This is a genomic window from sulfur-oxidizing endosymbiont of Gigantopelta aegis, from assembly GCF_016097415.1.
In the GTDB taxonomy this organism is placed as follows: domain Bacteria; phylum Pseudomonadota; class Gammaproteobacteria; order GRL18; family GRL18; genus GRL18.
In genome coordinates, this window is the sequence record NZ_JAEHGE010000001.1 from 82,672 (window position 1) to 140,342 (window position 57,671).

Annotated in this window: 55 protein-coding genes and 5 pseudogenes (2 of these 60 only partly in view); 33 read left to right on the forward strand and 27 right to left on the reverse strand. The window is 39.3% G+C overall.

Annotation, left to right across the window (positions count from 1 at the left end; all coding sequences use genetic code 11):
• Together JEU79_RS00450 and JEU79_RS00455 are read right to left on the reverse strand one after the other, a co-directional pair.
• Nucleotides 1-376, reverse strand: partial view of a hypothetical protein gene (locus JEU79_RS00450; protein WP_198262506.1) — the 5' portion only. The gene continues 44 nt to the left of window position 1, outside the view; the window shows 376 of its 420 coding nt (coding positions 1-376); its start codon is at nt 374-376; its stop codon lies off the left edge, out of view.
• Nucleotides 377-438: 62 nt separating this feature from the next.
• On the reverse strand, nt 439-582 hold the full coding sequence (locus JEU79_RS00455) for a hypothetical protein (protein ID WP_198262507.1): 144 nt from the start codon (nt 580-582) through the stop codon (nt 439-441).
• Nucleotides 583-865: 283 nt separating this feature from the next.
• On the opposite strand from JEU79_RS00455, the gene JEU79_RS00460 reads away from it, so the two are divergent.
• The 6 genes from JEU79_RS00460 (at nt 866) to purH (ending at nt 5,223) form a co-directional block, all read left to right on the forward strand.
• Nucleotides 866-1,249, forward strand: a complete 384-nt coding sequence (locus tag JEU79_RS00460) for a tRNA-dihydrouridine synthase (RefSeq protein ID WP_246540474.1) — start codon at nt 866-868, stop codon at nt 1,247-1,249.
• A gap of 98 nt (nt 1,250-1,347) precedes the next feature.
• Nucleotides 1,348-1,710 carry a DNA-binding transcriptional regulator Fis gene (gene fis, locus JEU79_RS00465; protein ID WP_198262508.1) on the forward strand — a complete coding sequence of 121 codons (363 nt, stop codon included), beginning with the start codon at nt 1,348-1,350 and terminating at the stop codon, nt 1,708-1,710.
• Nucleotides 1,711-2,254: 544 nt separating this feature from the next.
• Nucleotides 2,255-2,716 (forward strand): hypothetical protein, encoded by a 462-nt coding sequence (locus JEU79_RS00470; protein WP_198262509.1) that lies wholly within the window; start codon nt 2,255-2,257, stop codon nt 2,714-2,716.
• A complete protein-coding gene (locus JEU79_RS00475; RefSeq protein WP_198262510.1) occupies nt 2,713-2,955 on the forward strand; it encodes a hypothetical protein in 243 nt (80 codons plus the stop codon). The genes JEU79_RS00470 and JEU79_RS00475 overlap by 4 nt, the downstream gene beginning before the upstream one ends.
• The gene (locus tag JEU79_RS00480; RefSeq protein WP_198262511.1) at nt 2,952-3,389 is read left to right on the forward strand and encodes a hypothetical protein; all 438 of its coding nucleotides are present in this window, start codon (nt 2,952-2,954) and stop codon (nt 3,387-3,389) included. Before JEU79_RS00475 ends, JEU79_RS00480 begins: the two co-directional genes overlap by 4 nt.
• Nucleotides 3,390-3,651: 262 nt before the next feature.
• Nucleotides 3,652-5,223: a bifunctional phosphoribosylaminoimidazolecarboxamide formyltransferase/IMP cyclohydrolase gene (gene purH / locus JEU79_RS00485; RefSeq protein WP_198262512.1), complete on the forward strand. Its 1,572-nt coding sequence runs from the start codon at nt 3,652-3,654 to the stop codon at nt 5,221-5,223.
• A 367-nt stretch (nt 5,224-5,590) separates the two neighbouring features.
• Here purH and JEU79_RS00490 read toward each other — a convergent pair whose 3' ends face one another.
• The 4 genes from JEU79_RS00490 to JEU79_RS00505 form a co-directional block, all read right to left on the reverse strand.
• On the reverse strand, nt 5,591-7,084 hold the full coding sequence (locus tag JEU79_RS00490; RefSeq protein ID WP_198262513.1) for a phosphomannomutase: 1,494 nt from the start codon (nt 7,082-7,084) through the stop codon (nt 5,591-5,593).
• Nucleotides 7,085-7,086: 2 nt separating this feature from the next.
• Entirely contained in the window at nt 7,087-8,565 is a 1,479-nt protein-coding gene (locus JEU79_RS00495) for a mannose-1-phosphate guanylyltransferase/mannose-6-phosphate isomerase (protein WP_198262514.1), read from the reverse strand.
• 236 nt (nt 8,566-8,801) lie between these two features.
• On the reverse strand, nt 8,802-10,253 hold the full coding sequence (locus tag JEU79_RS00500; RefSeq protein WP_425511134.1) for an MBL fold metallo-hydrolase RNA specificity domain-containing protein: 1,452 nt from the start codon (nt 10,251-10,253) through the stop codon (nt 8,802-8,804).
• A 217-nt stretch (nt 10,254-10,470) separates the two neighbouring features.
• Entirely contained in the window at nt 10,471-11,391 is a 921-nt protein-coding gene (locus tag JEU79_RS00505) for a LysR family transcriptional regulator (protein ID WP_198262515.1), read from the reverse strand.
• Between the two features lie 335 nt (nt 11,392-11,726).
• Between JEU79_RS00505 and JEU79_RS00510 the strand changes: the two genes are divergently transcribed.
• The 4 genes from JEU79_RS00510 (at nt 11,727) to JEU79_RS00525 (ending at nt 16,961) form a co-directional block, all read left to right on the forward strand.
• Entirely contained in the window at nt 11,727-13,109 is a 1,383-nt protein-coding gene (locus JEU79_RS00510) for a ribulose-bisphosphate carboxylase (RefSeq protein ID WP_198262516.1), read from the forward strand.
• Nucleotides 13,110-13,353: 244 nt separating this feature from the next.
• Nucleotides 13,354-14,163, forward strand: coding sequence for a CbbQ/NirQ/NorQ/GpvN family protein (locus JEU79_RS00515; RefSeq protein ID WP_198262517.1), 810 nt, complete (start codon nt 13,354-13,356; stop codon nt 14,161-14,163).
• Between the two features lie 56 nt (nt 14,164-14,219).
• A complete protein-coding gene (locus JEU79_RS00520) occupies nt 14,220-14,621 on the forward strand; it encodes a hypothetical protein (RefSeq protein ID WP_198262518.1) in 402 nt (133 codons plus the stop codon).
• Between the two features lie 72 nt (nt 14,622-14,693).
• Nucleotides 14,694-16,961: a nitric oxide reductase activation protein NorD gene (locus JEU79_RS00525; RefSeq protein ID WP_198262519.1), complete on the forward strand. Its 2,268-nt coding sequence runs from the start codon at nt 14,694-14,696 to the stop codon at nt 16,959-16,961.
• 285 nt (nt 16,962-17,246) lie between these two features.
• Here the strand turns inward: JEU79_RS00525 and JEU79_RS00530 are convergent, their stop codons facing one another.
• Nucleotides 17,247-18,935 (reverse strand): SulP family inorganic anion transporter, encoded by a 1,689-nt coding sequence (locus JEU79_RS00530; protein ID WP_198262520.1) that lies wholly within the window; start codon nt 18,933-18,935, stop codon nt 17,247-17,249.
• A gap of 716 nt (nt 18,936-19,651) precedes the next feature.
• Between JEU79_RS00530 and JEU79_RS00535 the strand changes: the two genes are divergently transcribed.
• Entirely contained in the window at nt 19,652-20,563 is a 912-nt protein-coding gene (locus JEU79_RS00535) for a DUF2914 domain-containing protein (protein WP_198262521.1), read from the forward strand.
• Nucleotides 20,564-21,057: 494 nt separating this feature from the next.
• On the opposite strand, the gene JEU79_RS00540 is transcribed toward JEU79_RS00535, so the two are convergent.
• A complete protein-coding gene (locus JEU79_RS00540) occupies nt 21,058-21,810 on the reverse strand; it encodes a hypothetical protein (protein ID WP_198262522.1) in 753 nt (250 codons plus the stop codon).
• Between the two features lie 548 nt (nt 21,811-22,358).
• Here JEU79_RS00540 and JEU79_RS00545 point away from each other — a divergent pair.
• The 5 genes from JEU79_RS00545 to JEU79_RS00560 all read left to right on the forward strand — a co-directional run bounded on the left by JEU79_RS00545 (nt 22,359) and on the right by JEU79_RS00560 (nt 26,347).
• Complete coding sequence (locus tag JEU79_RS00545) at nt 22,359-22,979, forward strand: hypothetical protein (protein WP_198262523.1); 621 nt, start codon at nt 22,359-22,361, stop codon at nt 22,977-22,979.
• Nucleotides 22,980-23,005: 26 nt separating this feature from the next.
• Nucleotides 23,006-23,332 (forward strand): transposase, encoded by a 327-nt coding sequence (locus JEU79_RS25845; protein WP_246539861.1) that lies wholly within the window; start codon nt 23,006-23,008, stop codon nt 23,330-23,332.
• On the forward strand, nt 23,304-24,164 hold the full coding sequence (locus JEU79_RS00550; RefSeq protein WP_246539870.1) for an IS3 family transposase: 861 nt from the start codon (nt 23,304-23,306) through the stop codon (nt 24,162-24,164). Before JEU79_RS25845 ends, JEU79_RS00550 begins: the two co-directional genes overlap by 29 nt.
• Before the next feature lie 368 nt (nt 24,165-24,532).
• Entirely contained in the window at nt 24,533-25,498 is a 966-nt protein-coding gene (locus tag JEU79_RS00555) for an IS66 family transposase (protein ID WP_198262524.1), read from the forward strand.
• Nucleotides 25,499-25,735: 237 nt separating this feature from the next.
• Nucleotides 25,736-26,347: a hypothetical protein gene (locus tag JEU79_RS00560; protein ID WP_198262525.1), complete on the forward strand. Its 612-nt coding sequence runs from the start codon at nt 25,736-25,738 to the stop codon at nt 26,345-26,347.
• Here the strand turns inward: JEU79_RS00560 and JEU79_RS25850 are convergent.
• Nucleotides 26,344-26,556 (reverse strand): annotated as a pseudogene (locus tag JEU79_RS25850) (transglycosylase SLT domain-containing protein); the annotation flags it as partial. The gene JEU79_RS00560 and the pseudogene JEU79_RS25850 sit on opposite strands and share 4 nt — an antisense overlap.
• Nucleotides 26,557-27,504 carry an IS1595 family transposase gene (locus tag JEU79_RS00565; protein ID WP_198262526.1) on the reverse strand — a complete coding sequence of 316 codons (948 nt, stop codon included), beginning with the start codon at nt 27,502-27,504 and terminating at the stop codon, nt 26,557-26,559. It lies immediately after the preceding pseudogene.
• A gap of 87 nt (nt 27,505-27,591) precedes the next feature.
• Here JEU79_RS00565 and JEU79_RS00570 point away from each other — a divergent pair, with 87 nt between their 5' ends.
• Entirely contained in the window at nt 27,592-30,771 is a 3,180-nt protein-coding gene (locus JEU79_RS00570) for an efflux RND transporter permease subunit (RefSeq protein ID WP_246539871.1), read from the forward strand.
• Between the two features lie 41 nt (nt 30,772-30,812).
• Here JEU79_RS00570 and JEU79_RS00575 read toward each other — a convergent pair whose 3' ends face one another.
• Together JEU79_RS00575 and JEU79_RS00580 are read right to left on the reverse strand one after the other, a co-directional pair.
• Nucleotides 30,813-31,217, reverse strand: a complete 405-nt coding sequence (locus JEU79_RS00575; protein WP_198262527.1) for a SpoIIAA family protein — start codon at nt 31,215-31,217, stop codon at nt 30,813-30,815.
• Between the two features lie 32 nt (nt 31,218-31,249).
• Nucleotides 31,250-32,473 carry a BaiN/RdsA family NAD(P)/FAD-dependent oxidoreductase gene (locus JEU79_RS00580; protein ID WP_246539872.1) on the reverse strand — a complete coding sequence of 408 codons (1,224 nt, stop codon included), beginning with the start codon at nt 32,471-32,473 and terminating at the stop codon, nt 31,250-31,252.
• Nucleotides 32,474-32,598: 125 nt separating this feature from the next.
• Between JEU79_RS00580 and JEU79_RS00585 the strand changes: the two genes are divergently transcribed.
• The 5 genes from JEU79_RS00585 (at nt 32,599) to JEU79_RS00600 (ending at nt 37,586) form a co-directional block, all read left to right on the forward strand.
• A complete protein-coding gene (locus JEU79_RS00585) occupies nt 32,599-32,808 on the forward strand; it encodes a SlyX family protein (protein ID WP_198262528.1) in 210 nt (69 codons plus the stop codon).
• 392 nt (nt 32,809-33,200) lie between these two features.
• Nucleotides 33,201-34,673, forward strand: a complete 1,473-nt coding sequence (locus JEU79_RS00590; RefSeq protein WP_198262529.1) for a tail fiber domain-containing protein — start codon at nt 33,201-33,203, stop codon at nt 34,671-34,673.
• An 88-nt stretch (nt 34,674-34,761) separates the two neighbouring features.
• On the forward strand, nt 34,762-35,211 hold the full coding sequence (locus JEU79_RS27225; RefSeq protein WP_281400808.1) for a helix-turn-helix domain-containing protein: 450 nt from the start codon (nt 34,762-34,764) through the stop codon (nt 35,209-35,211).
• 53 nt (nt 35,212-35,264) lie between these two features.
• The gene (locus JEU79_RS27230; RefSeq protein ID WP_281400809.1) at nt 35,265-35,492 is read left to right on the forward strand and encodes a transposase; all 228 of its coding nucleotides are present in this window, start codon (nt 35,265-35,267) and stop codon (nt 35,490-35,492) included.
• A 366-nt stretch (nt 35,493-35,858) separates the two neighbouring features.
• Complete coding sequence (locus JEU79_RS00600) at nt 35,859-37,586, forward strand: SulP family inorganic anion transporter (RefSeq protein ID WP_198262530.1); 1,728 nt, start codon at nt 35,859-35,861, stop codon at nt 37,584-37,586.
• Between the two features lie 101 nt (nt 37,587-37,687).
• On the opposite strand, the gene cptA is transcribed toward JEU79_RS00600, so the two are convergent.
• The gene (gene cptA / locus JEU79_RS00605; protein ID WP_246539873.1) at nt 37,688-39,508 is read right to left on the reverse strand and encodes a phosphoethanolamine transferase CptA; all 1,821 of its coding nucleotides are present in this window, start codon (nt 39,506-39,508) and stop codon (nt 37,688-37,690) included.
• Nucleotides 39,509-39,741: 233 nt separating this feature from the next.
• Here cptA and JEU79_RS00610 point away from each other — a divergent pair, with 233 nt between their 5' ends.
• The gene (locus JEU79_RS00610; RefSeq protein WP_198262532.1) at nt 39,742-40,818 is read left to right on the forward strand and encodes an MBL fold metallo-hydrolase; all 1,077 of its coding nucleotides are present in this window, start codon (nt 39,742-39,744) and stop codon (nt 40,816-40,818) included.
• 124 nt (nt 40,819-40,942) lie between these two features.
• Complete coding sequence (locus JEU79_RS00615; RefSeq protein WP_198262533.1) at nt 40,943-41,431, forward strand: GreA/GreB family elongation factor; 489 nt, start codon at nt 40,943-40,945, stop codon at nt 41,429-41,431.
• A gap of 304 nt (nt 41,432-41,735) precedes the next feature.
• Here the strand turns inward: JEU79_RS00615 and JEU79_RS28230 are convergent.
• The 5 genes and pseudogenes from JEU79_RS28230 to JEU79_RS00640 form a co-directional block, all read right to left on the reverse strand.
• Nucleotides 41,736-41,849: pseudogene (locus JEU79_RS28230) on the reverse strand (IS200/IS605 family transposase); the annotation flags it as partial.
• Between the two features lie 495 nt (nt 41,850-42,344).
• Nucleotides 42,345-42,581 carry a type II toxin-antitoxin system RelE/ParE family toxin gene (locus JEU79_RS28235; protein ID WP_198265788.1) on the reverse strand — a complete coding sequence of 79 codons (237 nt, stop codon included), beginning with the start codon at nt 42,579-42,581 and terminating at the stop codon, nt 42,345-42,347.
• A gap of 61 nt (nt 42,582-42,642) precedes the next feature.
• Nucleotides 42,643-42,855 carry an addiction module protein gene (locus JEU79_RS00630; protein ID WP_198265789.1) on the reverse strand — a complete coding sequence of 71 codons (213 nt, stop codon included), beginning with the start codon at nt 42,853-42,855 and terminating at the stop codon, nt 42,643-42,645.
• A gap of 116 nt (nt 42,856-42,971) precedes the next feature.
• Entirely contained in the window at nt 42,972-43,241 is a 270-nt protein-coding gene (locus JEU79_RS00635; RefSeq protein WP_198262534.1) for a BrnA antitoxin family protein, read from the reverse strand.
• Nucleotides 43,238-43,531 carry a BrnT family toxin gene (locus JEU79_RS00640; protein ID WP_198262535.1) on the reverse strand — a complete coding sequence of 98 codons (294 nt, stop codon included), beginning with the start codon at nt 43,529-43,531 and terminating at the stop codon, nt 43,238-43,240. Before JEU79_RS00640 ends, JEU79_RS00635 begins: the two co-directional genes overlap by 4 nt.
• 315 nt (nt 43,532-43,846) lie before the next feature.
• Here JEU79_RS00640 and JEU79_RS00645 point away from each other — a divergent pair, with 315 nt between their 5' ends.
• Nucleotides 43,847-44,563, forward strand: a complete 717-nt coding sequence (locus JEU79_RS00645; RefSeq protein ID WP_246539874.1) for a transposase — start codon at nt 43,847-43,849, stop codon at nt 44,561-44,563.
• A gap of 117 nt (nt 44,564-44,680) precedes the next feature.
• Entirely contained in the window at nt 44,681-44,875 is a 195-nt protein-coding gene (locus tag JEU79_RS25855) for a hypothetical protein (protein WP_246539875.1), read from the forward strand.
• 230 nt (nt 44,876-45,105) lie between these two features.
• On the opposite strand, the gene JEU79_RS00650 is transcribed toward JEU79_RS25855, so the two are convergent.
• Entirely contained in the window at nt 45,106-45,792 is a 687-nt protein-coding gene (locus tag JEU79_RS00650) for a hypothetical protein (RefSeq protein ID WP_198262536.1), read from the reverse strand.
• A 213-nt stretch (nt 45,793-46,005) separates the two neighbouring features.
• Between JEU79_RS00650 and JEU79_RS00655 the strand changes: the two genes are divergently transcribed.
• Entirely contained in the window at nt 46,006-47,034 is a 1,029-nt protein-coding gene (locus JEU79_RS00655; protein WP_198262537.1) for a transposase, read from the forward strand.
• A gap of 267 nt (nt 47,035-47,301) precedes the next feature.
• Nucleotides 47,302-47,553: pseudogene (locus JEU79_RS00660) on the forward strand (potassium channel family protein); the annotation flags it as partial.
• Between the two features lie 272 nt (nt 47,554-47,825).
• Here JEU79_RS00660 and JEU79_RS00665 read toward each other — a convergent pair.
• From JEU79_RS00665 to JEU79_RS00675, 3 genes are read right to left on the reverse strand one after another with little or no spacing between them, the layout of a single operon-like run.
• Nucleotides 47,826-48,170 (reverse strand): hypothetical protein, encoded by a 345-nt coding sequence (locus JEU79_RS00665; protein WP_198262538.1) that lies wholly within the window; start codon nt 48,168-48,170, stop codon nt 47,826-47,828.
• A gap of 26 nt (nt 48,171-48,196) precedes the next feature.
• Nucleotides 48,197-48,502, reverse strand: a complete 306-nt coding sequence (locus JEU79_RS00670; RefSeq protein WP_198262539.1) for a hypothetical protein — start codon at nt 48,500-48,502, stop codon at nt 48,197-48,199.
• A complete protein-coding gene (locus JEU79_RS00675; RefSeq protein ID WP_198262540.1) occupies nt 48,481-48,960 on the reverse strand; it encodes a hypothetical protein in 480 nt (159 codons plus the stop codon). The genes JEU79_RS00670 and JEU79_RS00675 overlap by 22 nt, the downstream gene beginning before the upstream one ends.
• 137 nt (nt 48,961-49,097) lie before the next feature.
• On the opposite strand from JEU79_RS00675, the pseudogene JEU79_RS00680 reads away from it, so the two are divergent.
• The 4 genes and pseudogenes from JEU79_RS00680 to JEU79_RS00685 form a co-directional block, all read left to right on the forward strand.
• Nucleotides 49,098-50,249: pseudogene (locus tag JEU79_RS00680) on the forward strand (IS3 family transposase); the annotation flags it as partial.
• Nucleotides 50,250-50,750: 501 nt separating this feature from the next.
• Entirely contained in the window at nt 50,751-50,918 is a 168-nt protein-coding gene (locus tag JEU79_RS25860) for a transposase (RefSeq protein WP_246539876.1), read from the forward strand.
• Entirely contained in the window at nt 50,915-51,070 is a 156-nt protein-coding gene (locus JEU79_RS25865; protein WP_198263364.1) for a hypothetical protein, read from the forward strand. Before JEU79_RS25860 ends, JEU79_RS25865 begins: the two co-directional genes overlap by 4 nt.
• On the forward strand, nt 51,048-51,911 hold the full coding sequence (locus JEU79_RS00685; protein ID WP_246539878.1) for an IS3 family transposase: 864 nt from the start codon (nt 51,048-51,050) through the stop codon (nt 51,909-51,911). The genes JEU79_RS25865 and JEU79_RS00685 overlap by 23 nt, the downstream gene beginning before the upstream one ends.
• Nucleotides 51,912-52,228: 317 nt before the next feature.
• On the opposite strand, the gene JEU79_RS00690 is transcribed toward JEU79_RS00685, so the two are convergent.
• The 5 genes from JEU79_RS00690 to JEU79_RS00710 form a co-directional block, all read right to left on the reverse strand.
• Nucleotides 52,229-52,411 (reverse strand): hypothetical protein, encoded by a 183-nt coding sequence (locus JEU79_RS00690; protein WP_246539880.1) that lies wholly within the window; start codon nt 52,409-52,411, stop codon nt 52,229-52,231.
• A 188-nt stretch (nt 52,412-52,599) separates the two neighbouring features.
• Nucleotides 52,600-52,866, reverse strand: a complete 267-nt coding sequence (locus tag JEU79_RS00695; RefSeq protein ID WP_198262542.1) for a BrnA antitoxin family protein — start codon at nt 52,864-52,866, stop codon at nt 52,600-52,602.
• A gap of 3 nt (nt 52,867-52,869) precedes the next feature.
• Nucleotides 52,870-53,145 (reverse strand): BrnT family toxin, encoded by a 276-nt coding sequence (locus tag JEU79_RS00700; RefSeq protein ID WP_198262543.1) that lies wholly within the window; start codon nt 53,143-53,145, stop codon nt 52,870-52,872.
• Nucleotides 53,146-53,483: 338 nt separating this feature from the next.
• Nucleotides 53,484-54,032, reverse strand: coding sequence for a single-stranded DNA-binding protein (gene ssb / locus JEU79_RS00705; RefSeq protein ID WP_198262544.1), 549 nt, complete (start codon nt 54,030-54,032; stop codon nt 53,484-53,486).
• Between the two features lie 24 nt (nt 54,033-54,056).
• Nucleotides 54,057-55,442: an MFS transporter gene (locus tag JEU79_RS00710; RefSeq protein WP_198262545.1), complete on the reverse strand. Its 1,386-nt coding sequence runs from the start codon at nt 55,440-55,442 to the stop codon at nt 54,057-54,059.
• Nucleotides 55,443-55,628: 186 nt separating this feature from the next.
• Here JEU79_RS00710 and uvrA point away from each other — a divergent pair.
• Nucleotides 55,629-57,671: pseudogene (gene uvrA, locus JEU79_RS00715) on the forward strand (excinuclease ABC subunit UvrA) (its annotated part continues 201 nt past the right edge of the window); the annotation flags it as partial.

Consider the following 57,671-nt stretch of genomic DNA (forward strand, 5'->3'; position numbering starts at 1 on the left):
AAGCGCCTTCTGTGGCAATGCGAACATGCCGTTGTGTTATGATACTATTGTTCTGCAGATAGTATTTCCAGGCTTCTTCATTATCAAAGCAAGTCTGATGACTTTGTTCAATAACGCTCAATGGCTTGTGAGGTAATTTTTCTGCTCTCATATAATCATCAAGTGCTGCATCGTTGAAAGGCTTAATCAGCAACTCCTGAACAAAATAATCCTGATACCCTAAAAAACGTGAATGTTCTGGCAGGTTATCTGGTTTGATAACGGTGGTTTTATGAATAGCCAATTTCTTCTTTCGTTTACGACTTTTTGAAAGGCTTACTAGTCCCATTTCCTGAGTTGTTTTTCTTGCTTCCTGAATGACCTGTCGGATTATCATTGTCATCATCCTTTGGCAATTTACTGGCTCTTATTTTAGGCTTTGGAGGTAGCTTTTTAAGCTTAGCAACTTCTGTTTAGGGCATCGATTTCAACCTGTTGGTTTTGAATGATTTCCTGTTGTTGCTCCATGAAAGCAAGGAGTAATCGGACTACCGGTGTCTTTTCTTCTTCAGGTATCTCTGGAATTGGAGGTAATTTTTTCACTATAATCAATACAGGTTGTTTTCAATAAAACAATTGTATCATGGCTTTTTAAGGCTCTTTAGTTTGCCCTGTGTTGATCAAACTCCCTCTCAGTTAAGATAATATTCAAAAATATTCTATTTCGATCTGAGACAGATCGACAGGATCATTTATAGGGATAAATTACATGGGGCAGTGAAAATGCAATTTTTGTCCTCTAAAATGCTGTCAAGACTTTTTTGTTTTTATTTCAAGTTTTGCACAGACTTATTGAGAAGTTACACCGATCATTGCAAATGGTGATATAAATAGTGCAGAGAAGGCACAAGATGTACTACAATACACAGGCGCTGATGCAATAATGATTGGTCGAACTGCTGTTCAGTCTCCCTGGATATTTGCTGACATTAATCATTTCTTAGCAACTGGAATGCATTTACCGGAACCTTCTTTGCAGGAAAAAAGCGACATCATCCTGGGCTTATTAAGCGATTTGTATTCATTTTATGGTGAATCTCATGGCGTCAGAATTGCCCGAAAACATCTTGTCGCAGCGATCAAACCTCTACCTGAAGGCGAACAATTATGGAAAAAAATCAGCCGGATCAATGATGCACACCAACAATACGCTATGACTCAACATTTTTTAAGAATTTATTTTAAACGGATAATTCTTAATCTAAACTGACTGAAAAATCTTACACGCTTTTTTAAAAATCAGTTTATAATGATGCAAAAAAAAAAAAGACACCAACAATTCACTGACAATTATTTAGGTTAAAATCCATGCCCATAGTGCAAGATGTTTTTAATAACATTAAAGAGATAAAAACTGCTGATACTTTTGAATCAAATGCTAGTGCACCAATAAATACACCCGCTCATGACAGCGACTCGACCGAAACCGACTCAGCTGACAACGCCATTTTGCGTGATTGTGTGCGTTCTGTGCTAACAAATTACATAAATGATTTAGAAGGTCATACTGTGGATGATCTCTATCAATTAGTGCTGGCTGAAGTTGAAGCGCCACTATTAGAAACCATTTTAGGTCATACCAATGGCAATCAAAGCAAAGCAGCTCAAATGCTAGGTATTAATCGCGGCACACTACGAAAGAAGTTAAAACAGTATAATATTAACGAATAATTAACCTTCCGTAGTAACTTCCCGTTCTGACCCTTAAAATCATCCTTTTTAAGTATTGAATTTTTTCAGCACCTAAGTCGCTCTCGCTACGATTCAACTGATTATTTTAGGTTGAAAAAGTTCAATATCCGCCTCTGCCTCAGCAATTCTCGCTGAGATGAACAATTGAGTTGTAGTGGTGCTTACCAAGCAGAAATAAAAAACTTTTTTCGCAGTAACTTTAGCAAAATTAAAAAAATCAAATAAAAAGCTTGCATTTTGAGAAACAAGAGATCAAACTCTTGTTTTTCAATTGGTTGAATGACTTCATGTTAAAAAATATTTCCCTTTTATATGCTTGGTACTGTGAATTTTGGCCTCTTTAAGTCAGCAAAAAAAAACATTTAAGTTTTTCTGCCCTGAAACAGGCCATCTCACTGCACTTTCATGCAATCAAAGATAGCCGAGTACAAGGAAAGTGTGATTACAGTCAACATGATGTGCTTATGAGTGCTTTTGCCTGCATGTATTTTCAAGATCCTCTTTAAGTGAATTTCAGAAACAGATGGAAGAGGAACAGAATCAAAATAATTTACGCACTCTTTTTAATGTTGAAAAAATTCCTAAAAATAGTCAACTAAGAGACATTTTGGATCTCATACCCTCTAAAACATTTGCACCTGCATTTAAAGATTTATTTGAACGACTCAGACGACATAAGCATCTTGAAGAGTATGCCATATTACCCAACACATTGCTTTGTGTTATTGATGGCACGCAATATTATTCCTCTAAGCAAATCCATTGTGACTGTTGTCTTCATAAAGAACATAGAACGGGTGAAATAACCTACAGTCATGCTGTTTTACAAGGTGCCATTATGCACCCCGATAAAAAACAAGTGCTCCCTGTCATGCCTGAAGCAATACAAAATACGGATGGTACAAAAAAACAGGATTGTGAAAGTAATGCAGCCAAACGTTTTATAGCCAATCTAAAAAAGCACATCCAAGACAAGGATTTATGATTTGTGGTGATGGTTTGATGTCACATCAACCTATGATAGAAGATATAATTGAAGAAATGATGCATTATTTATTGGTTGCCAAACCTGGTGATCACACATATTTATTTGAATGGCTTGAAGCATTTTCTGAACTCCCATCAATGGACTGGATTGACGAAAAAGGGCACCAACATCATTATCGATGGAAAAATAATGTCCCTTTACATGGCGAAAAAATGCCATTGAAGTTAACTTTTTGAATATACCCCTCACCAATACCGCAGGGAAAATTATCTACCGAAATAGCTGGGTCACCGACATAAAGATCAGTGAACATAATATTCAAACAATGACCCAGGCGGGTCGATGTCGTTGGAAAATAGAAAACGAATGTTTCAACACATTAAAGAACCAAGGCTATCACATTGAGCATAATTATGGTCATGGGAAGAAGCACCTGAGCTTTAATATGTATCTGTTAACCTTGCTGGCTTTTTATTTCCATCAAATTTTTGAATTAACCGATGGGGCTTATCAAGCTTGTCGTAAAAAGTTTGGCTCTAAAAAATTAATGTGGGAAAAGTTCAGAGGGGTTATTACCTTTTTTGTGATGGACTCCTGGGAACATTTAATGGATTTTTTATTGTACAGAGACGATTATGAGGAGATGAGACCTGTAAAAATAAGAAAATAAACCTATTTTAGGGAAAATGCGTCGATTAAACGCAGCATCTCCCGTGCCTGCTATTTAGAAAGAAAGAACAAAAAAAATTTTAAAAAGCATCAGGCAAACAAAAAATGCTGTTTTCAGCTTAATTCATAAGAATAAGTTACTTCACCGAGTTTTGCTGCCTCTGCCTTAATAATATTGATTCAAAGCCCGTTTACAATTATCATAGTCCAGTTATAACTCTTTCAAAGACAGCCGTCGCAATTAAAATTATGGAGTAGCTTGAATGGCCACAATCAAAACAGCACTGATCAGTGTGTCAAACAAAGACAATATTGTCGAGTTTGCGCAAGCCTTATCAGAGATGCAAGTGAATATTTTATCAACCGGTGGTACAGCCAAGTTACTACAAGATAACAACATTCCTGTCACAGAAGTGTCTGACTATACCGGATTTCCAGAAATGATGGCTGGGCGGGTAAAAACATTACATCCTAAAGTACATGGTGGCATTCTAGGACGCCGTGGTATTGATGATGAGGTCATGCAAGAACACGGTATTGATGCCATTGATATGGTTGTCGTCAACCTTTATCCCTTTGAAGCAACGATAGCTAATCCAGACTGCGACCTAGAAACTGCCATTGAAAATATCGATATCGGCGGCCCAACCATGGTGCGAGCAGCGGCTAAAAATCATGCCAGTGTTGCCATTGTCGTTAATCCCAGTGACTACGATAAAGTGCTTACTGAAATGCAAGATAACCAAGGACAATTGGCCAAAGAAAGCTTATTCAACTTGGCTGTTAGAGCATTTGAACATACGGCAAAATATGATGGTCACATTGCTAACTATCTTGGGGCAATTAATATTGCCGACCAAAGCAAGGAAACTTTCCCCAAAACCTTTAGTTTGCAGTTCGATAAGTCACAGCAAATGCGCTACGGTGAAAACCCTCACCAAAATGCCGCGTTTTATGTCGAAACAGCGCCCAAAGAAGCCTGTATCGCCACTTCAACACAAATTCAGGGCAAAGAGTTATCGTATAATAATATTGGTGATACCGATGCCGCGTTAGAGTGTGTGAAGCAGTTCAGTGAAGGGCCTGCCTGCGTCATTGTCAAACATGCAACCCCCTGTGGTGTTGCATTGGGTAGCGATCAATTAGAAGCCTATGATCGGGCTTTTAAAACCGACCCCACTTCAGCATTTGGTGGCATTATTGCTTTTAACCTGCCATTAAATGCGGCCACTGCTCAAGCAATCATCGAGCGTCAGTTTGTGGAAGTCATTATTGCCCCTTCGGTTGATGACGATGCCATTGCCATTCTCGCCGAAAAGAAAAATGTCCGCGTATTAGCCTGTGGCCAATGGGCTGATATGCCCACACAAACCTGGGATTATAAGCGCGTCAATGGCGGTTTGTTAGTACAGGAACGTGATTTGGGTATGGTTACTGAGGCCGACTTGAAAGTGGTCACCAAGAAAGCACCCACACCTGAGCAAATGATGGACTTACTCTTTACCTGGAAAGTGGCTAAATTTGTTAAATCCAATGCCATTGTTTATGCTCGCGATAAGCAAACAATTGGTGTTGGTGCTGGGCAAATGAGTCGTGTTTATTCCGCTAAGATAGCCGGTATTAAAGCAGCCGATGAAAACTTGGTTGTACCGGGTTCGGTGATGGCATCCGATGCTTTCTTCCCTTTCCGCGATGGTTTGGATGCGGCTGCTGAAGCTGGAATAGCTGCGGTGATTCAACCGGGTGGCTCAATGCGTGATCAGGAAGTGATCGATGCTGCTGATGAGCATGGCATTGCTATGGTATTTACAGGAATGCGTCACTTCAGACATTAAGTTTTTCATTTTACTTTTCATTTTACTTTTCTATAGGCACAAAAAAAGCGACCGAGCCGTAGCTCATGGTCGCTTTCGTACCTCCGTTCCAAGCCATTTTGTAATACGATTAACCAAAAATCCTATTCAGAAAATATTGCATTATAAAACTCCTGCTTGCGGTCACTCCGTAGACCCTGCACTCCATAATCGATCCGTCTTACGTCGTCCTTAAAATCTTTAATATGGAACCATCTTAGCAGTTATTTTCATTAAACATCAATCACTTATGTGATCGTTTATTCTTAAAAAATGCTCGTATAAAAAAATAAGCATAAAAATACAATCATGAATAGTGTGAACTAATTAACAGTTTTAACCATAAAATTCACAAATTAACAATAATTTTCAATGCCGATTGATTAATTGTCTGGGCTTTTTCTACGCTATCCGACTCACTATAACAACGAAATTCGGGGGCATTGCCTGATGGACGAAAATGAATAATATCGTTATTTGCAAAGGTGATTCTTAGCCCATCCAAAGCATTCATCTGGCTGATACGACCAAATTGTGGAAAATCAGCCTCAATTGCTTGCTTATTTTCGGCTTCTGTTCCAGCAGTATAACGAGACACCAAGGCCTGACTACGCTCAGTGGCAAAGTCTTTAATGCGATCGCTATAGGTGAAACGTTGCGGTAATTGGGCTGATAATTGCGATATTGAAAGGCCTTGTTCGACACTACTATGGAGCAGGGTCAACAACACAATTATCGCATCTCTGGTCGGTAAAGCCGTTAATAAATATTCATTTCGACGAATCGGTGTGCCCAGTAAAAAGCCACCATTGGCCTCATAGCCTGCCACTGCGGCATAATGATCTTCAATATAATCATTCATCGCTTCGATAACATAAGGCGAACCAATTCGAGTACGTTTCACATCGGCAAAGAAACCGGATGCTTCGACACCCGTATTCGAACTGACCGGCGTCACAATGTGATCGATGTGTAAATATTGCGCACATAAAAAACCAACAATGTCACCTCTTAACCAGTCCCCGTTTTCATCACTGATCAAGGGTCTATCGGCATCACCGTCCGTTGACACAATCGCATCTAAGGCATGCTCTGCCACCCACTGCTTAGCTAATTTAATATCTTCTTCACGTACCGCTTCGGTATCCACGGGAATAAATTGCTCAGCACGTCCTAATAGCACGACTTCTGCACCCAGTTTTTCTAAAATAGCAGGAATCATATCCCGAGCGACACCACTATGCTGATACACACCTATTTTTTTCCCTGCCAATGCATTGGCGGGAAACAAATCCTGATAGCGTTGCTGATAGGCATTGCCAGCACTTGAGTCCAAACTTGGTAAGCCATTACTCTGATCACTAAATTGCCCCTGAGCATCAAATAAACTGTCCGGCACATTAATGACTTGATGTTTAATCAGTATTTCATCTTCTTTGAGGATTTCACCGGCGAGTTTGTAGAATTTGATGCCATTTCGATCATCAGGAATATGACTCCCGGTGACCATAATGGCCGGACATTGCTGAGTCAGCCCATACAATGCCACGGCGGGGGTGGCAATCAAACCCGTATAAATGACTTCATAACCACTATCAATAATGGCTTTTGCACAAGCATTGAGAATGTCTGGCGTACTGGCACGCAAATCACCGGCCAGGGCAATTGAATTCGATGGATTGGCCGCCCGTCCCATCTGTTGAGTCTGTTCTAAATATTGGATAAAACCTAAGGTATAGGCATAGCAAACCTGATCACTCATGTCTGCTACCAAGCCTCTAGCCCCACTGGTACCAAATTTCACCTGACTACTATGCATTAATTCTTCAATACTGATATTCATATTTAATCTTTCTCTACTGCTTCATTGTCTGTACCGTCATGGACGGCATTGTCTACTCTTCCATACTCATCATCAAAACGCACAATATCATCTTCGCCGAGATAACTGCCGGTTTGAATTTCAATAATTTCTAAGGGGATCACTCCCGGATTTTCTAAACGATGTTGAGTACCCAGCGGGATATAATTGGACTGATCTTCAGTCAAAATGAATTCCTTATCACCACAGGTAATTTTTGCCGTGCCCCTAACCACTACCCAATGCTCCGCACGATGATGATGCATTTGCAGTGATAATTGTGCACCCGGCGTAACAATAATACGTTTCACCTTAAAACGTTCGGTTTCATCCAGCGTTTCATAACTGCCCCAGGGGCGATAAACACGCTGATGCAATAACGCTTCTGTACGCCCACTACGCTTGAGCTGATTAACAATTTCTTTCACATCCTGCGCTTTGGATTTATCGACCACCAATACCGCATCAGCCGTTTCAACCACCACACAATTATCCATGCCGATAACGGCAACCATGCGTTCTTCAGCATGCACATAGCTATTGGTTAGATCATGATGTAAGACATCACCGTGTAAGACATTGCCATTATTATCACGATCATTCACTTCCCATAGTGCCGACCAGGCACCAACATCATTCCAGTTTGCATCCAATGGTAAAACAACAGCCTTATCGGTCTTTTCCATCACCGCATAATCAATGGAGTCTGAGGGTGAAGCGGAAAATGCTTCAACGCCCAAACGACAAAAATCTAAATCCACTTGACCTTCTGAGACTGCCGCTTTAACCGACTGGTAAATTGCACCCGAAAGACTTTCAATTTCTTTTAAAATAGCACCGGCCTGAAACATAAACATGCCGCTATTCCAATAATAGTCACCACTGTCTAAATACTGTTGTGCTGTTGCTAAATCCGGTTTTTCGACAAAACGCTCAACTTTATAGGCGTTTTCTGAGTCACTGAACAGCTCAGCCCGTTTTATATAGCCATAACCAGTTTCAGCTTTGTCTGGTACTATACCAAAGGTGATGAGCTGTCCCTGCTGCGCCACTCGATAACCTGATTCGACCACTTGATGAAAGGTTTTTATATCTTGAATAATGTGATCAGCCGCTAGAATCAGCATCACATCATCGGCATTGATGTGGCTGGAATATTTGCCCTGAATATATTCTGCTGCGGCACAAATAGCGGGGGCTGTATTACGACCAATGGGTTCGAGAATAATTTTATCGACATCCACACCAATATCATTCATCTGTTGCGCGACTAAAAAACGATGCTCTTCATTACAGACAATGATCGGTGCAGCCAGATCATCAATCCCATTTAAACGTGTCATCGTTTCCTGGAGCATACTGAATTCCCCGCACAATTTTAAAAACTGTTTCGGGTTAAGTTCTCGGGACATAGGCCAGAGTCGCGAACCTGAGCCTCCAGATAAAATAACGGGGATAATCATTGAGCTTCCTTCAGTTTATAGATAGTTTTTATGTAACCATTCAGCGTATTGTAGCCTACCAATAGAGTATCCGGTTGAATAGCTTGTCTTTACAGGGTTTTGAAAACAGGATGTTTTCATAAAGCGTCACATGGATGTGCTTGAGCGCCCCTGTAAAGACAAGCTATTTAATCGGGTACGTGAATTACACTGAATAATTACGTTTTTATTTTCTAAAATAATTATTTATATGCCAATTAATCGACTGGTATCATAACATCAATCGCGGGATATGCGCTGATATATTTCTTCTGTAAGGCTTGCTTGGCCTCATTATCGCCATGAATTAAACGAATTTGACGTGGCTTATTGCGCATACGTTTTACAAAGTTAAATAAATTAGTTTGATCGGCATGGGCAGAGTAAGCACTTAGGGTATGAATATTGGCCTCAATCGTATATTTTTTACCTTCTTTGCCTGCTTCTTTAGCGCCGTCATTAGCACCTAGGTAAACATACCCCCCCCGACCATATTTCTGAATATCACGCCCAGCAGTACCACGCGCCTGATAACCCGTAAACAAAATATCCGTGCGCTTATCACTGATCAGCGCTTGTAGATAATTAACAATTCGACCACCCGAGCACATACCGCTAGCGGCAATAACAATCGTCGGACGAGCAGTTTTTTGTAGATAAGCAACAGTTTGCAAATGGGTTTTATGATCGTTGATGGTGAGTAATTGCGAGAAATCCAAAGGATGGCGACCTTGTTTCAAACGCTTCTGAGCTTCTGCATCCCAAAAAACCGACAATTGTTGGTATTTTTCCGTAAATTCATTGGCCAGTGGGGAGTCTACGATGATTTCAATACCCTGCCAAAGACTTTCTTTTAATGAGCTCTGTCGATGGATGATATTTTCTAACTCATACAATAGTTCCTGGGTACGACCGATACTAAAGGCAGGAATCAAAACCACACCGCGATCAGCCACCGCCCGTTCAATCACTGACTGAAGGTATTTCTGTCGATAACGCCGATCAGCATGATTTTTATCACCATAAGTGCTTTCAATAACCAATTGGTCACAGCCATAGGGCGATTTTGGCGCAGCTAATAAAGGCGCATAGGGTGCGCCGAGATCGCCACTGAAAAGCACTTTTAAGCGCTGTTTCTCCATCGACTCAATGACACATTCAACATAGGCTGAACCTAAAATATGCCCTGCGGGTTTTAATGAAATTGCCAGCTTATAAGCACTGTTTTTCAATTCAATGGTGGTGTTTTTAGCATAATCCAATGGCACTAAGAGCGACTTAATATGACGAATAAATTTATCAATTAATTGCCGATTCTTGGTAAAGCCAATTTTCACCGCATCTTCTAACACATCCGGTAATAATAATGCCGTTGCCTGAGAGCAATAAATCGGCCCCTTAAAACCTGCCGCCAAGAGATAGGGGATACGCCCGACATGATCGATATGCACATGAGTCACCACCAGTGCCTGTACAGTTTTGAGCGAAAAATCGATAGCCAATTGATCGTGTTTGGAACCACCCGGTGATGTTTCAGCCCCTTGAAACAAGCCACAATCAATCAAAATACTATTTTTATCATCAATATGTAGCTCATGACAGGAACCTGTCACACCATTAACAGCACCATGATGTGAGATATTCGCCAAATCCATTTGTTTAGATTTCAAATTGTTTTCCATTGCTTGTATGTTTGTAATTGTTCAGCGTGTTATAAAATATCAAAAGAGTATCCGCTTGAATAGTTTGTCTTTATAGGGTTTTGAAAACAGGATGTTTTCATAAAGCGTCACAGGGATGTGTTTTAGCGTCCCTGTAAAGACAAGCTATTTAATCGGATACGAGAGTGACACTGAAAAGTCACCTGTTTATTTAATATTAACCTATTTACATTAGCGGCATATTAAAATTTTCTATCACCTTATCCGCTTCTTGCATTATATAATCTTTAAACACGGTCGCAATAGGGGATAAGCGCTTACCCTCTCTTTGCACCACATACCAATGACGATAGATAGGAAAGCCTTCCACATTGACAATTTTTAAGGTCTTGGCTTTCAACTCCAGTTCAAGCGTATGAATTGACACAATGGCAAGTCCCAAGCCTTCTTCGGCCGCATGTTTAATGGCACGATTATTACTCATGTCCATTTTGGTTTTAAATTCCAGTTCGTGTTCAATAAAAAAACGCTCTACTGCACTTCGCGTACCCGAACCCACTTCCCGGATCACAAATTCTTCCTTGGCTAAATCTTTAAGAGAGACCTGCTTTTTAGCTACAAGATAATGATTCGGGCAAGCCACTACCACTAGAGGGTTTTCCAGCAAGGGTGAAGAAACAAGGTTATAGCCTTCAGGTGGACTACCCATAATCACTAAATCACATTCATTTTTATCTAATAAATCCAATAAAGTACTGCGATTGGTCACTTCCAGACTAATACGGATCTTGGGGTGCACTTTAGCAAAACTCGCTAATAAACGGATCACAAAATGATTGGTGGTACTCGCCACTGCCAATTTCAAATGCCCCTGTTGCAGGGTTTTCATCTGAGAAATATTTTCTTCCAGATCGATCAATTGCTGAATAGTACTTCGAGCATAAGTCTGCATTTCATAACCCACATCGGTCAAATACAGTTTTTTACCCAGTTTTTCAATCAGAGGCGTATCCACCTGTTCTTCCAATTGCTTCACCTGCATTGACACCGCAGGCTGGGATAAATGCAGCTCTTTAGCAGCACTAGTATAGTTTAAATGCCTTGCCACCACTTCAAATACTTTTAATTGCCGAAACGTTAAATTCATTAGCTCACCTTTATGTACAAAAACACCTATTTTTATTAAAAAACGATATTTTTTTCTGTGTTTTTCGGTTTTTAGCTCAAAAAAACACTTTATCATAAGTAAAACCTTATGACAAACATAAATAATTAAAGTTTTACTTTATAGTATAAACTTTGTATATTCTCTTCTCTGATTTTACACAGGATTTAACTTTACCTGGCCAGCTTTGTAAAAAGCATTCAACAGCGCTTGGTAAAGACCGTTAAAACTCAGCCACTGCTCTTCAAGCACACAACGCTTCAAGAACACGGCTAAGTTATAAGTAAGTTTTAAGAAATTTAATTAAGGAGTCCAAAATGGATCAATCCGCACGTTATGCAGATTTAAGTTTAGATGAAGATACGTTAATTGCCGAGGGTGGCCACATACTGGTTGCTTATACCATGCATTGTATGCCGGGCTTTGGCGGTTATTTAGAAACTGCTGCTCACTTTGCTGCTGAGTCTTCAACCGGTACCAACGTTGAAGTTTCAACCACTGATGACTTCACTAAAAACCTGGATGCGATGGTCTATGAAATAGACGAAGCTAAAGGCATCATGAAGATTGCTTATCCTAATGACTTGTTTGACCGCAACGTTATTGATGGTCGTGCCATGGTTGTTTCATTTCTAACACTTGCTATTGGTAACAACCAGGGCATGGGTGATGTTAAAGATGCACAGATGCAAGATTTCTATGTACCGCCTGCTATGTTAGCTCTTTTTGACGGTCCTGCGATTGATATCACTGATATGTGGAACCTATTAGGTCGTTCAAGAACTGAAGGTGGTTATATTGCTGGAACAATCATTAAGCCTAAATTAGGTTTACGTCCAGAGCCATTTGCAGAAGCAGCTTACCAGTTCTGGTTAGGTGGTGACTTCATTAAAAATGACGAGCCTCAAGGTAACCAAGTTTTCTGTCCTATGAAGAAAGTTTTACCTTTAGTTCATGATGCCATGAAACGTGCTCAAGACGAAACTGGCGAAGCTAAAATCTTCTCTATGAACATCACTGCTGATGATTATCATGAAATGTGTGCTCGTGCGGACTTCGGTCTAGAGACATTTGGTGAAGATGCACCACGCTTAGCATTCTTAGTTGATGGCTATGTGGGTGGACCTGGTATGGTGACAACTGCACGTCGTCAATACCCATCACAGTATTTACATTATCACCGTGCTGGTCATGGTGCGATCACTTCACCTTCATCGGTTCGTGGTTATACTGCATTCGTACTGGCTAAACTTTCTCGTCTTATGGGCGCTTCTGGTATCCACGTGGGTACCATGGGTTACGGTAAAATGGAAGGTGGTGCAGACGATAGAAACATCGCTTACATGATTGAACGTGACAGTGCTGATGGTCCTTTCTATCACCAAGAGTGGCGCGGAATGAAGCCTACTACCCCGATTATTTCTGGTGGTATGAATGCTTTACGCCTACCAGGTTTCTTCGAGAACTTAGGTCACGGTAATGTCATCAACACTTCTGGTGGTGGTTCTTACGGACATATTGATTCTCCAGCAGCCGGTGCAGTCTCTTTACGTCAGTCTTATGATTGTTGGAAAGAAGGTGCTGACCCAATTGAATATGCGAAAGAGCATAACGAATTTGCTCGTGCCTTTGAGTCATTCCCAGGTGATGCGGATTCAATCTTCCCAGGTTGGAGAGACAAGCTAGGCGTTCATAAATAAAATGAACTCTGAGTTTAAGGGATGAGGCTACTCTAAAAGCGCTTCATCTCTCAGTACTAAAATTTAAAGCCCCTGATTTTAGGGGCTTTTTTTTTCAAAGTTTTTTAAGACAATTAAAAAAAACAGATCAACTTTGTATGATTTTTTTAGGTTTAAAACAAAAGAAGCCATACAAAGTTGATTTAAACCGTAACAATAACGTTGCAATCGGTAATAGACAAACCACTAAATAGGTAAAATAAAAATGAGTGAGCAAAATATTGAGCAATACTTAATTAATGAAGAGCCTTTTTATCAAGCACAAGATAATGAAGTGGCATTATATGAAGCAGCCTATAATGGTCGTTTACCCGTGATGATTAAAGGCCCAACCGGTTGTGGTAAATCGCGTTTTATCGAACACATGGCCTGGAAATTACAAAAACCATTAATCACTGTGGCCTGTAATGAAGATATGACCGCCTCTGATCTAGTCGGTCGTTATTTATTAGATGCCAATGGCACACGCTGGTTAGATGGTCCATTAACCATTGCCGCTCGTATTGGTGCAATCTGCTACTTAGATGAAATCGTTGAAGCCCGTCAAGATACCACAGTGGTCATACACCCTTTAACGGATCACCGTCGCAATCTACCCTTAGATAAAAAAGGTGAGCTGATCAATGCCCACCCTGACTTTCAATTAGTTATTTCATATAACCCGGGCTATCAAAGCTTGATGAAAGATTTAAAACAATCCACTAAACAACGTTTTACTGCGCTGGACTTTGATTACCCGACTGCCGACACTGAGGCAAAAATTATTGCCAGTGAAGCCAGTATCGATTTAGAAACAGCAGCTAAATTAGTTAAAATTGCAGAAGCAGCCAGAAACTTAAAAGGTCACGGCTTAGATGAAGGTATTTCTACTCGCCTAATGGTTTATGCTGCACAACTCATGAATCAAGGCGTTGGTCAGGCTGATGCTTGTCGTATGGCCTTAGTCAGGCCCATTACGGATGATGCTGATATCCGCAATACGCTGAATCATGCCGTTGATGCCGTCTTTGCTTAATAACACCCTTGTATAAGAGCAGTATAAGAGCAATACATAAGCGGGTAGAAATAACTATGAATAGCATTGATATAAGTGTCGATTTTTCTTTTCAAGGCACGCATTACACACCAGTCATCACCATCGACCTGGATCTTTTTGTGCAACAAAAAGAGCCTACGTCGTTTCACCGACTAATTGCCAACCAACATCAAATTGACTGCTATTCTTATTTATATGAAGTGTTAGAGTCCAGTAGCATTATCTATTGCAACCCGCAAGGCATGGCAGTCGAGCATATCAAAGACAATTACTTTGATTTAGCGGGCTATGCGCAATACGCCAGAGAAAGCAAAGTAGCTGATGCGCTGTTAAACATTGCCCAAAAAGAAATGGGCATTACTGACTTTAGCAACAATCAAGCACTTAAAAATGCCTTATTGCAGGCATATGAACTTGGCAGTGCTCAAAGCCTTTAGCCAATAAAAAGCCTTTAGCTTAGAAAAAAGCCTTTCGCCAATATAGAATTTAGCCACATTCAGGTGCACAGTATGGATCAAGAATTACTAGAACAATACCGAAGTCAATTAAAATGCAGTTTCGAGCAACTTGATGATACCTTCGAAGACTGTATGCTTGAAGCCTTCATTTCTCTATCCGATCAGGGCATCAAAGACTACCTTAAAGGCGCCTCCTTAGTGTGCATGATTGGACGTGGCTTTGAACCCGTCCTAGTTTATCTTGAAGAAATGCCTCAGGTGGCTAAATTATTAGGTGAAAAAAGCCTGACAACCGTTTCTCAAATCGTGTGGGAGTTATCACGCTCACCGAATGGCAATTCCATCCCACCATTTTTAAACTCTGTGGCTGAAGCCGCTCGTCGCCTGGGCAGTGAAGAATTATTTCAAAAATACATTGACCTATTATGTGCTTTAGCAGAAAAAACCACCGGTTCAATTCATGGTCATCACACGACATTCCCTAGCCCCGGTTTACCATTACTACTGGCCAACATCCCCTACCTTCTGAACCAATTATCACTGGAAGGCTTACAGAATTGGGTCGATTATGGCGTCAGAAATTATCCCGATCATCCCGAACGTCAGGAGAACTATTTTTCACTGCAATCTGCTGACAGTAAAGCCATTTTACAACGTGAACGTCATGGCACATTATTTATCGACAATGAACGCAAACTCAGTTTGTACCTGAAGGCGCTATGGAATAAAAAACTTTACATGATCCCTTATTCCACGGGTTTTGATGAATTACGCAAGCCTATTCCCTACTATGACAACTTAGGCGCTCGCTTACCCGATGTACTGGATGACATCCAAGGTGCAAATGGTGAAACAGTGCTCGGCATTGATCGTTATCGCGCTATTTTAGCCCACATTGTTGGTCATAAGCGCTGGTCATCCGCAATATTTGCCGATAACCTCAGTCCATTTCAGCGTATTGCTGTAGAGTTATTCGAAGATTCCCGGGTTGAATATTTAGCCGCTAAAATCTACCCGGGTCTGCGTAAAATATTTTTATCACTGCATCCTAAGCCTATTGAAGATGATTGTAAGATGGAGCAGGAATCCTGTATTCGTCATCGCTTAACCATGCTCTCTTACGCCATTTTAAACCCCGAGCATGATTATAAAAATGCCGACATTATAGAATTCAGCCAGCGTTTTCATGATGCTATGCTCGCCAGCGATGCCAGCACCCAAGCGATGTCCGTCCTTGCCACTTCTTTCATTGCCCGCACACGCAGACAAACAGACCAACTCGCCAATATGTATTTTAAAGACACCGAAGTGGCCTATCGAGATGATAACCGCCACCTCTGGAAGTTTATTGAAATGGGTGACGAAGAGGAAATGTTTGCTCAAAAAGAAAGTCAGGCCAAAGAAGATGAGGAAGAAGACAAGGGTTTACCTCCCAGACACTATCATGAATGGGATTATGCGACAAAATCCTATCGCCCTGACTGGGTCAGCCTATATGAAACCTTGCATCCACCGGGCAATCCTGCCGACATTGATGCCTTATTAGACAAGCATGCCATCTTAGCCAAACGCTTAAAACAATTGCTGGATCTGTTAAAACCACAGCAATACGTCCGTGTTCGCTATCAGGAAGACGGCAGTGAACTGGATTTAGACACCGCCATACGCTCTTTGATAGATTATAAGAGTGGTTCAACGCCCGATCCACGCATTAATATGAGTCATAAACACGATGGTCGTGACATTGCCGTCATGTTGCTATTGGATTTGTCCGCCTCATTGAATGAAACACCGCCCGGCAGTGATAAAACCATCTTAGAACTCAGCCAGGAAGCCGTGGCCTTATTGTCCTATGCCATTGAGCATTTAGGCGACCAATTTGCCATTGCCGGATTCTCATCCAATACCCGCCATGAAGTCCGTTACCAGCATATTAAAGGTTATAGCGAACACTGGGGCGATGAAGTGAAAGCACGCCTAGCCGCCATTGAAGCAGGCTATTCAACTCGCATGGGTGCCGCATTACGTCATGCCGCTCACTACCTGGGCAATTGTCAGGCAGAGAAAAAATTATTATTAGTACTGACCGATGGCGAACCCGCTGACATTGATGTCAGTGATTCAAAATTGTTAATTGAAGACACTCGCAAAGCGGTACAAGAACTCGATCAAGATGGTATCTACACCTTCTGTATCAACCTTGATCCCCATGCTGATGACTATGTGCAAACCATCTTTGGTAAGCAATTTTTAGTCATTGACAAAGTAGAGCAGTTGCCGGAAAAACTACCCTACTTGTTTATGTCTCTGACGGGCTGATAAATTAAGCTCAACGTCATCCCAAAACAGGGGTATACTATAGAAATAATATTAAGTATTACGTTAAAAGATAGTCTAAGCTAACAAAATAATTATTGAGTCACCTCTTTTGAAGAACAAATATCCAAGCTGCTAAACAGGAAGCACTCAACACCATCGATCACTGGATAAGATCAGAAAGGGATAACAAGCAGTGAAAGAAGGCAAAACAATCACTAGCGAGGAACTTAAGCGAGAAATTGATTCATGGTAATTTGGTCAGAGGCATTGGTTCAAATGGCTTGATCACTTTGCTAACGCTGCACAAATGGCTTTAGTACGATCATTGAACTCATGCCCTTTCTTTAAATATCGTTTGGCTTTGAGTTTTTCTAATGTTTCGTTAACTTCTAAACTTGCACCAGTTATATAGGCTTGATGATCGGCCAATTTTAGTCCTTCAAGTATTTCATCAATGGCCTTGCAGGACGTGTAATCAATTGCAGTCATTTCATGCATATCAAGAATTAAACTATCATAATCCGTATATTCTGATAGTTTTTGTACCATGTTCTTAGCCGAAGTAAAACTTCTGGGGCCAGAGAGTTTGTAAATTAAAATTTTTCCTTTTGCTTTATCCAATAATTCAGCTTCTTCATCACTGAGTGATTCATCATCTTCTTTAGAGCGAATTATATGCATTGATTTAACTTGTAAATCCGTCATACGATGCATAAAAACAAATGATGCCATAACCATACCAATTGCCACTGCTTCGATTAGATCAACAAATACAGTCAAAAAGAAGACTGTCAACATCATCATAACTCCAGCAATGGGAGAGTGGCGAATTTGTTTTAAATAATCCCAATCAATAATATCTGTCCCAACTTTAATTAAAATACCAGCTAATACCGCTTTAGGGATAAACAGCGCCAAAGATCCAAGGCCAAGCACAATCGCCAGTAAAACCAAAGCATGTAATGCGCCAGAAATAGGGGTCATTCCACCCGCACGAACATTAACCACAGTGCGCATTGTGGCTCCTGCTCCAGGTAGTCCACCAAAAGCACCCGCGACCATATTACCAATTCCTTGCCCAATTAACTCCTGATTGGGCTTATGATAGGTTCTAGTCATATTATCAGCCACTAGTGAAGTCAATAAAGAATCAATCGAGCCTAATGCCCCCAAAATTAATCCCGATTTTATCATATCAACAAGCAAGTTTAATTCAATGGTTGGGAAAATCAATCCAGGAAATCCTGAAGGTATGTCACCAATAATCGATACTCCAGACATTAGGTAGGTAGAGGAATCACCCTGCTTAAGAAGTTCAATTTGACCATTACTCAAAAAATATAATACCAAAGTGCCTCCAACCAAAGCCACAAGTGGAGCGGGTATAATGACAGTGATCTTCTTGGGCAAGCCATAAACAATGGCCAAAGTCATAGTGGAAAGTATAACTGCCAGCCAAACCGGTTCATGTAAGGTTTGAGGGAACTGTATGAGTGCACCTAATGGGGTAGATAAAGCAACTTGTCCAAAGAGAGGTTGTAATTGCAATAAAATAATAATAACACCGATACCCGACATAAAGCCGGAGACGACAGGATGAGGGATTAAAGAAATAAAACGTCCGATTTTGAGCAAACCAAAGAGGATTTGAAAGGCTCCCCCAAATATAACCACAGTAAAGGCTAGTGCCATGCCATGTGAGAGATCGTTTGGGAACATAGATGTATATTGTACAAAAATAACAGCCATAACAACTGTCATAGGCCCTGTTGGACCTGATACCTGAGCAGGTGTGCCACCAAAGATAGCAGCAAAAAAACCGACAAAAATTGCCCCATAAATGCCCGCCATTGGCCCGGCACCAGAGGTAACACCCATTCCCATTGCAAGTGGTAAGGCCACAACTGCAGCAGTTAAACCGCCATAAATGTCGCCTTTAATGTTATTAAAATGTAATCCGTTAAAAAATATCATAAAAATTTGGCGTTCTAAATTATTAAGTTATAGTATCTCACGCTTCATCTAAGAGTGATTCTCTTTTCTAAAGTGTCTGTCAGATTATATGTAAATTAAATTTTTCTTCCCAAAATGCTTCACTATCAATTAAAATGTAAAGTGTGATACGTCCACAACACTTTTTCCCTGCTGAGTTCGTTCATTATTATAGCATTTCACCCATTCGTCCAGATATTTTTATCATTCATCTATTTGCAATATACAGCCAGACACCCAGTAAATTCTGTTCCGCCTGTAGTGATTTTATTAATGTTGCCACTAACTTTTATCCTTCTGAGCCATTATTTCACGGCCTCTGGCTTTAATCACATCAATATCCAATAATTTCCCTCATCGCTGTCTAATGAACTGATTCCTGCTTGTTTATGTCTCTTGGCTTACTATATAAACACAACGTTAAATCTACTCGGATTTAACGGAATCGGCAAAGAAAAAGCCTGACAATGGCAGTCCTGAGAAGTAATTCATATTTCTCTTGAAGAATTGAGCATCTCCCCATATTATTGTCCAGCAATAACAAATTCTAAGCATGTTTTTCAAAGGATATGCCTGTAATACTTGGAAATGCATCCTAAGGGCACTTCCAAATATCATGGGTATAGATCATCAAAATGATCTTAAACCTCTCCAAAGTACGACTAACCGCTTTGGATACACGATTTATGGAAGAATAAATGGCGACTAAAATCAGTATCAATATCGATCTGTCCCAATCCAATCGCACTCATTCACACGACGATTTAGCACCTAAGAACAAGAGTCTAACTGCTCCCGTTGAATACAAATACCGATACGACAGAATTTTTTTATTCGCAGTTATCACTTTAATTATTATTGCTGTTAGCCTGTATTTACTTTTTACTGAAGAAGAAAATGTCGATCAGAAAACATCAAAATCCATTCCGGCACATGAAATTATCAAGGAAAGACACCTGACGGTGCCACCTTCTATTCCGCAAAAGCCACGTAAACATCTCGTTTCTCTTTATTATGAAGAAATCAACCCATTTGAAACCTTTCAGTTTCCCCTAAAAAAGCCAACACCCATCCCCGAAAAGCCTCATCTAGCCAAAGAGATAGCAGAGCCCTCTAAACCACTTTCTGACGAGAAGATAAAAATTGAAGACCTTCAGGAGATTGAAGTCGAATTAAAAATAAAAGTGCCTGCTCCTACTATTTTAAATCCTCCTCAGCCAAGCAAAGGAGTCAACGATAGCACGGAAGAACCCGATTTTATTCAAATTTACTCAAATGATCTGAGCCGGGTTTTACTGGTTAGTAATATCTATAAAAAAGAACCCCTCAATAAACTCTCTTACATTGTCACTGGACAGGAAGACAGTGCAAAAAAAACCTATCTTTTCACACAAATTGACAATCGAATGGGTCAAAGCATCGAACATCAATGGTGGTATAAAGACAAAATGCGCTATCAAAGAAAGTTTACAATTCTAGGCCAACGCTGGCGTTGTTATTCCAGTAAAAATCTGGGCAAACTGCAACAAGGAAAGTGGTTAATCAAGGTCGTAGATGAAAATGGTGACACCTTATCAACCGTCAACTTCAAATATCAAACTGCCCCATAAGGTGTACTTTGCTCTGAGGCATCCGCTAGGTAGGTTCTGAATGTTTGTCCACTTTGTGGATCCAGAGACACTATAAGGCTTCGGATCAATGCGCACCTGACTCAGTGAAAAGCGATGACCCCACTGATTTTATCAAGATGCTTATATTTTATTAAGAAAACACCAAAATCATCGGTGCTTTTTTCCCCTCCGATACATTTTCTAGTTAGTGCCCATCCGTAAATAGGTTTTTTATATAAATAATCGTAGGGTGGGCACGCTTTTTGTGCCCACGCTGAAAGTGTACATAATAAGCGCTTGAGTCAGCGTGGGCAGATAAAGCCATGCCCACCCTACGGTCAAAATTATCAAATAATTCTAGAATAAACGGATGGACACTAGTTACCTATTTTTCATTGAATCTATCATCAATTAAATATTGACTGAGTACCCTTTCACTACGCATAACAATTACTAGTGGCAGATAAACACAATACATTAAAGTAAAAGGTTAACTACTGAGTTTTAGGGAGTTTAGATGAAATAACGACATCATCGATAGCATACCAGCGCTCTCTTTCAGACAAGGGGGCGTTTTTATCTAAGTTAAAACGATAAAAATCATTCCCCCCAAAAGAAATGCTATTCCATTTTGCATTCATGTTTCCCCCCGTACCGATCCAAGGGACTTTAGGCATACTAATAATAAGTTTTCCATCAAACCAGTGTCTTAGAATTCCATCTTGCACCCCCGGAGCGCTATTGAGTTTGACATAAAAGGCTAATTCATGCCATTTATCAGAAAACACCTGCTCATGCCAAACAGTCCCCTCTTTAGGTAAGTAGCCACCATTCAATAAATCAGGTATCGATGGGTGCACGTCAAGCCATTTTAAATCTGAAGTATAATTTGCAGACATGTCACCACGAAATATTTTTCTTGGTGATGAACCAACAACGGGGGCAGTACAAAAGTAACTTACTTCTTGAGGATCACACCTAAATGCATGGAAATGTCTAACACCATACGTATTATTTCCCCATTCATAGAGATAAATCGGGGCACTATTGCCTTCTTTAAAGAATTTACTTCTTTCACCTACGCCATCATAACTCAGTATTCGAAAGAGTTTTATTATTCCCGTTTTACCACCATAACCTTCTGTGAACCCTTTTTGAAATTTGATTTTAAATTTAACATAAACCTCATTGCTTGGTTGTATATCTTTAGTTAAAAAGCCGTCCGAAGCAAAACTATCTGGCGTCAACTACCTTGTCCGGTTGGCGACAATTAGCTTGGCCGGTTTCTAATTTATTATTTTATTCATAGTGAGTTTTTTACAATCGATTATTCTCCTTTAATTGTCTGCTCTTCTTTTTAACTTGATTTTTCTTTAGTCGCTGCTCTTGATCTGGCTCTAGGGCGAAAAGCGACCGATGTGCGGCTTTTGCTCTTGCACGAGGCCACTTTGAGCTTTTTGGCTTTTCGCCCGCTCTATGCTTTTTATCTTGCTTTTAAAATGTTCAGCGATCAATGAGTTAGCCATTAATCTAGTAACTTCTCAATAAGTCTGTGCAAAACTTGAAATAAAAACAAAAAAAGTCTTGACAGCATTTTAGAGGACAAAAATTGCATTTTCACTGCCCCATGTAATTTATCCCTATAAATGATCCTGTCGATCTGTCTCAGATCGAAATAGAATATTTTTGAATATTATCTTAACTGAGAGGGAGTTTGATCAACACAGGGCAAACTAAAGAGCCTTAAAAAGCCATGATACAATTGTTTTATTGAAAACAACCTGTATTGATTATAGTGAAAAAATTACCTCCAATTCCAGAGATACCTGAAGAAGAAAAGACACCGGTAGTCCGATTACTCCTTGCTTTCATGGAGCAACAACAGGAAATCATTCAAAACCAACAGGTTGAAATCGATGCCCTTAAAACAGAAGTTGCTAAGCTTAAAAAGCTACCTCCAAAGCCTAAAATAAGAGCCAGTAAATTGCCAAAGGATGATGACAATGATAATCCGACAGGTCATTCAGGAAGCAAGAAAAACAACTCAGGAAATGGGACTAGTAAAAGTCGTAAACGAAAGAAGAAATTGGCTATTCATAAAACCACCGTTATCAAACCAGATAACCTGCCAGAACATTCACGTTTTTTAGGGTATCAGGATTATTTTGTTCAGGAGCTGCTGATTAAGCCTTTCAATACTCGTTATCGATTGGCTCGCTATAAAACACCCGATGGTGATACCTGTATAGGAAAATTGAGCTTTGATACACATATAGGACATTTTGGCCATACATTACAGAGTTATATCGTTTATCAATATTATCACCAGAGAGTGACTCAGCCATTGATAATACAACAATTAACAGAATTAGGTTTTAATGTGGCTATACTTAACCGGACACACAACTTAAAATAACTAAAAAATAAAAAGTGTGACCTAAAATGAATGATCAAACAAAAAAACCGAATAAAAGCTATACATCAGAATTTAAAGAATCAGCTGTCAAATTAGCTAATGAGACGGATCAACCCGTTTCTCAGACTGCCAGGGAGCTAGGTGTTAATGTAAATACTCTACATACCTGGATCAGTAAATATTCCAAACCGGTGAAGACGGTAGCCAATAGAAGTGATGAACACATTTATGATGAAGTAAAACGTCTGAAAAAAGAATTGGCAAAAGTGATTCAGGAGCGTGATTTATTAAAAAGGCCACAGCGTACTTTGCAAGGGAAACTTTGTGAAGTACGCATGGATAGATCAGGCTAAAGATTACCCGGTAACGATTCTGTGCCGTTTTATGGATGTTTCCCGTAGTTGCTATTATGATTGGGTTAGCTCTCCTAAAACGGATAGAGAGAAAGAAAATGAAGCGCTTACTGAGCAGCTAAAAAACTGTTTGAAGACAGTCGCAAGACTTATGGAACCCGTCGTCTTAAAAAGAAAACTGGCTGAAAAAGGCGTTCATATAAGCCGCCGGAGAATTGGTCGATTAATGAAAAAAGCCGGTTTGTTTTGTAAAACGAAGAGACGCTTTAAAGCGACGACTAATTCCAAGCATAATAAGCGTATATCTCCAAATTTACTGGAAAGAGAGTTTACTGTCTCTCAACCTGATCGCTACTATGTGGGTGATATTACCTATATTGCCACCAAGGAAGGCTGGTTATATTTAGCGGTTGTCATTGACTTATTCTCTAGGCAAATTGTTGGCTGGTCGATGGATGAGCGAATGAAAGCCAAGCTAGTCAATGATGCTTTACTGATGGCCATATGGAAGCGTAAACCAATGGATGGATTGCTTTGGCATACTGACCGAGGTAGCCAATATGCCTCTGATAGTCATAGAAAAATATTGTCGGATCATAACATAATTCAGTCTATGAGCCGCAAAGGAAATTGCTGGGACAATGCTGTATCAGAGAGCTTCTTTCATAGTTTGAAAACTGAATTGACGCACCATTGTCGATTCAAAACCAGAGTAGAAGCAAAGCAGGCAATATTTGAATATATTGAGGTATTTTATAATCGGGAGCGACTTCATTCGGCTAATGATTATTTGTCACCAGTCGATTATGAAATACAGCAGGAAATAGCTTAAATCGATTGATTGAAGAGGGGTAAAAGGCGACATAAATGCCGCCCATTACCGTTGACGGCCATCGGCTCCTCAGCCTGTGCCGTGAAGATATTGTAACAGGATCATTACCGTTGTGAAAATACCTTGGGTGAATGGAACGGCTCTATCGTTCCAGAGGGCAAAGCCCTTTCTCTTCATCTGTTTAAAGTTAACATGAGAAACTAAAATGATAGGAAATACAAAATGACAAAAATCACTTGAAACAGCCAAAAAAATATTTAGAAAACTGTCCGGAAAAGTGTTGACACATCAGTTTTGATATTTCAACGGGTCAGATCAATGAGATTTTAATCCATGACAAAGACCATTTTCATACTGAAAAAAATACATTGCTAACTGCCGGTATCAACAATAGTACTTATATCCATGTTGATGATACGGGTAGTCGTCATGATGGAAAGAATGGTTATTGTACTCACGTTGGCAATGAAACCTTTGCCTGGTTTTCAAGTACTCGATATAAGAGCCGGATTAATTTTCTACAATTGTTACGAGGTGCTGCTGTTGATTATACGCTCAACGATGCAGCACTTGATTATATGAGAGCAGAAAAATTACCTCACAAGCCATTGAGCGTTATTGAACAAAGTCATCAGACTTGCTTTGATAATGAAGAAGCCTGGAAATACTATCTGCAGAACAATAGTATCATAACACAACGGCATGTTCGCATTGCCACAGAAGGCGCTTTACTGGGGGCATTAATTAACAGTGGCTTTCCAAGTGATTTGGTGATTGTGAGTGATGATGCAGGACAATTTGATATTTTGTTGCACGCATTATGTTGGATACATGCAGACAGAGTGTTTCAGCGGATACTACCACTCAATGAGCGACATGATAAAGAACTGAACTGGGTACATACTCAGATTTGGGAACTATTTTATGATCTCAAACAATATAAACTTGAGCCAGATGATCCGTTGAAGTCAGCGATTGCTGAACATTTTGATGAATTGTGCCGGACTAAAACAAGCTTTGAAACGTTGAATCAGGCACTGAAACGATTGGCAAGAAATAAAACAGAATTACTGCTGGTATTGGAACGGCCTGATATTCCTCTTCATAATAATTTGAGTGAAAATGATATTCGAGAATATGTTATTAAGCGTAAAATTAGTGGTAGTACACGCTCAAAGGATGGGCAACTTTGCAGAGATACCTTTGTCAGTTTAAAGAAAACTTGTTTGAAACAAGGAATTTCATTCTGGGATTTTATTAATGACCGGATCAGCAAGAGAAATTTGATCCCATATCTGCCTGAGTTGCTGAAAGGTAAAGTTTGTGCTGTTTAAATGCACAGACTTATTGAGAAGTTACGATCTACAAACCGCAGAAAACCCTCGTTTTGATGCGGAGCTGCAACAAGAAGGTGTGACCTGTGCTGCTTGTCATGTTAAAGACGGAGTGATTTATGGTCCTTATAAAAGGACTTACTCAATGCCCCCCATCCTGTTGCCTATGATGAAAAATTCCTCACCAAAGAACTCTGTAGACAATGCCATGAAGTGCCCAGTAAAGAATTTTCTCTCATGAATGAAGGCATCTGTAGCACCGGCATGGAATCCAATACCGGCCAATGGGCTGCTAGGGGTTACACTTGTCAAGATTGCCACATGCCCGCTATCAAACGTCCGCTAATGAGCGGCTACCCCGTCAGAGAAGGACGTAAACATACCTGGCCAGGTGCTTACTCGACAACACAATTACAAAAAGTGTTCACTTTTAAAGCCACAGCAAAACAAAATGAACTCAGCATTACGATCACTAATAGTGGCGCAGGCCACAAAGCACCCACGGGTGATACTGATCGATTCATTACTCTGGATTTTTTCTGGATAGATGAGAAGGGCCAAAGAACTGAACTTGACTCCATTGAATTCAAACGTCAGGTCGTCTGGCAGCCCATTATGTTTGTCTTAGCAGACAATCGCCTTGGTGCAGGAGAAAGCACACAGTTCACAAGCACAATTCCAGAGGCTACACCCAATAAAAAAGGCATACTCTACGTCAATGGCACCTATCATGTCATGACCGATCGTTCATTAAAACGTCTTAAAGAAAAATTTGAGTTAAAAAATGAGTGGCCAATCCATCGACCTTTTATTGAACAACAAGAAATTAAAATTCAGTGGCTTCATTAAAAAAACAGCCAACCGCCACTGTCCAAGTCACTTTTACAGCGCTTATATTGAGCGCTATAACGTTTAGCACGTTGATCGACTTTCCTGGCCACTTTTTTCAGCCACGGTTTTGCATTATAACTTTTCTTACGATAGCCGCCCCAGCCCTCATGATAATTCAGGTATTGTCCATAGGCATCCCATTTTGAGACCTTGTTAATTTTACTTGATTACCCATAAAGCTCCGCCATTTTTAGGAGCTTTCCATTCATAGGTGGCGTTTTCATCGCCACGCATAAAAACCTTGGCATCATGTCTTTTAAGTTAAAGCGTCTATTAAACCGATAACAAAATTCAGCAAGATACCGAGGTAAATGTTTTGAGTTAATGGAATGATAGCTTCCCTTCATAGAGTTTTTAATATTACCTATCATAGTGTTAACCCAGATAAACTCAATTTTATCAACACTTGCCGCACCACCACCCGTGACGATTGGAACATGCTTACAGTCAGCTTCTTTAACCGCAGGAAAACAATTTAACCCATCTGAGTAAACAGTACTTCCAGGTGTTAAATGAGTTTGTGCCCATCGTTTTATTTCACTGGATTTAAACCCTTTAAGCACATTTAAATTCATTGCAATCGGGTGTCCATCTTCATTAGTAGAAACGGCTGCAACGAACGGTGTTTTATTTTCTGAACCACGACCTCTGGAGCCGCCTCTGTGCTCACCACCCCAGTAGGCATCATCAATTTGAATGATGCCTGATAAAGGTTTACTGTCATCACGTTCTTTCATAACCTGCATGATCTTTTGTTTCATACTCCAGGCTGTATTGTAGCTTACCTTAAGCTGTCTCTTTAATTCTAATGCTGAAACCGCTGTCTTCAATTGAGTCATAAGATGAATCGCTAAAAACCACTTAGATAAAGGCAGTTTGGTACTATCAAATATTGTCCCACAGGTTGCTGATGTCTGATGATGACAATGGTGGCACTGATAAAGATGGCGATGTTCTAGAGTGCAATAAGTCTTATTGCCACACTCTGGGCAAACAAATCCATCAGGAAATTTCCATTTAAATAAGGCTTGTCGGCACTGTTTGTCAGTGCCATAATCATTAAAAAGCTCAAATAAACTATAACCTTCTTGAAACTGAATTTTATTTTTTGACATCATTCTACTCCACACATAATCTATACTTTAATTATAGTATAATTATAGTATAATTATAGTATAATTATCGAAATATGGCGGAGCTTTGTGGGTAATCAAGAAAGAGAAAGTAACACTATGTCCCCTGTTTTTTTTATTAAACGCCCTATCTTTGCAATGGTCATTGCAATATTAATTGTGATACTTGGTATTGTCTCTGTTTCTATTTTGCCCATTGAAGAATACCCCAGCGTTACACCACCAACGGTTTCTGTCACCAGTACTTATACAGGGGCGAATGCTTATGATGTTGAAGAAGCAGTTACTCGCCCGATTGAAGATCAGCTCAATGGTGTACAGGGAATGATCTATATTGAATCTTCCAGTACCAGTGCTGGTGAGTCAAATATTAATGTTTATTTTGAGCCGGGATACGATTTAGATATTGCCGCTGTCGATGTACAAAATAAGGTTGAACTGGCCAAGCCTTCTCTACCCGAAGAAGTCACTAAGCAAGGTGTGAGTGTCGATAAAAAATCACCCAGTATTGTTGTCCTTGTCACTCTTACAGGTAATGAAAGCCATACGGATGCCTATCTCAGTAACTATATCAATATCAATATCAATATCCTTGATGAAATCAAACGTATTCCCGGTATTGGCAAAGCCATTAATATGGGCGAAAAAAAGTATGCGATGCGTATCTGGCTTGATCCCGATAAGATGAAGTCAATGGCGATGACGCCAATGGAAGTGATTGCAGCAGTTCAGAATCAAAATAAGCAGGCATCTCTGGGGAAAATTGGGGCAGCACCCGGTTATAAAGATCAGCAGATTACCTATACATTGACTGCTAGTGGACGGCTGAAAAATGTCCGTGAGTTCGGCATGATTGTTTTACGTCATAATCCAGACGGTAGTCTTGTTTATCTTAAAGATATTTCAGATATTAATCTAGGTGCTGAAAAATATGACTGGAATGCATTGCTTAATGGTAAGCCGGCAGGACTTATTGCTATTTATCAGCTTGCTGGTGCTAATGCTCTGGAAATTAAAGATAATGTTATTTTAAAAATGGAAGAACTTAAAGGGCGTTTTCCTGAAGGGCTTGTATACAAAACACCTTATGATACAACTAAATATGTTCAGGTCGCCATCGATAATGTGGTGGAAACACTCATTATGGCCATCTTTTTAGTGATTTTAGTCATTTATATCTTTTTACAGTCATGGCGACCGACTATTATTGCTACTGTTGCGATTCCAGTATCATTGATTGGCGCCTTTGTCGCTATGTATATCACCGGGTTTTCTATTAACTTTTTGACCTTATTCGGGCTTATCTTAGCCATTGGTATTGTTGTAGATGATGTTATTCTGGTGGTTGAAAATGTAGAAACGATTATGCTCAATGAACCTGATCTGCCCATGCCACATGTGGTAAAAAAAGCCATGGCTGAGATTACTGGCCCCATTATTGCCACCACTATAGTACTTATTGCCGTTTTTGTGCCTGTATCTTTAATGCCGGGAATCACCGGTTCACTGTATCAGCAATTTGCCTTAACTATTGCCTTTGCTGTTGCTATTTCCTCTGTTAATGCACTCACTTTATCACCGGCTATTGCTGCTATTATTATTAAACGTAATGGCCCTGAACATAATAAATTTATAGGATTTAAATTGTTTGATCAGGGGTTTGACTGGCTGACACATCAGTATAGACGTGCAATACATTTGTTTATTAAATTAAAATGGCTGGTTGTTGTGCTATTTGTTGTGTTGATAGCTTATACCGCCTATATGTTTAAAACCATTCCAACCGGCTTTGTTCCTGAAGAAGATAAGGGCGTTGCCATAGCGGGTTATATACTAAAACCGGGTTCATCAATAGTTCAAACTAAAAAAATTGCCACTGAAATTGAAAAACGTCTCGCCACTATTGATGCGATTGAAAATGTAACAACTGTACATGGTTATAATGTCATCACAGGCTCTCTTGATCCAGGGGCTGGCGCCTCATTTATTACTTTTAAACCCTGGAGTGAGCGTGATGACAAAACCGAAAATGCAGATGTAATTATTCGTCAGATTTTCAAAAAAACAGCCGACATTTCTGATGCCAATGTATTTGCATTTAATCTGCCGGGAATTCCGGGGCTTGGTATTGCCGGTGGTTTTGATTTTCGAGTGCAGGATTTTATGGCTTCTGATATTGAGCAATTTCAACATTATGTTAAAGAGCTTCTTGTTGCCGCCAATAACGATCCGCGTATAGGTTCAGCCTATACCACCTTTAACTCAGCCAACCCGATGTACCAGATTGATTTTAATCGAGAAAAAATTAATGCACTGGGTATTAATATTGCCGATGTGTTTATCACCATGCAAACCTATTTAGGCTCTGTTTATATTAATGATTTTACTAAATACGGTAAAGTCTATCGTGTTTTTGTTCAGGCAAAAAAAGAGTTCAGAAGCGATAAAAGTGATATTGCAAAATTATATGTTCGTAATAATGAAAATGAAATGGTGCCCTTAAGTGCTGTTATTACGGTTAAGGAAATCACCGGACCACAGAATATTACTCACTATAATCTTTATCGCTCTATTCAGATAAATGGCTCTGCTGCGCCGGGCTATAGTTCCGGTGATGCGATGGCGGCTATGGAAGAGCTGCAGAAAAAAATAATGCCTAAAGAGTACGGCTTTGAATGGTCAGGTATGTCACTACAGGAAAAAATTGCTGGCAATTCAATTGTTATCACCTTTACTTTTGTTTTAATTGTTGTTTTTCTGGTTCTGGCTGCTCAGTATGAATCATGGATTTTACCGCTGATGATCATGATCCCTGTGCCGTTAGTGATGCTGGGTGCACTGCTTGCTCTGCAGTATGTTAATCTGCCTATGAATGTCTTTGCTCAGATAGGTCTGGTGTTGTTGATTGCCATGTCATCAAAAAATGCCATACTCATTGTCGAATTTGCCAAAGAACTGCGGGAATCCGGTAAAAGTATTGTCGACTCAGCAATAGATGCTGCAGTATCTCGTTTCAGACCTATTTTAATGACCATTTTTTCCTTTATCTTTGGTATTATTCCATTAGCACTTGCTACCGGTGCAGGTGCTGAGACACAAAAAACCATTGGTGTTGCGTTATTAGGTGGCATGACTATCGCAATTTTTGTTGCACTGTTTATTGTTCCTGTTATTTATGTCTTACTTGAAGCCATGCGAGAAACAGTGGTGGATGTTCAGGAAGAAGTGAAAATGAGAGAGAGTTTGTAAGGCTTCCCGAACACGACAGGCGTGGAAAATGAACAGCATACCTACTCTACCACGCCCTCCCCTAGCCACTGCAAAGCATCTTCACAATGTTCAAAGAATTTGACTTCTCCGGCAATAAACCATGAGCCTATTTTCGCGACTTTTTCCTGCCAGTTTTTATTACCGTAAATGGCGACTTGGTCAAATTCTTTGCCATGTTTCAGACCCAGTTTAAAATCATCCCAAGCAGCTCGTGCTTCCCAGTCGTCCATTTCTGTGCCGTCAATCAGCATTTTAACCTGAGGAAAATCAACACTGGCTAGCGCTGAATCAATCATTGGTGTAATCACTTCATAATCTTCATGAGTCAATTTACCAACAGCTTTCATAGTCAAAAAAAAGTGGCTATCAGTTCGCTCTATGCCAATTGAAAGTCCATGTCTTTTGGTGATATTTTTGGTATTCATTTATCCATCTCCTAATAATGAAACAACTTATGTTAAACAAACTGTCCTGCAGTAAAGCCGGAAGACCATGCCCACTGAAAATTAAAACCGCCCAAGTGTCCGGTCACATCAACCACTTCGCCAATAAAATATAAGCCCGGAACCGCTTTGGCAGCCATTGTTTTAGAGGACAAGTCATCGGTATCGACGCCGCCCAAAGTCACTTCAGCAACACGATAACCTTCTGTACCCTCAGGCCAGAAATGCCAGTTTTGGAATATTTCAGCAATATGCTTTAATTCGGCTTCATGATATTGATTGATTGGCTTATCGATACCATGCAATTGACAAAAACATTCCGCTAAACGTTTAGGCATTTTTCTTGCCAATATGTTCTTAACCAACATTTTCGCTTGCTTTGATTTTGCTGTTAAGAACTGTTCTAAGAGCCATTCATACAAATCCATGTCAGGTAATAGCTTAATACGAATACTTTCACTTGCATGCGCTTTGGCTCTCTGCCAATAGGATGAAATTTGTAATACGGCTGGACCACTGATACCTTTATGGGTAAATAATAAGTTTTCTTTAAAACTATGTCCTGCACAACTCAATTCTGCTGAGATGCTAATACCGCTGAGTTGCAGGTATTTTTTGCTGTCTTTAGCACTATAACTCAAGGGGACTAATCCCGGTCTGGTATCGATAGTATGCAAGCCGAATTGCCTTGCCACTTGCAAGCCAAAATCAGTTGCGCCCATTTTTGCGACCGATAAGCCACCGGTCGCAATAACGACAGCCTGACTACCATATTTGCCCTGAGAGCTTACAATCATGAAATCTACTTCTCGTTTCTGAATTTGTTCAATATGGGTATCCAATTGAATAGTGACTGCGTATTTTTCACATTCAGACAATAGCATTTGCACAATATCATTGGCACTGCGATCACAAAATAATTGACCATGTTCTCTTTCATGCCAGGGAATATCATAATCTGCCACTAAGGCTAAAAAATCATAATATTGATAGCGGGATAAGGCGGATTTACAAAAATGTGGGTTATTTGATAAGAAATTACTGGCACTAACATCATAGTTAGTAAAATTACACCGACCGCCGCCAGATATACGAATTTTTTTGCCAGCCTTACTGGCATGATCAAGCACCAGCACTTTTCGGCCTCTTTTGCCTGCTTCAATAGCACACATTAGTCCTGAAGCACTGGCTCCAATAACAATTACGTCAAAATCCATATTTAATTTATCAATATTCATTCAAAATCAGTTAAAATTGGTATATTGACCTATTTTAACACTTACTCACACTATGGCTCATTTTTTTTAACGCTTATTTTTAACACTCATTTTTTTAAACACAAGAGGTGCCGAAAGGCTTTGCAATGTCTGATATTGAAAATCGTATTATGGAACTGGAAATAAAAAATTCTCATCAAGAAGACACCATCGAACAACTGAATCAAATTATTATTAAGCATGACAACATTGTCACCAACTTGGCGAAACAAATGGAACAATTGCAAAATAAACTCAGCACCATGCAGACTGACAACTCAAAAGACGAGCCTGAAACACCGCCACCTCATTATTAAGCATAATTATAAAATTTATCTTCAATGTTAATAGTGTGAACTAGGGCTAAAATTAGAACTATCACATTGATTACATTAAAAATATATTTTATACTTGCCCTAATTTATCGGTCAATATGATTAAACGGAGTTAATCAAATGCCAAAGCGACATCAGCAAACAACCTGCTTGTTAAATAGCCATTTCTATCATTCTATTTCTTGTCGTATCCGACAGATATTTCTTTAATACCAATGCCCTCTTAGCCAACACTAATCAGATATAGCCTGAGAAGATCTAATGGACATCTATCAGTCCTAAAACAGCAAATTTATCAACAATAAAGAAGATATGTTTTTAACTTTGTCTTTCCATTGGAAGTTGAATTTTATTTTAAAACGGAGATTTTTATTATGCCTAAAACCCACAGTATTAGACTAGCAATTATAAGCACTTTTTTTTCCATCACCCTCTGCTCATCCGTTAATGCCGATATAGTGAATATCCCCAACACATTTTCCAATGGTTCTGTTGCTGATGCAATAGATGTTAATGATAATTTTACTGCTCTAGAAGATGAGGCCAATGCAAAAGACGCGCGACTAGCCCTTGTCGAACAGGGGAAATTTATTAGCACACATTTTTCTTTGTCAAACAATGATGACGGACTTTTTAATACAATTTTAGGTTATCAAGCAGGCTTTAGTATAAAAAAAGAGGCGACTCATAATGTTGCCGTTGGTCACTTGGCACTCTTTTCAAATACCACCGGCAAATATAATACGGCTAGTGGTAATAATGCCCTTTATTACAATACTAGTGGCTATAGAAATACTGCTACTGGTAACACTGCACTTAACTCTAACACCTCTGGTTTCACCAATACCGCCAATGGTAATAGCGCCCTATATTCTAATACCACAGGCTATAGTAATACTGCTACTGGTAGCAATGCTCTTTTTTCAAATACCTCTGGCATAAGAAACACCGCCATGGGAGCAGCGACTCTTTCTTCAAATACGACTGGCGATTCAAATACTGCCATGGGCTATAATGCACTTGAAAATAGTACCACTGGAAGCAAAAATACAGCCACTGGCTTCTGGGCGCTTAATTCAAATACCACGGGGAGTGAAAACACTGCCACAGGTACTTTTGTTCTTGAACGTAATACCACTGGCAGCTCAAATACAGCCAATGGTTTTGGTGCGCTTAAGTATAATACCTCCGGTGAATCAAATACTGCCATTGGCTACGATGCTCTTTCTGCCAATCAAATCGGGAGTTTCAATACGGCGAGTGGCGCAGGGGCTCTTAAAAAGAATAATACCGGTATATTCAATACTGCCTTTGGCTACAATGCCCTGAGAAATAACACCTCAGGACAATACAATACTGCTATTGGTTATAATGCCGGTAACATACCAAACAACCTTTTTAATTCCACTGCTATTGGTTATTATGCCAAGGTAAATAGTTCCAATACCATACGTCTAGGTAATACCAGTATAGCCACCATTGAAGGACAGGTGCCTTTCACTTCTACATCTGATCGACGCCTCAAAGAAGATATAACTACCACCTCTTTAGGATTAGCCTTTATTAATGACTTGAATCCTGTCCAATACCATCGAATTAACAATCAAAACCCTGCTCTTGAAATGGGAATTATTGCTCAAGAACTTGATGCCGTACTTAAACATCATGATGCCAGTAATATGGGTATGATTCATCAGGTGAACAATGGCATGATGTCAGTGAGATATAATGATTTATTAGCCCCCATAATTAAATCAGTGCAAGAATTAAGTGCTGAAAATAATGCCTTAAAAACTGAACTGTCAGAGCTTAAAGCATTAATACTCAGTCGTAACAAATACGAATAGCAAAAAACAGTGATCAGGCATTGAATTTTTTTCCTGATAAATGATATTGGGTCAGCAAGGGACGATAAATCGATACATAAAAAGACAAGTGCGTGATGTGCCATTTATGGGCTATCCCTGCTATCTGGAAATTGAGTTAGCTCAGGTTTGTATCAGTAAAAATGAACGCCGAATAGAGCAATGTGACTTTGTTGATAAAGGCTGTCGTTTTACTCAACGATTTTGTCATATGATCAGTGGTCTTTGTCGTCATATCAGCATTCAGGCTGTTTCCAGGCATCTCAATATACGTTGGGAAACCGTTAAGAATATTGACAAAGCTTATCTTGAAAAAACATTACCGGCATTAGAGCCCGAAAAATTAAAGGACTTAAAATATATCGGTGTTGATGAAGTGGCCAGAGCAAAAGGCCATGATTATATGACGGTTATTTATGATATGGTTGAAGGGCATTTAATCGGGGTAGAAACAGGTCGAACTTCAGATGTATTTACAAAGTTTTTAAAACGAATGCCGAAGGAAACCACTAAATCATAGAGGCAATCGCCATGGACATGGGACTTGCCTATCAAAAATCAGTGAGATAAATATTGCCCAATGCAGATATTGTTTTTGATCGATTTCATGTCATGAAAAATTTCTCTAACGTGATAAAAAACCAACGCAGGATTGAATTTAGACGAGCTAGCAAGCCAGGAAAAGATTTACTCAAGGGATGCTATTACTTGCTACTAAAAAATGAAGACAAGCTCACTGAAAAACAATCTGAGCGATTGAATAACCTGTTATCAGAAAATCAGGCAAACCTCCATTCCTGATGAGCAGAGTATGTTCTATTTTGGGTAAACCCTCACTCATCAAAGCGGAGAAGAACCATTTTCGTTCCCTTTTTAACACTTCCTGATCATATTGAAAAAAAAATCTTATATTTAAAAATTCATAAATTATAACTTAAGTATAGGTTGACACTGCATAAGAATAAAGCTCGGACAGGCAAATTTGATACTGAGTCCAATATTAAGCGAATAACGGTGTTTTTGTTGCCAATATTACTGTATAAGCATTTGCTTTATTACCCCAATAAGCGGATAATATGCCACAGTATTATTACGTAAAACACCCCTACCTGCATTAACAGCAGTTTATGCTGAACCTTGTTATTGACTATTTTTCAGGATCACTAAATGAATTTAGAGAAAATTTTTCCTTTTCTTATTTGGTTTAAATTAATTACCAAAGAGTCACTTAAAGCTGACTTATTAGCCGGTTTGACTGGTGCCGTCATCGTACTCCCACAAGGTGTTGCCTTTGCTACCATTGCAGGGCTACCACCGGAATACGGTCTTTATACGGCGATGGTCACTCCCATCATCGCAGCACTCTTTGGTTCTTCTTTTCACTTAGTTTCCGGCCCGACGACAGCCATTTCAATCGTCGTATTTTCAGCCGTAAGTCATCATGCGGTTCCTGGCACACCGGAATTTGTTTCTTTGGCATTAACACTGACCTTTTTAGCCGGTGTTTATCAGTTTGCCTTTGGTGTCGCACGTTTAGGCTCATTGGTTAACTTTGTTTCACATACGGTTGTGATTGGTTTTACCGCCGGTGCTGCAATCTTGATTGCCACCAGTCAGTTAAAACATATCACCGGTATTTTTGTGCCTAAAGGTGAAACCTTTATCCATACCTGGATGGAATTAATTAGCGGTATTGGAGACATTAACCCTTACTTGTTCCTCATCGCCATGGCGACTTTGGGTAGCGCACTACTGACCAAAATTTATACACCCAAGTTACCTAACTTATTAATCGGCATGGTCATCGGTAGTGTCATCGCACTCTTATTAAAAAATCAAACAGAGATTCAATTAGTCGGTGAAATTCCAGCGCATTTACCCCCACTATCTCATCCTGAATTCTCTTTTGAAACATTGAAATTATTAGCGCCTGAAGCCTTTGCTGTGGCATTACTTGGCTTGATCGAAGCCGTTTCCATTAGTCGTGCAGTCGCCACAAAATCCAACCAACGTATTGACTCCAATCAGGAATTTATTGGCCAGGGTTTATCAAATATGACTGGTAGTTTCTTCTCCAGTTATGCGGGTTCAGGTTCTTTTACCCGCTCTGGCATAAACTATGAATCTGGCGCTAAAACACCCTTATCTGCTATTTTAGCCGCTCTATTTCTGATGGTTATTGTGTTATTGATTGCCCCATTAACCGCCTATTTACCCATCGCAGCAATGGGTGGCGTGATTTTATTAGTTGCCTATAACTTGATTGATATTAAGCAAATTAAACATACTTTCTCATTCAGTAAAACAGAATCAAGCATTCTATTAACCACCTTTTTTGCCACGCTCTTTCTGGAACTTGAATTTGCTATTTATTTAGGTGTATTACTGTCACTTATTCTATTTTTAGCAAAAACATCAACACCTCGTATTCCCACCTTATCTTTTGACGAATCAGCGGGAAATTCAAAACGCAAATTAATTAATATTAATAAGAAGCCCGTTAAACAATGTCCTCAAATTAAGATTATTCGTATTGATATGTCCATTTACTTTGGTTCTATTAATCATATCCAGAACCGTATTGCCCATATCGTTGAAAATGAGCACATTTATCATATTCTGATTGTCGCCTCCGGTATCAATTTCATCGACTTAGCCGGTGCAGAAGGCTTAATCTCTGAGAATAAAGCACTGAAAAAACATGGCGGCGGCTTATATTTCGTTGGCTTAAAATCAACTGTCTATGAGTTCGCAGCTAAATCAGGCTTTATTAAACACATCGGCAATAGACACTTCCATGATTCAAAACCAGAGGCAATTTCTTATATCTATACCCTGCTAGATAAAGATGTTTGTTCTAAATGTAATATGCTTATCTTTGATGAGTGTCAATAAAGGCATTACTTTTTGCCGTTACACAAATTAAAGTAACACGCATAAAAAAGCCTGATAAATATCAGGCTTTTTTATTTCTCTTAATTCTTTACTTATCGCTTTTAAGCATCATTGTTCGTTTCAAACAGAGTTTCCCCTAATACTTTTTCCCTTTGTACCGCTTGTTTCTTTTTATGTAGCTTTTCAATATCAGAAAAAGGCTCAACCCGTAAATCTCTTAGGCTCTTAGGCCGACTGGGATCTCCTATCCAGATAGGATGCTGAGAAAACAATGGGCTGACCAGACTCCGTGACAGGTCATCCCCTTTAAACTTAATTCCCACTAAATCAGACCAGGTATAAATAAAGTCAGAAGTACTATAAGCTCGATGCACAATTGAATCGATATTTTCAATAACATTTTCTTTCTGCCAGGCATCACTGCACCAGATAATAAAGGGCACGGTATACATAGGGCTACTTGGGCTACCCTCGTTACGCCCTGCAAAGAGTTTTTCTGGATTATCATAAACTTCTTCACCATGATCAGAAAAATAGGTCAGCATGCCCTTGTCATCATTTTCTTTTAAGGTTTTAATTAACTGGGCAACCACATAATCATTATAAAGAATCGCATTATCATACTCGTTGTATTCTTCAACTTGATCGCTATCAAGCCACTTGGGCACGTCATTTTTTCCCTCAAACGCTGCAAAATCATCAGGGTAACGGTAATGATACTTTCGATGCGTACCTAATAAGTGAATCACAATGAATTTTTTAGCTTCAGCACTTTTTAATATCTTTTCAAACGGCTTAATCACCACACCATCGTACTGAGAAGAATCCTGTGAACGATTATTGTTGAGGTAAACTTGTTCATCAGCTTGCCTAGAAAATGTTGTCAACATGGTATTGCGCTTTGTTTGCGTCTGCTGGTTAGTGATCCAATAGGTTTTATAACCCGCTTGTTTCATCATATTGATCAGGGTTGGACGTTCCAAATACAGATCAGGATTTTTTTGATCCGCAAAGGTTAAAACCTGCTGTAAGGTCTCAATTGTATAAGGTCTGGGTGAATAAACATTATCAAAGACCAATAATTCACCTTTCAATGCATCCAACATCGGCGTAGTTTTACGATTATAACCATACAGGCTCATTCGCTGGCGGTTGGTTGATTCACCAATCACTAAAACCAGGGTATTTTTATCGACGGCATTTCTTTCCCGTAAATTTTCCAAAGGCGCTAAATTTTCATTAGCCAATAAATTCTTTTCAATTGCTGCTAAGGTTTTCTTATACTTCATATACCCCATCACTAAATGCCAGGGTGCTGCAGGCTCCATACGGTTCATTTGTCCTGCTATTGCATAATCGACTGAGCTTTGCTTTATCACTAAGCGATTAAAACTCGGCCAAACGACAACAAAAGACAATGTTAGCACCAAAACAGTACGCATTTTTGCAGTGGTATAAAGTGCCTGGTTCGTTTTCCATAACACATAGGGGATCAAACTATAGATAATAAACGCAGGAACCATCCACCATTTAAAATAGGATTCTAAAAACTCTTTAGATTCTGAAAAATTAGATTCAAATATGATGTAAAGCACACTTTGAGAAAAATCCTGACCATATAAGGCTAAATAGCCCATGGTCATCAACGATGTCCCCCACAAGACAAGACCAATTGCGCCAGAAATTAACTTAGTGTATTTAGGCAATAGCAAAATAGGAATAAGCCATAAAAAGCTCATATAAATCGCCTGACGTAAGCCAACGCCACCGGCAACACCTGACGAAAAAATAATGATTTGATAGAGACCAGAAAAATAGAAAAAGAACAAATAATGGCGCCAGAAACTTCCCCAGGAAAATGCTTTTGTTGCGCTGGAACTTTCAGACGAATTGGAAATAGATGACATGAATACCTCTATCATTAACAAGTTGGAATTTATATTTATTTGGTCAGACTTAAACCTATTCCATGGAATCTTAGCAAATGAATCTTAAGGTAGGCTTATGATAACAGAAATCAGATGATTTTACATAAGACTTCTATTTACAGGGGGGCTTTTACAGAACAGGAGGATAGTGTTAAATTAATCCTACTTGGGGAACAATTAAATGTGTCCAAAAAAGGACATAACAATATTATAATATGGAGATACACATGAAGCTTACATTTCACCTGAATATTCTAATCCTTTTGCTTTTTCTATTTTTATTAAACCCTGCATGGGCTGATAAGAAATTAGCCATAGATAAAGTTAAAGGGCCACTATCGGTTATGGTTCTAGGCTCTGGCGGGCCTGTTGCTACAGCCAAAGGTAGAGCCAGTGCCAGTTATATGATTTTTACCGATGGCAAGCCTCGGGTATTAATGGATATTGGGGGAGGCGCTTATCAACGGCTAGCGGCCAGTGGTATGAATGTTAAAGATCTGGATATTATCTTACTCAGTCATTTACACATTGATCATACCGGCGACCTATCCGCAGCCATAAAAACCATCTATTTTCACAGTACCATGGCAGGTGTAGCACGCACATCACCCATTCATATCTTTGGCCCTGAAGCCAATGGCATTCCATTTCCTAATACCCCTATTCCTCAATACCCAGATACCACAGAATACGCTCATTCTCATTATGACATTAAGGATGGTAGTGAACGTTATTTGAATATTTTTGCCAGTGCGATCAGCGGCAAACAAAGCCGATTCAAATACATGGCTCATGATTTATCATCACAAGTCAATGGTGCTGTCATTGAAGAAATTCTTAATACCCCTGATGGTTTAATTATCCAATCAATTGCTGTCGATCATGGTCCCGTCCCTGCCGTGGCATTTCGAGTTGAATATAAAGGTCATAGCATCGTTTATTCTGGTGATACCGGTTCTAAAAACAGCAATATGATCACCATTTCGCAAAATGCTGATTTATTGATTTATGATACAGCCATCACTGACACCCTCCCAGCCAACCCCGTATTTCATGTACTTCATACCAGCCCTAGCCGCATTGGTCAGGTTGCCGCTGCTGCTGGCGTTAAGAAATTACTACTGTCTCACATTACACCCGTCGTTGAGCCACGGATTAAATTAGTTAAAAAAACCATTCGCCAACAGGGATATACTGGAAAAATAAAAGTAGCTAAAGACCTGAAGGTGTATAATTTGGCTGATAACGATGATGACGATGATCATGATGGCGACGATGAATCGAAGCAAGAAGATGATGATTAAGCACTAAATCAAGCAAGAGAAAATAAAAAAGGGCTAAAAAGCCCTTTTTTTATCACAGAAATAAAGAGCATGATAAATATCATAAGCTCTGGCAAGCGGCAAGCAAAGCACTAAAAATAAAACTATGAACAAGCAACTATTACTACAACATATATTAGTCACGTTAGAAGAAGTGCATCAAGGTGCGCTAAACGCAGCCAAACGTGCCTATGAGACTGCAACCGATAGCGAAAATGAGGCCGAAAACAAATATGACACCATGGGCTTAGAAGCATCCTATCTAGCCTATGGCCAATCACAGCGAGTTTTAGAGTGTGAAAACGATGTAGAACAATTTAAGCGACTACAGCAAAGCAATATGCAATTTTCTAATAATAGCCCCATCGCCATCGGTGCTTTGATTTTGCTTGAAGACGACCATTCCCTTCAAAAAAACATTTTTTTTAGCCCAGTTGCAGGAGGACTCAAAGTAATGTTTGGGCATCAGGAAATTACCCTTCTTACCCCGTCATCCCCTCTTGGCAAAGCACTCTCAGGACAACACAGCGGAGATGAAATTGAAATTTTAATCGCTAGTGAGAAAAAATATTATGAGATTATTAATGTTCAGTAGCAGTTGACTGGAAACAAACTCGCCCACAAAATTTTCATTTTTAAAATCAACAAAACACTGTCAGGCATGAATTTTTTCATTTCCCGACCGAAATACTTTTACCAGGCACCCATCAATTTAAAAAAACAAGACAATGCCTCGTATTTTTGTTAATAATTATCAATTAACCGACCAGTTAAAAACTATTTACTTTTCTTCGCCTTCTTTGCTGCTTTTTTTTCTTTTGGTGTCAGTGCTGATTTCTTTTTAGTTTCTTTATTACTCTTTTGTTCTCTACCCATATCGTTTACTCCTAAAAATTAATTTAGATTATGATAACACATTTTTGGCCACCCTGTACCACCACCCTGTACACATACTTTCCTAAACCTCCCGTTAACACACAGTAGCGGTATTTTGGAACAAAAATTATATGGTACTGGCAATACCATAAAACATATGATAATTTTTAAAATCTACTCATTTGTTTATTTCTGATTGAATTGCGGGAACAATTTAATCAAGTATTGCACTTGGGCAGATTTTTACGCAAAGCTTTTTTACCCCGCCCATAGGGCGCGGTTATTTAAGTTCTAATATAGGCCATTTGGAGCGAATTTTAGGCTGTATTAATTTGTGTAGGAAATTATTTAAAATCGATTCTGCCGTTCCCGTCACGACTTAAACGTAACAGCCTATAATTACACCTCTTAGCAGAACAATGCAGGTCTCCCCTTGTTCGTCATGCAGAGCAACCCATTTAATTAGCTACTTTTACTACCCATTCCACTGAAAAACATTTAATTTTTTGTAAATTCACATTTCGAGAAGAATTTTTTTTACAATTTAGCTTTGATGTTGCTTTTTATTAAGTGGGTGGCTATAAGACTAGCTATAAAGACTAAAGACAAAACTTTCCATGAGCAAATTCTTATTATATTCTGCTTTTCCAATTTTCGGGATCTCTTCTTGCGTGTAATACAGCCAATACAATCACTGCATCATTGTCAACCAAATAATACACGCCAAAGGGGAAGCGCTTTAGGATGACTCGTCTTACATCTTGAAAGACTTTTTTGTAAATAATAGGGGATCTAGTAATTTTAGTTATGGCTTCATCTGCACATAATTTGAAGTCAAATCCGAGGCCCTGTCTTTGCTCTGATACCAGTGAAAAGTATCTAGCAAAGCCTCCCGAGCTTCAGGGCGAATGATTAACTCATAATCCATTATTATATCATTTCGTTTTTAACTTCTTCCCATGACGAACCCTCGTCTGGTGACGCTTTGTAGGCAGAAAGTCTTGCTTCAAGTATTTTCTTTTGGGATTCAGTAACTTCCAATGTATTTTCATTATTGGCTACACTATCCCACAGCTCTTCAGCAAGTAAAATACGCTCAGATTGACTAAGCTCTTGAATGTTAATTGTTTTTGCAATATTCATAATAAACATTTTAGTTGAAATTCTACTGTTTGTCGATAATGTAAGTGAAAGAATATAACGCCAAAATCATCGGGGCGTCTTTTTGCCTCCGATGAATTTTCTGGTTGTGCCTATTTTTAACCAGAATGAAATTCTTGTTCAATTTTCTCTGATAAAAATATTTTTAATAATGATTGATAGGGAATATCACGTTTATTAGCCAATAACTTCAGTTCATCTATCATAATTTCAGGCAATCTAATAGAAATTTTTTTGGTTGATGGTTTAAGGTTTGGTAAGATTGTTTTTTTTGATTTTGACCAATCAATATATTCTGTTGATTCAGAGCTAGCCCAAAACTCTCTTTCTTCATCTTCTGTTTTAAAATGTGGTAATTTTTTGCTCATTTTAGATATACCTCTTTTTCTTTTTTACTCATATCTCTTGCTGAAATAACACGAATTAATTCACCCCTAATAGTGCTAACAATAAATAAAAGTCGACCACTATCAGTTTGCCCTAAAGAGTAATAACGGATCTCAAGTTGTGAGTGTTTTTCATCATCACCAATAATGAGGGGTTGATTAAAAAAAATTTGTTCACATTCAGACTTACTAACTTGGTGTGAAATCCAATTTTTTTCAGAATTTCCAGTATCCCATTGGAAACCAATACAATTTAATATTTTATGAGTCATAGATAATGTATACCATGAAGGTATACAAAATTCAAGAATAAGGGTAAGAAATTAGGAATTTTACAAGCACAACGTTGAGATCATGGGAGCGTCTTTTTGCCTACCATACATCTCCTGGTTATGGAGACCAGTCTTGGCTAGACCAGTCTTGGCCACCCATGGCTAGACCAGTCTTGGCCACCCATGATCTAAACCCAGTGTAATACAAATAATAAGCTGAAACAAATGCTCATGGGATAGCATCACTTGAATATTGTACATTTATATTCTATACTTTCCATTCAGCTATCATCCCGATTAAATGGAGTTAATCAAATGCCCACCCCAAGAAGCCAACAAATTAGCCTTTCAGATACCCCTTACTATCATTGCATCTCTCGCTGTGTCCGCAGAACATTCTTATGTGGTGTCGATACTGTCACCAATAAAGACTATAGCCATCGTAAACAATGGTTTGTTGAGCGACTCGCTTTACTCTCAAAAACCTTTGCCATTGATGTTTGTGCCTACAGCATTATGTCCAACCATATACACGCCGTATTAAAAATCAATGCCTCACTCGCCCAAAGTTGGTCAGATGAAACCGTGATACAACACTGGCAACAACTTTGTTCAATTCCAGTATTGGTAGAACGCTACCTTAATGGTGAAAGCCATTCTGAGGCTGAACAAGACAAGGCTCGGGAAACCATTGCCGTCTTCAGAGACCGGTTAATGGATATCAGTTGGTTCATGCGTTGCCTCAATGAACACATTGCTCGCAGAGCCAATGCTGAAGATAAATGTACGGGCCGTTTCTGGGAAGGACGCTTTAAGAGTCAGGCATTGCTCGATGAGCAAGCCATTCTCAGCTGCATGGTCTATGTTGATTTAAATCCCATTAGAGCGGATATCAGCCAAACATTGGAAGACTCTGATTATACCTCTGTAAAACAGCGTATCGACTTAGTTAAAAAGACAAAAAGCATTAGCCAAAAAATAACGCAACAAAGCACAGCCACGATTAAGCTCGCCCCCTTTATCGGTAGCTAACTCAAAGACAAGGGTATTGCCTTTGATCTTAATGACTATCTGGAACTTGCAGAATGGACAGGGCGAATAAAGAGAGATGATAAACGTGGCTATATCAAATCAGGCACTCCGGCTATATTGCAAAAATTACAACTCAATGAAGATGCTTGGCTAGAAACAGTCGATGGTTTTTCAAAGGGCTTTCATTCCTTTGTTGGCCCGGAAGAACAATTAAAATCCTTATGCCAGAAACAAAAACGGCATTGGGTGCGCGGTATTAATTTGTGTAGGAAATTATTTAAAATCGATTCTACCGTCCCCATCACGACTTAAACGTAACAGCTCACCAAAGCACACACCTTAGCAGAACAGTGCAGGCCTCCCCTTGTTCGTCATGCAGAGCAACTCATTCAATTAGCTACTTTTACTACCCATTCCCTACCCACTCCACTGAAAAACATTTAATTTTTGTAAATTCACATTTCGAGAAAAAATTTTTTTACAATTTAGCTTTGATATTGCTTTTTATTAGGTGGGTGGCTATAAAGGTGTTCCATAAAGACTTAACGCACTTGGCCCCGCTTAACTGTATAAACAACGATACGCCTGAATGGGATCAAACTGGATTTAACTATTCTTTCCGTCCCATTTTTTTCGACAACATATTTTAAGTCTCGTGTGTTGTAGTTGACGCCTTTGATCTCTATAGTCTCACTTCCTCTGAGGTAGATGACATCTTCACATTCTTCATCAAGTTCTGCCAAGATATCGGTCATAGCTTGCCTTTCGTATTCTTGAACTTCTTTAAGAATATTTCTCCATGTTATGTTCGGAAGACCTCCCTTACTGCGCTCAATATTAATTATTTCCAATTTCCCTCGAGCAAAAAAATAGATGAGACCAGAGGCGAAAAATATCAGTATGGCAGAAGTAACAAAGGCCCAACTGGCGAAGGTTAGACCCAAAAAGGTCGCTGGCGCGAGGCCAAGGCTTTGAGCTAATCCGGACAACCCTACAGCAGTAAGTCCAGTACCTACCGCTGTGCCTGCAGATGATAATGTCCCTCCAAGAGCGGCATATACACCAGCAGCTGAAGTAATACCAAGACCTGATAAAAGCCCAGCATTACCGGCAATGAAAGCTCCAACCCAAGTAGCGGAAAGCGTACTAGCAATATAACCGCCCGTAGCAGTTGATGCGATCCATGCACCTGAAGAGTGCAGAAGCGGTATGGCAATAAAAGGCAGCATAGTTATTCCTTACGTTTGTTATGAATATTTTCCAGCTCAATAAAAGAGGCTAGTGAGAGATGGAGCCAGTCTTGGCCACCCATGATCTAAACCCAGTGTAATACAAATAATAAGCTGAAACAAATACTCATGGGATAGCATCACTTGAATATTGTACATTTATATTCTATACTCTCCATTCAGCTATCATCCCGATTAAATGGAGTTAATCAAATGCCCACCCCAAGAAGCCAACAAATCAGTCTTTCAGATACCCCTTACTACCATTGCATCTCTCGCTGTGTCCGCAGAACGTTCTTATGTGGTATCGATAGCGTCACCAACAAAGATTACAGTTACCGTAAACAATGGTTCATTGAACGACTGGCCTTACTATCAAAAACCTTTGCCATTGACGTCTGCGCCTACGCTATTATGTCCAATCACCTGCACACAGTATTGAAAATCAACGCCTCACTTGCCCAAAGTTGGTCAGATGAAACTGTGGTACAACACTGGCAACAACTTTGCTCAATTCCTGTATTGGTAGAACGCTACCTTAATGGTGAATGCCATTCTAAGGCTGAGAAAAATAGGGCACAAGAAACCATTGCCATCTTCAGAGACCGGTTAATGGATATCAGTTGGTTCATGCGTTGCCTCAATGAACACATTGCTCGCAGAGCCAATGCTGAAGATAAATGTACAGGTCGTTTTTGGGAAGGACGCTTTAAGAGCCAGGCATTGCTTGATGAGCAAGCCATTCTTAGCTGCATGGTCTATGTTGATTTAAATCCCATTAGAGCGGATATCAGCCAAACATTAGAAGGCTCTGAATATACTTCAGTAAAACAGCGTATCGACTCAATTAAAAAGACAACAAGCATTAGCCAAAAAATAACGCAACAAAGCACAGCCACGATTAAGCTCGCTCCCTTTATCGGTAGCTCACTTAAAAACAAGGGCATTGCCTTTGACCTTAACGACTATCTGGAACTTACAGAATGGACAGGGCGAATAAAGAGAGATGATAAACGTGGCTATATAAAATCGGGCACTCCCGCTATATTACAAAAATTACAACTCAATGAAGATGCTTGGCTAGAAACAGTCGATGGTTTTTCAAAAGGCTTTCATTCCTTTGTTGGCCCAGAGAAACAATTAAAATCATTATGCTTAAAACAAAAACGGCATTGGGTGCGCGGTATTAATTTGTGCAGGAGATTATTTAAAATCAATTCTGCCGTCCCTGTCACGACTTAAACATAACAGCCTACCAAAAAGCACCACACCTTAGCAGAACAGTGCAGGCCTCCCCTTGTTCGTCATGCAGAGCAACCCATTCAATTAGCTACTTTTACTACCCATTCCCTGCCCACTCCACTGAAAAACATTCAATTTTTGTAAATTCACATTTCGAGAAGAAATTTTTTTACAATTTAGCTTTGATATTGCTTTTTATTAGGTGGGTGGCAATAAATACTTTGAGCTAACTGAAGCTTATTGTGAACGTGGGTTTTAATTGACGTTTACGAGAATGAAGTCCAGCCAGAGGCATTCAAATCTATCTTCCACAGTTTATGGTGGGCTGTATCTACTTTAACAACAGTTGGTTACGGTGACGTTTATCCCATAACTGTTGGAGGAAAAATATTTACTTTTTTTATCTTAATGATTGGTCTAGGAATTGTTGCAGTGCCTGCAGGGATATTATCATCTTCTTTGTCTCAAGCGAAAAGGAATGATATCAATAACAACATAACAAAAAATGAGGAAAAGTAATATTCCTGAATTTATAATTAAAGGAAAAGAGCTGGTCGAAAAAGCAAGCAATCATCACTAAATGGAATATTTAACTAATTTTTTTCCGTTGGAGTCAAGTCTATACTCGATTAATCAGCAAAACTCGGTGAAGTAACTTATTCTTATGAATTAAGCTGAAAACAGCATTTTTTGTTTGCCTGATGCTTTTTAAAAATTTTTTTGTTCTTTCTTTCTAAATAGCAGGCACGGGAGATGCTGCGTTTAATCGACGCATTTTCCCTAAAATAGGTTTATTTTCTTATTTTTACAGGTCTCATCTCCTCATAATCGTCTCTGTACAATAAAAAATCCATTAAATGTTCCCAGGAGTCCATCACAAAAAAGGTAATAACCCCTCTGAACTTTTCCCACATTAATTTTTTAGAGCCAAACTTTTTACGACAAGCTTGATAAGTCCCATCGGTTAATTCAAAAATTTGATGGAAATAAAAAGCCAGCAAGGTTAACAGATACATATTAAAGCTCAGGTGCTTCTTCCCATGACCATAATTATGCTCAATGTGATAGCCTTGGTTCTTTAATGTGTTGAAACATTCGTTTTCTATTTTCCAACGACATCGACCCGCCTGGGTCATTGTTTGAATATTATGTTCACTGATCTTTATGTCGGTGACCCAGCTATTTCGGTAGATAATTTTCCCTGCGGTATTGGTGAGGGTATATTCAAAAAAGTTAACTTCAATGGCATTTTTTCGCCATGTAAAGGGACATTATTTTTCCATCGATAATGATGTTGGTGCCCTTTTTCGTCAATCCAGTCCATTGATGGGAGTTCAGAAAATGCTTCAAGCCATTCAAATAAATATGTGTGATCACCAGGTTTGGCAACCAATAAATAATGCATCATTTCTTCAATTACATCTTCTATCATAGGTTGATGTGACATCAAACCATCACCACAAACCATAAATCCTTGTCTTGGATGTGCTTTTTTAGATTGGCTATAAAACGTTTGGCTGCATTACTTTCACAATCCTGTTTTTTTGTACCATCCGTATTTTGTATTGCTTCAGGCATGACAGGGAGCACTTGTTTTTTATCGGGGTGCATAATGGCACCTTGTAAAACAGCATGACTGTAGGTTATTTCACCCGTTCTATGTTCTTTATGAAGACAACAGTCACAATGGATTTGCTTAGAGGAATAATATTGCGTGCCATCAATAACACAAAGCAATGTGTTGGGTAATATGGCATACTCTTCAAGATGCTTATGTCGTCTGAGTCGTTCAAATAAATCTTTAAATGCAGGTGCAAATGTTTTAGAGGGTATGAGATCCAAAATATCTCTTAGTTGACTATTTTTAGAAATTTTTTCAACATTAAAAAGAGTGCGTAAATTATTTTGATTCTGTTCCTCTTCCATCTGTTTCTGAAATTCACTTAAAGAGGATCTTGAAAATACATGCAGGCAAAAGCACTCATATAATGTGGCTATACTTAACCGGACACACAACTTAAAATAACTAAAAGATAAAAAGTGTGACCTAAAATGAATGATCAAACAAAAAAAACCCGAATAAAAGCTATACATCAGAATTTAAAGAATCAGCTGTCAAATTAGCTAATGAGACGGATCAACCCGTTTCTCAGACTGCCAGGGAGCTAGGTGTTAATGTAAATACTCTACATACCTGGATCAGTAAATATTCCAAACCGGTGAAGACGGTAGCCAATAGAAGTGATGAACACATTTATGATGAAGTAAAACGTCTGAAAAAAGAATTGGCAAAAGTGATTCAGGAGCGTGATTTATTAAAAAGGCCACAGCGTACTTTGCAAGGGAAACTTTGTGAAGTACGCATGGATAACTGATCAGGCTAAAGATTACCCGGTAACGATTCTGTGCCGTTTTATGGATGTTTCCCGTAGTTGCTATTATGATTGGGTTAGCTCTCCTAAAACGGATAGAGAGAAAGAAAATGAAGCGCTTACTGAGCAGCTAAAAAACTGTTTGAAGACAGTCGCAAGACTTATGGAACCCGTCGTCTTAAAAGAAAACTGGCTGAAAAAGGCGTTCATATAAGCCGCCGGAGAATTGGTCGATTAATGAAAAAAGCCGGTTTGTTTTGTAAAACGAAGAGACGCTTTAAAGCGACGACTAATTCCAAGCATAATAAGCGTATATCTCCAAATTTACTGGAAAGAGAGTTTACTGTCTCTCAACCTGATCGCTACTATGTGGGTGATATTACCTATATTGCCACCAAGGAAGGCTGGTTATATTTAGCGGTTGTCATTGACTTATTCTCTAGGCAAATTGTTGGCTGGTCGATGGATGAGCGAATGAAAGCCAAGCTAGTCAATGATGCTTTACTGATGGCCATATGGAAGCGTAAACCAATGGATGGATTGCTTTGGCATACTGACCGAGGTAGCCAATATGCATCTGATAGTCATAGAAAAATATTGTCGGATCATAACATAATTCAGTCTATGAGCCGCAAAGGAAATTGCTGGGACAATGCTGTATCAGAGAGCTTCTTTCATAGTTTGAAAACTGAATTGACGCACCATTGTCGATTCAAAACCAGAGTAGAAGCAAAGCAGGCAATATTTGAATATATTGAGGTATTTTATAATCGGGAGCGACTTCATTCGGCTAATGATTATTTGTCACCAGTCGATTATGAAATACAGCAGGAAATAGCTTAAATCGATTGATTGAAGAGGGGTAAAAGGCGACATAAATGCCGCCCATTACCGTTGACGGCCATCGGCTCCTCAGCCTGTGCCGTGAAGATATTGTAACAGGATCATTACCGTTGTGAAAATACCTTGGGTGAATGGAACGGCTCTATCGTTCCAGAGGGCAAAGCCCTTTCTCTTCATCTGTTTAAAGTTAACATGAGAAACTAAAATGATAGGAAATACAAAATGACAAAAATCACTTGAAACAGCCAAAAAAAATATTTAGAAAACTGTCCGGAAAAGTGTTGACACATCACAATGGCTTTATCTGACTACGCTGACTCAAGAGTTTATTATGTGCACTTTCAGCGTGGTTTCAAAAAGCGTGGCCGCCCTATAAATATTTATTGGACAGACTTTTTAAATGCTTTTATGCTATATTGTAGTTCCTGAATTAATGTGGCTATACTTAACCGGACACACAACTTAAAATAACTAAAAGATAAAAAGTGTGACCTAAAATGAATGATCAAACAAAAAAAACCGAATAAAAGCTATACATCAGAATTTAAAGAATCAGCTGTCAAATTAGCTAATGAGACGGATCAACCCGTTTCTCAGACTGCCAGGGAGCTAGGTGTTAATGTAAATACTCTACTACATACTGGATCAGTAAATATTCCAAACCGGTGAAGACGGTAGCCAATAGAAGTGATGAACACATTTATGATGAAGTAAAACGTCTGAAAAAAGAATTGGCAAAAGTGATTCAGGAGCGTGATTTATTAAAAAGGCCACAGCGTACTTTGCAAGGGAAACTTTGTGAAGTACGCATGGATAACTGATCAGGCTAAAGATTACCCGGTAACGATTCTGTGCCGTTTTATGGATGTTTCCCGTAGTTGCTATTATGATTGGGTTAGCTCTCCTAAAACGGATAGAGAGAAAGAAAATGAAGCGCTTACTGAGCAGCTAAAAAACTGTTTGAAGACAGTCGCAAGACTTATGGAACCCGTCGTCTTAAAAGAAAACTGGCTGAAAAAAGGCGTTCATATAAGCCGCCGGAGAATTGGTCGATTAATGAAAAAAGCCGGTTTGTTTTGTAAAACGAAGAGACGCTTTAAAGCGACGACTAATTCCAAGCATAATAAGCGTATATCTCCAAATTTACTGGAAAGAGAGTTTACTGTCTCTCAACCTGATCGCTACTATGTGGGTGATATTACCTATATTGCCACCAAGGAAGGCTGGTTATATTTAGCGGTTGTCATTGACTTATTCTCTAGGCAAATTGTTGGCTGGTCGATGGATGAGCGAATGAAAGCCAAGCTAGTCAATGATGCTTTACTGATGGCCATATGGAAGCGTAAACCAATGGATGGATTGCTTTGGCATACTGACCGAGGTAGCCAATATGCCTCTGATAGTCATAGAAAAATATTGTCGGATCATAACATAATTCAGTCTATGAGCCGCAAAGGAAATTGCTGGGACAATGCTGTATCAGAGAGCTTCTTTCATAGTTTGAAAACTGAATTGACGCACCATTGTCGATTCAAAACCAGAGTAGAAGCAAAGCAGGCAATATTTGAATATATTGAGGTATTTTATAATCGGGAGCGACTTCATTCGGCTAATGATTATTTGTCACCAGTCGATTATGAAATACAGCAGGAAATAGCTTAAATCGATTGATTGAAGAGGGGTAAAAGGCGACATAAATGCCGCCCATTACCGTTGACGGCCATCGACTCCTCAGCCTGTGCCGTGAAGATATTGTAACAGGATCATTACCGTTGTGAAAATACCTTGGGTGAATGGAACGGCTCTATCGTTCCAGAGGGCAAAGCCCTTTCTCTTCATCTGTTTAAAGTTAACATGAGAAACTAAAATGATAGGAAATACAAAATGACAAAAATCACTTGAAACAGCCAAAAAAATATTTAGAAAACTGTCCGGAAAAGTGTTGACACATCACTATATAAAACTTTACCTAATGAATTTTATAAACCTTTAGAAAATTCATTAGCCTTGTCGGATAAGTCAGCAATATCCATATCTTCAAATAGATCTTTTCTCCATTTAGTACAGTCAAATTTTTCACGGTTTATCAGCATAATAAATCGTTCCATCTCAACAATTCCCAAATTTTCTTTTAACCTAGAAACCTTTTTACTTTGTAGCATCATTTATTGTGGTTAAAAATTCAGGTATTGGCCTCATGTATACCCGTGATACTTGGAAATGCACCCCAAGGGCACACTCTGGGCGTATAAGTACTACATGATTGAGACTTTTAGTTAAAACAACGAAGTCTGCATTTCCAAGTATCATGGGTATAGATTGCTCAGGCTCAATAATAAGTGATAAGCAATCAGTGCTTTTCTGTTAACTGACCGGTAATGTACTTATGTAAAATAGAGTTGATCAATGTCTGATAAGGCATACCTTCGGATAAGGCTTTTGCTTTAAAACGTTCAATATCGCTTTCTAAGACTTTAATATTAATGGCTTTTCTTTTGCTGTATTTCGCTTTAGCCGCTGATTTTAATTGCTGAGTTTTTTGTTCAAGGTGATCGACACTTTGGGGTTTATCTGATTCAATGTAATCAACAATGGCAAGTTCATCTTTGGTATACATATCTTATGATTCCTTAGTTTTATATGTTTTATGATGCTTCCTGCTCGGTATAATATTTTTTAAAAAAATTTGTTCTTCATTCATAACAAATGGTACATAATAAGTATAATCATTCAGTGAGATAATCATTATCTCTTGATTGGGGTATTTCTGTTTATTGTGATGGGGAATAATGTCTAATATTCCATCATTCATCATTGCATACTCAATCTCTTCAAAACAGACACCTCTGGTTTGCTTTAATAATTCATTTTTATCTTCATTCCAGTTAATTTGCATTTATTTTCTCATGAGTATACATAAAGTATATACCAAAGATAGGTAGTAATATATAATTTATAGTGTTTTTCGGGTTTCTTTATGGCTTAGTGTACCGTTCCGCTTTATCATCTAGGGCTTGCTTCGACCTAATTTCATCTTATTCTCACTTAAAGATCTCAATGGCTTCCTAGCTCACATCATCCGGCAGATGATTGATTTTCTTCTCAGTAGCCAGTTGTAATGCATTGAGTATTAACTGACTGGCAATTCAAACCTTTTTAAACAGTCCAAAAACAACAAAACCCTTTGTTAAAGGGTTTTGAGGTAAACTTTACACTTTAAGTATAAGGTGCTTTTTAAAAGGGTATATCGTCATCAAATTCCTCATCAAAAGCTTGGCTGGCAGGTGCGGCTTGGGGCTGTTGCTGCATTGGTGCCTGATTCTGTTGGTTATTTTGCTGTGGTGCTTGTTGCTGTTGCATTTGTTGCTGAGGGGCTTGATTTTGCTGGTAGTTTTGATTGCCACCGTTTGGTTGTCCAAAAGCGGTATCACCACCGGTGCGGCTATCTAGCATTTGCATTGTGCCACCGGCACCGGAAACAATTATCTCCGTAGTGTAGCGATCCTGACCACTTTTATCTTGCCATTTATTAGTTCGTAATTGCCCTTCAACGTAAACCTTTGAACCTTTCTTTAAATACTCCCCAGCGATTGTCGCTAAACCGCCAAAAAAGACAATACGATGCCACTCAGTTCTTTCCTGTTTCTGGCCGGTATTTTTATCTTTCCAGGTTTCTGAGGTTGCCAAAGTAATATTGGTGATAGCTTTACCATCGGGGGTATATCTTACCTCAGGGTCTTTGCCTAAATTACCCACTAAAATTACTTTATTGACTCCAGCCATTATTCATCCTCTTGTGAAAATCTATTATAAAAATCGTTGTGAAAATTCTTTTAGTCCTGCTCGATCTAAAGCATGTAAATCGACTTTTAAATAAGCCGCACCATCCTCTGGGATCACGACGGCTTCGGCTACACCACAAATGCCGGTCAATCCTGCAGTCACTTTTGCCTTATCTGCAGTTGTTATATTACCTAGCTTAACAATGTAGTTGCTTAAATAGCGTGGACTTTTCATCGTCAGGGCAATTAAGGCCCAAAGAAGCATCGCAAACATTGTAAACAGGAAGACTCCATTTATACCATATAAACCCAGTAATTTACCACCTATTACGCCACCTAAAAATGCGCCAAAAAACTGGCTGGTGCTATAAATCCCCATAGCAGTTCCCTTCGACTCTGAGGGTGACATTTTAGAGATAAGTGAAGGCAATGATGCTTCGAGTAAATTAAAGCCAGCAAAAAAAATCAGTATAAAAAAAGCCAGTGCATACAAGGAATCGTTAAATGCCCAAAAACCCATTTCTGCCAGCGCAACTACCACAATGGCACCGACAAAGACTTCTTTCATGCGGCGTTTTTTTTCGGCGATAATGATAAAGGGCAACATCAATAACATTGAGACTAACATCACAGGCAAATACAATTTCCAATGTTCTGCCGATGGAAAATTTGCCGCCTGCTCATTGACCAGAGCAATGGGGATCACTAAAAAAGTTGCCGTTAACACCATGTGCAAAATCAGTATGCCAATATCCAGCCGTAATAATTGTCTATCAGCAAGAATCCTTTTAAACTGCTCAGGCACGGGCTGGGTATCGCGATGAAAAACTTTTGGTGCATCCGGTACCCAAAAAATAACCACTACGACACCCAGCATAGCAAATAAGGCGGTGAGCCAGAAAATACCATCTACGCCAATCATTTCATTTAAAATCGAACCTAATACCATTGCAATAGCAAAGGCAAAGCCGATACTCATGCCAATAACAGCCATGATTTTAAGCCGTTGTTCTTCACGACTTAAATCAGCTGCCAAGGCCATAACGGCAGCCGCCACCGCACCACTGCCTTGAATAATTCGGCCAATGATTACGCCATAAATTGAGTCTGCCATAGCCGCAACGATACTGCCTATGGCAAAAATCAACATGCCAACAATGATAACCGGTTTACGGCCAATTTTGTCAGACAGCATACCAAAAGGAATTTGAAAGATGGCCTGTGTCAGTCCATAGGCACCAATCGCAAAGCCTATTAAAAAAGGCGTATTGCCATCAAGCTCCTGACCATAAAGAGAGAACACCGGAAAAATCATAAACAAGCCAAGCATACGCAATGCATAGATGCTGGCCAATGACATTGCGGCACGTTGTTCTAATGGATTAAGTTTATCTATTTCAGTGTCTTTCATTTACAATATAATTTGTGTAATCATTCAGCATGTTATTAATAAGTAACCATATACTTAGTGCTGGTTTTAAAACAAGAGTTTAAAACATGTTGAGCTATTACTTATTTTAAAAATCTTTTGACGGCATTCCATGTCAAAGAAAGATAACATTTTATCAGTTTTTCACTAGGCTTGCTTATATTTTTTATGGACACAATCAAAATTCAGGGTGCTAGAACCCACAATTTAAAAAATATTGATATCGAACTACCGCGTGACAAATTAATTGTCATCACTGGGCTCTCAGGTTCAGGAAAATCCTCTCTGGCTTTTGATACGATTTATGCCGAAGGTCAGCGCCGCTATGTTGAGTCATTATCCAGCTATGCTCGCCAATTTCTATCCATTATGGAAAAGCCGGACATTGATCACATAGAAGGTTTATCACCGGCTATTTCCATCGAGCAGAAATCAACATCTCATAATCCTCGTTCAACCGTTGGCACAGTGACAGAAATATATGACTACTTGCGTCTGATGTTTGCCCGTGCGGGCATTCCACGTTGCCCTGAGCACAATACAACATTGGATGCACAAACCGTCAGTCAGATGGTTGATCGAACGCTGGAGCTAAATAAAGGCACTAAACTTATGTTGCTCGCACCGGTTGTTCAGGCACGTAAGGGTGAACATCATGGCTTGTTCGATGAGTTAAAGTCTCAGGGCTATATTCGTGCGCGCATTAACGGAGAATTATATGAGCTGGATGATGCTCCGGCTCTGGATCTACATAAAAAACATACCATTGAAGTGGTCATCGATCGCTTTAAAGTACGGCCTGATTTAAAGCAACGTCTGGCAGATTCTTTTGAAACTGCCCTAGAATTATCCAATGGCATAGCCCGCATTGCTTATATGGACGATACTCACCACGAAGATATTACTTTTTCAGCAAAATTTGCCTGTCCTGAATGTGGTTATAATCTAAGCGAACTAGAACCACGCCTATTTTCATTTAACAATCCTGCAGGAGCTTGCCCTAGCTGTGATGGTCTAGGTGTCGATCAATTTTTTGATCCGACCAAAGTTGTTCATGATCCTTCTGCTTCACTGACATCTGGTGCAATACGTGGCTGGGATCGCCGCAATGCCTATTATTACCAAATGCTCACATCATTAGCCAAATATTATAAATTTGATATTGAGGCTGACTACCAGGATCTACCCAAAAAGATTCAGAAAATGATCCTCTATGGTAATCAGGGTGAAGCCATTAATTTTGTTTATGTGAATGACAAGGGTAGAAAAACCACCCGTAATGGCCCTTTTGAAGGTGTCATTCATAATATGCAGCGTCGTTATCGTGAAACAGATTCCAATGTTGTGCGTGAAGAACTGAGTAAATATCAAACCATACAATCTTGTCAGGAATGTAATGGTAGCCGCTTAAATACCGCCGCACGGCATGTTTTTATTGAAGATAAAACCTTGCCCCAAGTCACTGCCCTCTCCATAGCAGAAACTCAGGATTTCTTTAAAAATTTGAACTTAAGCGGTAAACAAGGTCAAATTGCCAAAAAAATCATTATAGAAATTTCTCAACGACTGGATTTTTTAATGAATGTCGGGCTTGAGTACCTGAGCCTTGATCGTCGAGCAGAAACACTATCGGGTGGTGAAGCTCAACGTATTCGTTTAGCCAGCCAAATAGGAGCGGGACTCGTTGGGGTAATGTATATCCTTGATGAACCTTCCATTGGCTTACATCAACGTGATAACCAGCGCTTACTGAATACGCTTATCTATCTTCGCGATCTGGGCAATACCGTTATTGTTGTCGAACATGATGAAGATGCAATTCGTGCTGCTGATCATATTGTGGATATTGGCCCTGGTGCAGGAATTCATGGCGGTGAGATCATTGCTCAAGGGACATTGGAGGATATTTTAAAAAATAAAAAATCCATTACTGCACAATTTTTAAATGGTACGGATGGCATTATTGTGCCTAAAGAACGTACTAAGGCTGATCTTGAACGTGTATTAACAATCACCGGAGCATCAGGAAACAATTTAAAAAATGTCAAAGTGACCATCCCTGTGGGTCTATTAACCGTTGTGACCGGCGTCTCTGGCTCAGGTAAATCAACCCTTATTAACGATACTCTTTATCTTTATTCAGCAGCCAAGCTTAATCGTGCCAACACCTCTCCTGCCCCTTTTAAATCAATTGAGGGCATAGGACATTTC

What these genes read in the sequence shown, in the direction of transcription:
- fis (WP_198262508.1), top strand. Translation starts at nt 1,348, where the DNA reads ATGCCCATAGTGCAAGATGTTTTTAATAACATTAAAGAGATAAAAACT.
- JEU79_RS00470 (WP_198262509.1), top strand. Translation starts at nt 2,255, where the DNA reads ATGGAAGAGGAACAGAATCAAAATAATTTACGCACTCTTTTTAATGTT.
- JEU79_RS00475 (WP_198262510.1), top strand. Translation starts at nt 2,713, where the DNA reads ATGATTTGTGGTGATGGTTTGATGTCACATCAACCTATGATAGAAGAT.
- purH (WP_198262512.1), top strand. Translation starts at nt 3,652, where the DNA reads ATGGCCACAATCAAAACAGCACTGATCAGTGTGTCAAACAAAGACAAT.
- JEU79_RS00490 (WP_198262513.1), bottom strand. Translation starts at nt 7,084, where the DNA reads ATGAATATCAGTATTGAAGAATTAATGCATAGTAGTCAGGTGAAATTT.
- JEU79_RS00495 (WP_198262514.1), bottom strand. Translation starts at nt 8,565, where the DNA reads ATGATTATCCCCGTTATTTTATCTGGAGGCTCAGGTTCGCGACTCTGG.
- JEU79_RS00505 (WP_198262515.1), bottom strand. Translation starts at nt 11,391, where the DNA reads ATGAATTTAACGTTTCGGCAATTAAAAGTATTTGAAGTGGTGGCAAGG.
- JEU79_RS00510 (WP_198262516.1), top strand. Translation starts at nt 11,727, where the DNA reads ATGGATCAATCCGCACGTTATGCAGATTTAAGTTTAGATGAAGATACG.
- JEU79_RS00515 (WP_198262517.1), top strand. Translation starts at nt 13,354, where the DNA reads ATGAGTGAGCAAAATATTGAGCAATACTTAATTAATGAAGAGCCTTTT.
- JEU79_RS00520 (WP_198262518.1), top strand. Translation starts at nt 14,220, where the DNA reads ATGAATAGCATTGATATAAGTGTCGATTTTTCTTTTCAAGGCACGCAT.
- JEU79_RS00525 (WP_198262519.1), top strand. Translation starts at nt 14,694, where the DNA reads ATGGATCAAGAATTACTAGAACAATACCGAAGTCAATTAAAATGCAGT.
- JEU79_RS00530 (WP_198262520.1), bottom strand. Translation starts at nt 18,935, where the DNA reads ATGATATTTTTTAACGGATTACATTTTAATAACATTAAAGGCGACATT.
- JEU79_RS00535 (WP_198262521.1), top strand. Translation starts at nt 19,652, where the DNA reads ATGGCGACTAAAATCAGTATCAATATCGATCTGTCCCAATCCAATCGC.
- JEU79_RS25845 (WP_246539861.1), top strand. Translation starts at nt 23,006, where the DNA reads ATGAATGATCAAACAAAAAAACCGAATAAAAGCTATACATCAGAATTT.
- JEU79_RS00560 (WP_198262525.1), top strand. Translation starts at nt 25,736, where the DNA reads ATGAATGAAGGCATCTGTAGCACCGGCATGGAATCCAATACCGGCCAA.
- JEU79_RS00565 (WP_198262526.1), bottom strand. Translation starts at nt 27,504, where the DNA reads ATGTCAAAAAATAAAATTCAGTTTCAAGAAGGTTATAGTTTATTTGAG.
- JEU79_RS00575 (WP_198262527.1), bottom strand. Translation starts at nt 31,217, where the DNA reads ATGAATACCAAAAATATCACCAAAAGACATGGACTTTCAATTGGCATA.
- JEU79_RS00580 (WP_246539872.1), bottom strand. Translation starts at nt 32,473, where the DNA reads ATGAATATTGATAAATTAAATATGGATTTTGACGTAATTGTTATTGGA.
- JEU79_RS00585 (WP_198262528.1), top strand. Translation starts at nt 32,599, where the DNA reads ATGTCTGATATTGAAAATCGTATTATGGAACTGGAAATAAAAAATTCT.
- JEU79_RS00590 (WP_198262529.1), top strand. Translation starts at nt 33,201, where the DNA reads ATGCCTAAAACCCACAGTATTAGACTAGCAATTATAAGCACTTTTTTT.
- JEU79_RS00600 (WP_198262530.1), top strand. Translation starts at nt 35,859, where the DNA reads ATGAATTTAGAGAAAATTTTTCCTTTTCTTATTTGGTTTAAATTAATT.
- cptA (WP_246539873.1), bottom strand. Translation starts at nt 39,508, where the DNA reads ATGATAGAGGTATTCATGTCATCTATTTCCAATTCGTCTGAAAGTTCC.
- JEU79_RS00610 (WP_198262532.1), top strand. Translation starts at nt 39,742, where the DNA reads ATGAAGCTTACATTTCACCTGAATATTCTAATCCTTTTGCTTTTTCTA.
- JEU79_RS00615 (WP_198262533.1), top strand. Translation starts at nt 40,943, where the DNA reads ATGAACAAGCAACTATTACTACAACATATATTAGTCACGTTAGAAGAA.
- JEU79_RS00630 (WP_198265789.1), bottom strand. Translation starts at nt 42,855, where the DNA reads ATGAATATTGCAAAAACAATTAACATTCAAGAGCTTAGTCAATCTGAG.
- JEU79_RS00635 (WP_198262534.1), bottom strand. Translation starts at nt 43,241, where the DNA reads ATGAGCAAAAAATTACCACATTTTAAAACAGAAGATGAAGAAAGAGAG.
- JEU79_RS00640 (WP_198262535.1), bottom strand. Translation starts at nt 43,531, where the DNA reads ATGACTCATAAAATATTAAATTGTATTGGTTTCCAATGGGATACTGGA.
- JEU79_RS00645 (WP_246539874.1), top strand. Translation starts at nt 43,847, where the DNA reads ATGCCCACCCCAAGAAGCCAACAAATTAGCCTTTCAGATACCCCTTAC.
- JEU79_RS00650 (WP_198262536.1), bottom strand. Translation starts at nt 45,792, where the DNA reads ATGCTGCCTTTTATTGCCATACCGCTTCTGCACTCTTCAGGTGCATGG.
- JEU79_RS00655 (WP_198262537.1), top strand. Translation starts at nt 46,006, where the DNA reads ATGCCCACCCCAAGAAGCCAACAAATCAGTCTTTCAGATACCCCTTAC.
- JEU79_RS00665 (WP_198262538.1), bottom strand. Translation starts at nt 48,170, where the DNA reads ATGACCCAGGCGGGTCGATGTCGTTGGAAAATAGAAAACGAATGTTTC.
- JEU79_RS00670 (WP_198262539.1), bottom strand. Translation starts at nt 48,502, where the DNA reads ATGGTTTGTGGTGATGGTTTGATGTCACATCAACCTATGATAGAAGAT.
- JEU79_RS00675 (WP_198262540.1), bottom strand. Translation starts at nt 48,960, where the DNA reads ATGGAAGAGGAACAGAATCAAAATAATTTACGCACTCTTTTTAATGTT.
- JEU79_RS25860 (WP_246539876.1), top strand. Translation starts at nt 50,751, where the DNA reads ATGATCAAACAAAAAAAACCGAATAAAAGCTATACATCAGAATTTAAA.
- JEU79_RS00690 (WP_246539880.1), bottom strand. Translation starts at nt 52,411, where the DNA reads ATGCTACAAAGTAAAAAGGTTTCTAGGTTAAAAGAAAATTTGGGAATT.
- JEU79_RS00695 (WP_198262542.1), bottom strand. Translation starts at nt 52,866, where the DNA reads ATGTATACCAAAGATGAACTTGCCATTGTTGATTACATTGAATCAGAT.
- JEU79_RS00700 (WP_198262543.1), bottom strand. Translation starts at nt 53,145, where the DNA reads ATGCAAATTAACTGGAATGAAGATAAAAATGAATTATTAAAGCAAACC.
- ssb (WP_198262544.1), bottom strand. Translation starts at nt 54,032, where the DNA reads ATGGCTGGAGTCAATAAAGTAATTTTAGTGGGTAATTTAGGCAAAGAC.
- JEU79_RS00710 (WP_198262545.1), bottom strand. Translation starts at nt 55,442, where the DNA reads ATGAAAGACACTGAAATAGATAAACTTAATCCATTAGAACAACGTGCC.